Genomic DNA, 53,126 nt, shown 5'->3' with positions numbered 1-53,126 from the left:
GGGTGCCCGCCACGATGATCATCGGGATCATCGTGTACGCCGCCTGTCTGCTGCTCGGCACCGTGGTCAGCGCCTTGTTCCAGCTGGGGTACCCGCAGCTGGTGGTCTCCCTGCTGTACGTGGACCAGCGGATGCGGAAGGAGAACCTCGCGCCGGCCCTGATCACGGCCGCGCACATCGGACGCACGCCGGGCCAGGACCCCGCGTCACCCTGACGGGCGCCCCGGGCCGACGGCGTGTGAGCGGGTCAGCGCGTCGCGCCGAAGTCCTGCGTCCAGTACTGGCCCGGCTGGGCGAGGCCGATGCCGATCTCCTTGTACGAGCAGTCGAGGATGTTCCGCTTGTGGCCGGGGCTGTTCATCCAGCCCTCCATGACCTGCTCGGGGGTGCTGTACCCGTAGGCGACGTTCTCGCCGTACGTCCGCCACTGGTAGCCCGCGCGGGTGATGCGCTGGCCGGCGTCGGAACCGTCGGACCCGGTGTGGGACATGTTGCGGTGCGCGGCCATGTCGGCGCTGTGGTCCTGCGCGGCCTTGGTGAGCTTCTCGTTGGCGGTGAGCGCGGGGCAGCCGGCCGCGGCGCGCGCCTGGTTGACGAGTTCGAGGACCTTGGCCTGTGCTTCGGGGAGCGCCCCGGCGGCCTGCGGCGCGGCGGGAGCTGCGGGCTCGGCCGAGGCCTCCACCGGCTCCGGCCGGGGCTGCTGCGGCTGCGGTCGCGCGGGCGGCGCGGCTTCGGCGACCGGCTCGGCGGGCTGTTCGGCCGGCTCTTCGGCCACGGGCGCCAGGGGGGCCGGGGCCTCGGCGGCGGGCTGCGCGGGAGCGCCGGCCGGGACCGGGGCCTGCTCCGGGAGCGGGGCCCCGGAGGTGTCGGAGGGGACGGCCGGCTGCTCCGCGGCGGGCCGGGCGCGGCCGGTGTCCTGGGTGTCCAGGCAGGCCATGGCGGCGGTGGGGACGGCCACGACGGCGAGCGCCCCGACGGCGACGGCTATTTTCCTGTGGTGCGTCTTCTTACGGTGCTTCTTCATGCGGGACCTCACTCGGTGATCGCGAAGCTCCCGGCGCCGGACCGCTGGGGCGCCGGAGGAGTCGCCATTCTTAGAAGGGCCGCAGGGGCATGGCAAGCCGGCGCGGGCCGGACGCGCGAGTGCTCCGGGCTCCGGCTTGAAAGGGCGGGAAGATCGTGCATGGCCCTCGTACGGGCCCCTTCCGGCACAGCTGACGCGCCGCTAGAACCACCTCCCATCAGGAACGTTGGGAGGGAAGAAATAGGAGTCCACAATTCCGTTTCTGGCGGAGTGCGGCATGTCAACGCCAAACAGGGACAAATGGCGAAATGTGTGCCCGCGATCCGCGTCGCCCCGGCCCGCCGGACCGGCGAGGGCGCTGTGTCGCATGTCACGAAACCGCGGAGCCCCGCACACCGTCGGCGGACGGTGGGCGGGGCTCCGCGGCGAGCGCTCCCGTGCCGCGTCAGAAGGAGCTCTTCGACGCGCTGACGACGACGCACTCCTTGTACTCGGTGCCGTTGGTCTTGCCGAAGTACGGAGTCGTGGCCTCGGCCGGCTGGGACGCGCCCGCCTTGACCTTCAGGCTGCTCACCATGGCCGTGGCGGGGACCGCGGTCGAGGTGGCGTCGCCGCGGAACTTCATCGTGATGTTGTACGTGTAGTCCAGCGAACTGCTGTTGGTGACGGTCAGCTTGGCGACCAGGTTCTTGCCGCTGCTGTCCAGCTTGCACCCGTCGATGCGGACGTCGCGCTCGGCCTTGTCCCTCGAACCGCCCGTGACGGAGCCGGTGGTGGTGCTGGAGTTGGTGCCGCTGCTCGTGCCGGTGCCGGTGCTGCCGGTGGTGCTGCTGCTGTCGTGGCTGCCGCCGCTCGTGCTGCTGGAACCCGAGTGGGAGCTGGAGCTGGAGCTGTGGCCGCCGCCGCAGCTGGCACCGTGCGAGCCACGGGCTCCGGTCAGTGCGAAAACGGCGATTCCGAATACTGCGACCGCGCGGACATGGCGAAGCTTCACGTTCGACCCCGTTGGAATATCAGTGTGCAGGAGGCCCGTCTTGACGGGCGCACGTCACCCTACAGCGGCCAAGAGAGTGATCCGGCCACCCTTCGGCGGCGTGGCGCGTCGGCGTCCGGTGCCGCCGCGCAAGTCGGAGCGGGGGTCCGCACCTTGGCGGGTGGGGAACGCACACACCTCCTGCGGCACATCCGCACCGGAGGAACACATCACCCCCACGCCATGCTCCCCGTCCGACGGGGGGCGGCCCGCGGCGATGCGTGTCAGGGTGAACAGGAGGAACCCGCACCCCCGGCACCGAGGAGTCACCCGTCATGGGCGGTACGAAGGACAAGCGCGAGGAGCCCGGCGAGGCCCGCGAGGAGCGCGGGCGCCCGCAGCCGCCCAGCCAGGACCCCGTCCACCCCGAGCCCATCACTCCGGCCCGCAGCAGGCGCGCCGAGGAGAAGGGGCGGCGGCGCGACGAGCGGCGGCACCGGGACGACGACGGCTCCTGAGCGCGCCGGGGGCGGCCGGTCCGCCTCGGGGCGCGGGCAGCCGGATGCCGTCCGTGACCTCGGCGGTACCGCCCAGCCGGACCAGGGGGCCCGCGGGGCCCTGCCGGACGGTGGCGGTGATGGTGGACGGGCTGCCGAGGGAGCCGCCCATGTCGACGGCGAGTCCGCCGGGGCCCCGGCCGGCCAGGTGGGCGGCCAGGCAGGCCGTGCTGTTGGCGTTGGCGATGTCCTCGTCGACGCCGATCGACGGGGCGGACATCCGGACCGCGGCGCGGCCTTCGGACGTCGGCACGGAGTAGACGTAGCAGCCCAGCAGGCGCAGCCGGTCACAGGCGTCCCGGAGCCTGCCGAAGTCCGGGGACACGGCCCGCAGGGCGGACCGCGTGCGGACGGGGACCAGCAGCCGGGGCCGTCCCACCGACGCCACGCGGATACCGGGAGCCGCGGCGCCGCGGGGGATGCCGAGTGCGGGCAGGACGAGGTCGCGCTCGGTCGCACCGGGCGTGCGCAGCTCCACGGGGCCCGGGTCGAAGGCCGCGTACGCCCGGCCCTGGCGGCGCGCCGAACAGCCCGCGAACTCCGCCTCGTCCACCACGGCGGTGGGGCTGCCGCCCCCGCCGTCGCGCAGGCAGGTGCGGACGATCTCCACCGGCGGCCCCGGCGGGTCCGCGCGTCGCTCCGCACCCGTCACGGAAGTACCGTACCCGCGCCCGGTCTTCGCTCAACCGGCGGCCGGCCGGCCGTGCCACCGCTCCTGCGGCGGGTCGTCGTCGGGCCACAGGCCGATCATGTCCAGCAGGGCAGCCAGGTCCTCCGACCCGATGGCGCGCGCGGCGACCGCGCGGCGGGCGGCGGCCCGGTCCACGGCGCCCGCCCGGGCCGGCAGCGCCGGCTCGTCACATCCGAAGGGATCCTTCATGGGACCGATGCCACCACGGGCCCGGCGGATCCGCAGCTCGCACTGCTCCCATCAGCCGCCGGGCCGGAGCCCCTTAGGGTGGCCCGGACATCCGACCGGCCGCGGCCCGTGCCCGCGGCCGCCTTCCCCACAGGAGCCCCCGTGGCGCGTTCGCTCGACGGCCTCGTCTTCGTCCCCGTAGCCGACCAGGCGCCGGGCCAGGTCGGCCGGCAGACCCGATTCGACTATCACGAGCAGGACGGCCGGGTCTGGGCCGAGTACTGTGGCGGGGACGTGGCCAGGGGACACCTGGTCGGCACGCGGAGGGACGACACCGTCGACTTCCGCTACGTCCAGCTGCGCCACGACGGCTCGACCGCCTCCGGGCACTGCGTCTCCGTGGTCACGGAACTCCCCGACGGGCGGCTCCGGCTGGAGGAGACGTGGACGTGGGAGTCCCAGGAGGGCAGCGGCACCAGCGTCGTCGAGCAGCGGCCCGACATGAGGGAGAGCACCCGATGAGGATCCACCTGTCCAGCGTCTTCGTCGACGACCAGGACAAGGCCCTGCGGTTCTATACGGATGTACTCGGCTTCGTGAAGAAGCACGAGGTGCCGCTGGGCGCGGACAAGTGGCTGACCGTGGTCTCCCCGGAGGACCCCGACGGGACCGAGCTGCTGCTGGAGCCCGACGGCCACCCCGCGGTGCGGCCGTACAAGGAGGCGCTGGTCAGGGACGGCATCCCGGCCGCCTCCTTCGCCGTGGCCGACGTGGGGGCGGAGTTCGCCCGGCTGCGCGGGCTCGGGGTGCGCTTCACGCAGGAGCCGAGGGAGATGGGCCCGGTCACCACCGCGGTTCTGGACGACACCTGCGGCAACCTGATCCAGATCATCCACGGCGGGTAGTCTGCCCGGCAGGGCGGGGCCGTAGCGCAGGGGTCGTCGCGCGCGGTCTCCAAAACCGCGAGGACGCCGGTTCGAATCCGGTCGGCCCCGCCTGCCGGTGGCGACGCCGGCCCGGCCTGATCCGGAGGACACGGCCTAGGCTGGCCCGATGAACGAGATCGAGATCGTCGCCGAACAGGGCGCGTGGCGGGGCGGGTTCGAAGAGCGGGTGCTGGCCGGGTACCGGGCCGCGGGATGTCCGGAGCCGCTGGCCCGGGCCCTGCTGGAGCGGGCCGTGAAGGGGATCGACGGCTGGACGGTGGCCACGGACGGCACCGGATGGATAGCCGTGGAGGTGGCGGAGGACAACGGTGCGGTGGTGGGCCGGATCCACGACCTCACGGTCGCGCGGGGGCGCGGGTGGGCCGAGCGGTGGTGCGCCGGGCGCGGCGCCGAGCGGGTGGAGGTCCGCCTCGCCGGCGGGCGCGACCCGGGGGCGTTCGCCGACTACCCGGTGCGGGGCCAGAACCGCATGCGGGCCGTGGCCGGACAGCCGCAGCTGCCGCCGGGGCTGACGGTCCGCCGGCTCACGGAGGAGGAGTACCCGGCCTGGTACGCCGCCGAGGAGGCCGCGTACATCGCCGACATCCTCCGGGCCGGGGCCCTCACCGCGGAGCAGGCCAGGGAGAAGTCCGACCGGGACTTCGCCCAGTACCTCCCGCAGGGGTACCTGACCCCGGGGCACGCCTTCTACGCGATGGAGGCCGAGGGGGAGGTGGTCGGCACCGGCTGGGTGAACCACGGGTTCCTTCCGGGCGTCACCTTCGGCTTCTCGCTGGAGGTGCACGAGGAGCACCGCGGCAAGGGCTACGGCCGGGCGGCGATGGCCGTCGGCGAGTGGGCCACCCGGCAGGGCGGCGACGAGGCGATGATGTTCAACGTCTTCGGCGGGAACGAGGTCGCGATGGGGCTGTACGACAGCACGGGCTTCGCGGTCCTGGACGAGTACCGCTTCCTCGACCTGCGCTGATCCGCGGGACGGGGGTCAGCCGTTCAGCGACGCCATGAGTTCGGGTGCGTACCGGTCGCCCGAGACCACGCCGTGGGGCGCGACGGCGTCGATGGAGGCCAGGTCGGCGTCGGTGAGGGTGACGGCGGTCGCGGCGACGTTCTCCTCCAGGTAGCGGCGGCGCTTGGTGCCGGGGATCGGGACGGCGCCCATCCGCAGGGTCCAGGCGAGCGCGAGCTGGGAGGGGGTGACCCCCTTCTCGGCGGCCAGGACCCGGACGCGGTCGACGACGGCGAGGTTGCGGTCGAAGTTCTCGCCCTGGAAGCGGGGGTCCGTACGCCGGAAGTCGTCGGCCGCGAAGTCGTCCGGGCTGGTCACGGCTCCGGAGAGGAAGCCGCGGCCGAGCGGGGAGTACGCGACGAGGCCGATGCCGAGCTCGCGCAGGGTCTCGCGTACGCCGTCGTGCTCGATGCCGCGCTCGAAGAGGCTGTACTCGGTCTGCACGGCGGCCAGCGGGTGCACGGCGTGGGCGCGGGCGATGGTGCCCGCGGCGGCCTCGCAGATCCCGATGTGGCCGACCTTGCCGGCGGCGACCAGCTCGGCCATGGCGCCGATGCTCTCCTCGATGGGCACGGCCGGGTCGACGCGGTGCAGGTAGTACAGGTCGATGTGGTCGGTGCCCAGGTGGCGCAGGGAGCGGTCGGCGGAGCGGCGGATGTAGTCGGGCGTGCCGTTGTGGCCCCGGAAGGACCCGTCGTCGGTGAACTCGACTCCGGTCTTCGTGGCGATGACGGCGGCGGCGCGGCGGCCGCGGAGGGCCTTCCCGAGGAGCTGCTCGTTGAGGAAGGGGCCGTAGCCCTCGGCGGTGTCGAGCAGGGTGACGCCCAGGGCGAGGGCGCGGTCGATGGTGGCGAGGGACTCGGTCTCGTCGGTGGCTCCGTAGTGGGCGCTCATGCCCATGAGGCCGAGGCCTTCGGCGCCGACTTCCAGGCCCTGTCCGCCGAGTGCGCGGATCTCCATGGTGTCCTCCGGGGGGTGGGACGGGGTAGGTAACTAACTGGATAGTTTGAGTCTGCACGCAGGGCGCGCGAGATGTCAATAACCGGATAGTTACTTGCTAGGCTGCCCGGCATGGCACGGGATTCCAGCGCAACCAAGGCACGCCTGCTCGACGCGGCGTTCTCCGAGTTCGCGGCGTACGGCATCGCCGGCGCCCGGATCGACCGCATCGCGGTGACCGCCCAGGCGAACAAGCGGCTCATCTACGTCTACTACGGCAACAAGGAACAGCTGTTCGACGCCGTGCTCCAGCGGGCCCTTGAGACGGGCTCGGAATCCGTGCCGTTCGACGCGGAGGACCTGCCCGGGTACGCGGGTGCGGTCTTCGACCACTTCGTGGCGCACCCCGACCTGATGCGCCTGGTGCAGTGGAAGCAGCTGGAGCGGCCGGAGACCACCGAGCTCGTGGCCGAGTCCTACCGGGGCAAGATCGCGGCGGTGGAGCGGGCGCAGGGTGCCGGGCTGGTCGACCCGGGTCTCGACCCGGCGGACGTGCTGACGCTGGTCATGGGGCTGGCGCAGGCGTGGACCGGCGCGGTGGGCGGACCCGCGACCGGCGGCCCGGGCGAACCCTGGGCGGCGGCGCGGCTGGCCCGGCACCGCGAAGCGGTGGTGGAGTCCGTCCGCCGCCTGGTCCGGCCGCCGCGGGGGTGAGCGGCGGCGGCCGGATCCGGTTCAGGCCCGGGAGGGGGCGGTGGCCTGGGCGAGGAGCCGGAGGGCCGTGTGGTCCTCGGAGCCGGCCGGAGCGGTGGCCACCAGGAGCGTCTGGTCGTCGCTGACGCTCAGGGCCTGCTGGGTGACGGTCAGGGTCCCCACCAGCGGATGCCACATCCGGTGCTCGCCCGCGACGCAGGGACGGGCCCGGTGGTCGGCCCACATGGTGGCGAACTCGTCGCTCTTCATGCTGAGTTCGCCGACGAGGGCGCCGAGGAGCGCGTCGTCCGGGTGGCGGCCGGCCGCGTACCGCAGGCTGGCGACGGCGGCCTTGGCCTTGGACTCCCAGGTGCCGTACAGCTCGCGCAGGTACGGGTCGAGGAAGAGCAGCGCGGCCATGTTGGGCCGGTCCGCGGGCCGGTCGGGTGCGGTGGGGTCGAGGTGGCCGGCGAACAGGGCGTGCCCCAGCGGGTTCCAGGCCAGGACGTCGGCCCGGCGGCCGGTGAGGACGGCCGGGACCTCGGGCATGGACTCCAGCAGCCGGCGGGTCGCGCCGTCGACCCGTTCCGCCGGCGGGCGCCGGGCGGCGGGCCGCCTGGCGGCCGTGCCCGCGAGGTCGTGCACGTGCCGCCGCTCGGCCTCGTCCAGGTGCAGCGCGCGGGCGAGCGCGTCCAGCACCTCCGGCGAGGCGTTGTGCGAATGCCCCTGCTCCAGCCGTGCGTAGTACGAGGCGCTGACCCCCGCGAGGAGGGCGAGTTCCTCCCGGCGCAGGCCGGGGACCCGGCGCCGCTCGCCGTACGTGTCGAGGCCGATGTCCGCCGGCGTCAGCCGGGACCGGCGGGCCTGCAGGAACGCGCCGAGGGTGCTCTGTCCTTCCATGCGGCCCAGTATCGCGGGCCGCGCGCGGGCCAGCCTCACCCTGCCGGGGATAGGCAGGGAAGGGTGTGGCTGTCCCGCCGGGCCCGCCGCAGGGTTGGGGCCATGAACGACAACAACACCACCGCCACCACCGCCACCGACACCGACACCGACACCGACACCATCGAGCTGGGCAGCGTCTCCGTCACCCGGGTCCGCGAGTACTACGGACCGCTCGGGCTCACCCCGCACGAATTCATCCCCGGGAGCAGCGAGGACGTCTGGTCGGAGCACGCCGGCTGGCTGCGGCCCGACTTCGCGGACGGCGAGCCGCCCGTGTCACGGGTCGCGCTGCAGACGTGGGTGCTGCGCAGCGAGGGCCGGGTGATCCTCGTGGACACCGGCGGCGGCAACCACAAGGCACGCCCCGGCACCCCCTGGGACCGCCAGGAGACGGCCTTCCTGGACGAGCTGGCCCGGGCCGGGGTCGAGCCGCAGGACGTGGACCTCGTCATCAACACGCACCTGCACGGGGACCACGTCGGGTGGAACACCCGGCTGGACGGGGACGTCTGGGTCCCGACCTTCCCGAACGCCCGCTACCTGATCAACCGGAACGACTTCGAGTTCTGGAACCCCGCGAACGGACACCCGTCCGTCCTCGGCGACGGCAACGCCGGCGTGTTCGAGGACAGCGTGGCGCCGGTCCACGAGGCCGGCCAGGTCGTGCTGTGGGAGGACGGCCACCGGATCGACGCGAACCTGCGGCTGGACCTCGCCGCCGGGCACACCCCCGGTTCCAGCGTGCTGACCCTCGCCTCCGGCGGCGACCGGGCGGTGTTCGTGGGCGACCTGCTGCACAGCCCGGTGCAGATCATGGAGCCGGACGCGAACAGCTGCTTCTGCGAGGACGCCGCGCAGTCCCGGGCCACCCGGCGCCGGCTGCTCGGCTGGGCCGCCGACCACAACGCGCTGCTGGTCCCGGCGCACTTCGGCTCCCACGGCGCGCTGGAGGTGGCACGGGACGCGGGGGCCTTCGCGGTGAAGGGCTGGGCGCCGTTCGCCCCGTAGGCCCCGGGCAGGGCGGGCGGGCCGCCGCCGGACCGGATGGCGGGTAAGGTCCGTCCCATAACGGGACCAACCCCTCTGGAACGGAACGGATCCGATCCCATGTACGCACCCGAGCGCCAGCACCGGATCGTGCAGCTGACCCAGGAGCGCGGACGCGTCGAAGTCCCCGCGCTGGCCGAGGAGTTCGGAGTCACGCAGGAGACCGTCAGGCGGGATCTGACCGCCCTGGAACGGGCCGGTCTGCTGCGCCGGGTGCACGGCGGCGCGCTCCCCGCCGGGGGGCTCCGCCTGGAACCGGGGCTCGCCGAGCGCGATTCCACCGCCGCGGCCGCCAAGGAGCGGATCGCCCGGGCCGCGCTCGCCCTGCTCCCGGAGGAGGGCAGCCTGCTGCTGGACGCGGGCACCACCGTGTCCCGGCTGGCCGCCCTGCTCCCCCGCGACTCCACCCTCACGGTGGTCACCAACGCGCTCCCCGTGGCCGCCCGGCTCGCCGAGCATCCGGGGCTGCGCCTGCACATCGTCGGCGGCCGGCTGCGGCACCGCACGCAGGCCGCGGTGGACGCGTGGGCGCTGCGCGACCTGGCCGAACTGCAGCCGGACGTGGCGGTGGTCGCGACCAACGGCTTCTCGGCGGAGGCCGGGCTGACCACGCCCGACCTGGCCGAGGCGGCCGTCAAGCGGGCCATGGTGGCCGGAGCGCGCCGGGTGGTGCTGGTCGCGGACTCCTCCAAGTACGGCGCCCGGCACTTCGCCCGGTTCGCCGCCCTGGAGCAGGTGGACGTGCTGGTCACCGACACCGGGCTGACCGACGCGCAGGCCGGCGAGATCGCCGGCCTCGGCCCGGAGGTCATCCGGGCCTGAGCCGCACCGTTCGGATCGGGCCCGGAGCGGCCCGGCCGACGGTACCCGGTGCCGTGCGGCCCGGGTCAGAACTTCAGGTGCCCCCAGACCCAGCCGTTGCCGCCGGGGACGTTCGCTCCGGCGACCTGGCACCAGGATTCCGGGGCGCAGTCGCCCACGAGCTCGACCTGCTGGTCGACGCGCAGGATGCCGATCACCTGCCCGGCACCGTCCGGTTCGTTCTTGGCGTCGTAGACGTCCACGTCCTCACCGGTGACCGTGGCCGTCCTCTTCTCCTGCTTGGGGGGAGGATTCTGCGGCGGGGGAGGATTCTGCTGCTGCTGTGGCGGCTTGTACACGCAGGACATCTTCTCGCTGGAGCGCCAGGTGTTGGTGGCGTTCGCGTTGTTCCTGGTGGTGCCGCTCGCGAACCCGTCGGCGCCCACTTGACCCGTATAGGTGTTCGTGAGGCCTGCGCCCGGGCCCTGGTCCCAGTTCGCGGTGAAGTCGATGCGGTTCCCCTTCATTCCGCCGTAGACCGTGCCGAACGTCGCCACCGTCTTGCCGATGATGGCGTACATGGCCTTTCCCGGCCCGACGGAATGGCGCGGCGAACCGGACACGGGAACCTGCACGGTGATTCCGTTGTCCTGGTTGATCTGGAGGATCGAAGGGAACTCGTACTCGGCACAGGGAGGTGCCAGTGCAGGTGTCGGGCCTGCCTGCGCGGGGGCCGGCCCCGCGAGGAGCCCTGCCACGCCCATGGCCGTGGCAGCGGCGAACAGCGTTCTCCGTCTGGACTTGATCGGCATGTCTGTCCTTTCGACTTTCGGTCGGACAGCCGCGCGCCTGGTACGCCCGCCGCGCCGGGAAACCTCCCGCGCGCCCCGCGGTCCGGGCTGCGGACCGTCGTCAGACGAGCACCATCAAGCATATCGAAGGGTGTTGGCTCCGGCTCTTCGAGCGGGACGGCGGAGACGGCGCGCCGGAGCCAGGAGGTGGCCTTCGGATCAGCCCGGGGCTCCCGGGAGGCGGAAGCCGTTGAAGAGGTCGTCCATGCCGCGCAGGGCGAGGTGGTCGGGGACGGCGCGGACCGCGAGGTCGCGGGCCGCCGCCAGCGGACCGCGCAGGGCGCCGAGCCGGCCGACCCGGCGGGCGCGGACGCGTACGGCGTCGGTGCGGGCGCGGCGGGCGGCGGTGTAGGCGGCGAGGGCGGCCGGGACGGGGTCCCGGCCGCCCTCCGGGTACTCGGCGTTGCCCGCGGGGAGCAGGTGCGCGAGGACCACGGCGTCCTCGATGGCCTGGCAGCCGCCCTGGCCGAGGTTGGGGGCCATGGCGTGCGCCGCGTCGCCGAGCCAGGCGGTCCGGCCGTGGTGCAGGCGCGGGAGCGGGGCGGCCAGGTCGTACAGGTCGTTCTGGAGGACGTCGGCGGGCGCGAGGCGGGCGACGCGGTCCAGCAGGGCCGGGACCGGGTCGTGCCAGGAGCCGAAGCGGCGGCGGAGCTCGGCGCGGGGGTCGGGCGAGCGGGTGCCGGCCGGGAGGCGGGCGGTGGCGTAGAGGTAGTACCGGCCGTCGGCCAGCGGTGTTATCCCGAACCTCTCCCCCCGCCCCCAGGTCTCGCTCATGGCCGGGATCCGCAGGTCCGGGGCGTCCACGATGGTCCGCCAGGCGGTCTCGCCGAGGTAGCGCAGGCCGGGGTGGGCGGGGAAGTGCGCGCGGCGCAGCGGGCTGTGGATCCCGTCGGCGGCGACGACCAGGTCGGCGGCCAGGTCGGGTCCGCCCGCCGTACGGACGGTCGCGCGGCTCCCGGTTCCGTCGACTCCGGTCACGGTGGTGCCGTAGCGGAGGGCTTCCGGGGGCAGGGCGGCGGCGAGCGCGGCGGTGAGGACCGGGCGCGGGACGGCTATCGGGGGGATGCCGTAGCGGGCGGCCATGTCGGCGGTCGCGGCCCGGGTCAGCCAGCGGCCGTCGGGGCGGCGTACGCCCATCGTGGCGGGTACGGCGCCGCCCGCCGCGCGGGTGGGGTCGACGCCGATGGCTTCGAGTGCGCGCAGGGCGTTGGGGGCGAGGCCGATGCCGGCGCCGGTGGCGGGCGGTTCGGGGGCGCGTTCGCAGACGGTGACCCGCCAGCCCCGGCGGTGCAGCGCGAGGGCCGCCGCAAGCCCCCCGATCCCGGCCCCGGCCACCACGGCATGACGCTCCGCCATCCGCCCCCACCCCCGCACACCGCCCACGCCGCCGACCCTACCGGCCCCCGGCCGGCCCCGCGGCCCGTCCGCACGGGGCGGCCGCCGGGCGACACACGGCCGACCCCGCGGTCGCTCGGGACACCGCCAGGGGCGTCCGCGAAGCCGCGCCGTCCGCCCGGAGGGTGGGCCCACGAGGTCCGCGGAGCCTGCCCTCGGAGTGGCCGCACGGCCCAGGTCCGAGGGCGCCGGGCCGCACCAACTCACCGGCCCGCGCCGGGGAGCACCGGCATCGGCACGCCGCGCGGCAGGCGGCCCCCACCGTTGGGCGCGAGGCGGAGAGGCCCCCGGGCGCCGGGCGCCTCGGGGGGCTCGGTGGAGCGGCGAGGGGCGGCGCCGGCCGACGTTGGGCCGACGCGCGGTCAGTGTGCCGACCGCGCCGGGGGCTTGGTGGCCTCCGCCGGGACGTACGGTTCCGCGAGGAGGTCGTCGACGAGGGTCAGCCGTGTCTCCGGCATCCGCTCCTCGATCGCTCCCGCCATCATCGCGACGCCCTCCGGGTCGGGCACCGCGCAGCGCGCGCGGGACTCCTCGTCGGGCCAGCGGGCGTACGCGACCCAGGTGCCGTCGTCCGCCCGGTGGAGCCGCGAGCCGTAGCTGCCGCAGTCCCGCAGGATCGCCTCCGTCACCCGGTGCCAGCCCTCGCGGAACTGCTCTTCCGCACCCGGTCGCAGCCGCCACCGGTAGATCACCGCGAACACGTTTCCCCCGTCGCTCCCGTCGGCCGCCGCCGGTCGTGCGGCGTTCCGGGGTACACCGTACGGGGCGCGGTGTCAGTCGCCGCCCAGCGGGTGCCCGCCCCTGCGGCGGCGGACGGCCACCGCGGTCGCCGCCGCGAGGAGCAGGCCGAGCAGGACGGGGCCGGTGTAGGCGTCCCGCGTCCAGGACGACGTGCCGAGGACGGCGAAGGGCAGGGCCGCGAGCAGCACGGCGGGCGCCGTGCGCAGCCGGGCGAACGCGGGCCGTCCGGCCAGGGCCAGTGCGGCTGCCGCCGGTATGGCGAAGCGGAGCCCGGCTGCCGGTCCGGCGAGCGGGCCCACGGTGAGCACGCCGGTCAGCAGGGTCGCCCACAGCGCCACGGCACCCAGCCCGGCCGCCGTGCGGACGCGCGGCTGCGGGCGCAGGTCCGCCGGGCAGAGCAGGGCCACGAGCGCGGCGAGGAACAGCGGGGACCTGAGGAGGAGCGCGCCCTCCCAGCCGCCCAGCCGGATGACGTCGGTCAAGGCCGTCGCCGCGCAGCCCGCCAGCACGGTCCAGGTGCCCGCGCTCCAGCGGCCGGCCAGGGCCATCGCGGCGCCCAGCACCATGACGAAGTGGGTCACCGCCAGCAACAGGAACGGAAGCGTCAATTCCATGGGAAGCCAGGAGGCCGTGGCCCCCGGGACCATGAGGCCGGTCCACCACAGCGCGCTCGCGCCCACCGCGGCGGTGGCGAACGGCGCCACCGCCGCCAGGAGCCGGCCGCGGCGGCCCGCCGAGCCGAGTCCGAGCCTCATCCGCAGCGCGTGCCCGGTGACGTCCAGCGCCTCCCGCGCCCGGGCGGCCCGGCCCGCGCCGCGGGTGGCCTCGTGGTACGCCGTGGCGATCTCGTCGCCGAACTCCCGCCGGAAGCGGGCCGGGTAGAGCTTCAGCAGGGCGGTCATGCCGTCACCGTCCCGTCGGAGGGGCCGAGCAGGCCGGGCGCGGCGGGCGCGCCGAGGCCGAGTCGGCGGGTGGCTTCCTGGGCGGTGCGGGCGATCCGGGCCGCCTCGGCGGCGAGGACCTCGCGGCCGCGGGGGGCGAGGGCGTAGCTGCGCCGCCTGCGGCCGTCGACCACCTCCTCGTCGTGGACGGCGATGAGCTGCTGTTCGAGGAGCCGTTCCAGGGCCCCGTACAGCGTTCCGGTACGCATCTTCGTGCGGCCTTCCGAGATCTTCTCGACCTCCTGGGCGATCGCGTACCCGTGCCGGGGGGCGTCGGCGATCGCGGTGAGGATGAGCAGAGTCGGCTCGCGCAGAGCTTGATCGTTCACGGATGCGACGATAGCTCGGTTACCGACATATGTCGATGGCCGAGCTATGCGGCATCCGACGGGCGGAGCCCGAGGGGCATCACGCCGGTGCCGGCGAAGCCGCCTCTGCGGCGGCATGGAAGGAGGTGAAGGTGAACGCGCGCGGGGACGGGCCGTGCTCCCTGATGTCCGCCAGCCGCCCCAGGGCCTCCTCGACGCTGGGGACGTGCCCGGCGGGGACCCACCAGAGCACCATGTGCGCCTCGACGTGCCGCTCGAACCAGTCACGGCGCCCGCGCATCACTTCCAGGTGCCCGCTGCGGTAGGTGAAGTCCCACAGCGCCTGCCGGCTCTCCCACACGGACATGTTGACGATCACGTTCTCGCCCAGGGGGCGCATGGCGGTGGCGTCGCCCTCCCCCTCCTCCGTGAGCCGCCACACGAATCCGGATGCCCCGTCGGCCGCCGAGTTGACCGGGTCGAGCGCCTCGACGAACGGTGCCACGCGCGGATCTTCGAGGGGGTAGCGGAGCTTCGCGACGTTGAGCTGGGCCAGGTGGACGGCGGCGGGGCCGTGCGGGGATGCGGTCATGGACCCATCCCAGCACGCACCCGATTTCTATGTCAATCAATATTGTTTTTAGAATCCTCGACCACCACGCAGCACTCCCCCGGGCGGGCGTCCATCCGGGCGCGGACGGGGCCGTCCGTGCCGAGCAGCCCCTCCAGCAGGGCGAGGTTCATGCCGCAGACGAGCGGCGGGAAGCGCTCGGCGACGGCATGGAAGGGGCAGTTGCGCATCCGGACGACGGGCAGCCCGCCCTCGCCGCCCCCCTCCCCCTCGACCCCTTCCAGGTGCGGTTCGTAGCCGCGGGCGGCCAGCACCGCCATCGCCTCCTCCAGCCCGCCGCAGGGCGCCCCCGGACCCCGCAGGGCCTCGCCCCTGCGCCGCGCCGCGGCACAGAGCCCGGCGTCCAGCCCCGCCCCCTCGGCGGCCTCGGCCAGCAGCTCGGCGGCCGTGAGGTAGTCGCGGGCGGGCAGCGACACCGACCACTCGGCCCGGGCCCGCGTGTACACCTTGGCGGGACGGCCCGCCCCCGGCCCCGAGCGGCCGGTCAGCCGGCGGCTTCCGCTCTCCAGCAGGCCGGCCCCGGCCAGCTTGTCCAGATGGTGCGCGGCGAGGGTGCGCGCCACCCCGGCCGCCTCGGCGGCCTCGTTCCGGCCGACCTCGCGGCCCTGCGCCACCACGTACTCGTACAGCCGGCGCCGTACGGGGTCCTGCAGCAGCGCGATCGCATCGATGTCCATCCCCCCATTCTAGGAACAACCGAGATTGGAGATAGAAGTCCGGGCGGGGATCCGGGCCGACCTGACGGGGCGGAAGGTGACCGGGGAGGCCGGGAGGCGGTACGAAGGCGTACGTGAAGGAACACACCCAGGCCGCGACCGTCCGCGTCTTCATCGCCCTCGCCCCGCCCGACGACGCGAAGGAGGAGCTGGAGCGCGCGCTCGCCCCCGCGTACGAGGCGCACCCGCGCATGCGGTGGAACCGCATCGAGGACTGGCACATCACCCTGGCGTTCCTCGGCGAGCTGCCGGTCGCGGCCGTTCCGCCGCTGCGGCCCCGGCTCGCGGAGCTGGCGGCGGCCCGGCGGCCCGTACGGCTGTCCATGCGGGGCGGCGGGCACTTCGACGAGCGGGTCCTGTGGAGCGGGATAGCCGGGGAGCTGGAGGAGCTGCACGTCCTCGCCTCCGAGGTGCGCGCGGCGGTCAAGGAGTGCGGCATCGGCTTCCCGGACCGGCCACTGCGCCCGCACCTCACACTGGCCCGGGCCCGGCGCGGCGATCCGTCGGCCGCCCTGGAGGCCGCCGCCGGGCTCACCGCGTTCGACGGGCGGGAGTGGGCGGCGGAGCGCCTGCACCTGGTCGGCAGCAACATCGGCCGGGGCCCGGGGCCGATCCACTACCGGGACATCGAGTCCTGGGCGTTCGGCGGCGGGAACCGCGGCGGGGCCTGAGGGCCGGGAACCGGGGGACGCGAGGCTCCGCCGGCCCGGCATCCGGGCCGACGTCCGGGCCGGCATCCGGGCCGGCATCCGGGCCGGATACGACCGGGATGTGACCGGGATGCGATCCGGAATTGCATGACCATGCGGCGGCATGCATAATCTTCCCATGTCTAAGGTCCTCACCTCCCTTCCCGCCGGCGAGCGCGTCGGCATCGCCTTCTCGGGCGGCCTCGACACCTCCGTCGCGGTCGCGTGGATGCGCGACAAGGGTGCCGTCCCGTGCACCTACACCGCCGACATCGGCCAGTACGACGAGCCCGACATCGCCTCGGTGCCCGGCCGTGCGAAGACCTACGGCGCCGAGATCGCGCGCCTGGTCGACTGCCGAGCGGCGCTGGTCGAGGAGGGTCTGGCCGCGCTGACCTGCGGCGCTTTCCACATCCGCTCCGGCGGGCGGGCCTACTTCAACACCACCCCGCTCGGCCGCGCCGTGACCGGCACCCTGCTGGTCCGGGCCATGCTGGAGGACAACGTCCAGATCTGGGGCGACGGCTCCACCTTCAAGGGCAACGACATCGAGCGGTTCTACCGCTACGGCCTGCTCGCCAACCCCCACCTGCGGATCTACAAGCCGTGGCTGGACGCGGACTTCGTGACCGAGCTGGGCGGCCGCAAGGAGATGTCGGAGTGGCTGCTGGCCCACGACCTCCCGTACCGCGACAGCACCGAGAAGGCGTACTCCACCGACGCCAACATCTGGGGCGCCACCCACGAGGCGAAGACCCTGGAGCACCTGGACACCGGCGTGGAGACCGTCGACCCGATCATGGGCGTGCGGTTCTGGGACCCGTCCGTGGAGATCGCCACCGAGGACGTGACGATCGGCTTCAACCAGGGCCGCCCCGTCACGATCAACGGCAAGGAGTTCTCCTCCGCCGTGGACCTCGTCATGGAGGCCAACGCCATCGGCGGCCGCCACGGCATGGGCATGTCGGACCAGATCGAGAACCGGATCATCGAGGCCAAGAGCCGCGGCATCTACGAGGCGCCGGGCATGGCCCTGCTGCACGCCGCCTACGAGCGCCTGGTCAACGCCATCCACAACGAGGACACCCTCGCCCAGTACCACAACGAGGGCCGCCGCCTCGGCCGGCTCATGTACGAGGGCCGCTGGCTGGACCCGCAGGCCCTGATGGTCCGGGAGTCCCTCCAGCGCTGGGTCGGCGCGGCCGTCACCGGCGAGGTGACCCTGCGGCTGCGGCGCGGCGAGGACTACTCGATCCTCGACACCCGGGGCCCGGCCTTCAGCTACCACCCGGACAAGCTCTCCATGGAGCGCACCGAGGACTCGGCCTTCGGCCCGGTGGACCGGATCGGCCAGCTCACCATGCGCAACCTGGACATCGCCGACTCCCGCGCCAAGCTGGAGCAGTACGCGGTCCTCGGCCTGATCGGGACCGGCAGCCCCGCCGTCGGCGCCGCGCAGGCGGCCGCGACCGGGCTGATCGGCACCATGCCGGAGATGCCGGAGGGCGGCGCCGAGGCCATCGCCTCGCGCGGTGCGGTCTCCGCCGACGAGGAGATGCTGGACCGCGCCGCGATGGAGTTCGGCACGGACTGACCCCCGGCAGGCGGTACGACACGACGGGCCGGTCCCGGCGCCGAGCGGGCGCCGGGACCGGCCCGTCCGGTGTCGGGTCCTCAGCGGCCCGGGCGGCCGGGGCGGCCGGGGCCCGGTCAGTACACGAGCTTGTACGTCACGTCCTTGGGGACGGGGTGCGGTGCCGTGTCGGTGTAGAGCAGCCGGATCGTGGTGAAGCGCCGGACGTCGGGGCGCTCGGGCCAGGGCTGCGGCTTGCTCAGGGTCACCGTCACCGGGTAGGCGCGGAAGTGCCCGGCCGCGCAGTACGGGCGGCAGTCGTTGACCATGTCGGTCCCGGTGGCGGTCGCGGTGCCCGGCCCCCAGCTCTCCCAGCGCAGCCCGACGAGCCGGTTGTTGCCGTCGCCGCAGGCCAGCAGGTACTCGTCGGGCCGGACCTGGGGCTCGTCGAAGCAGTCGACCACGACGAGCGGCTCCGGGGCCGCGGGGATGCGGGCGGCGGATGCCGGGACGGCGGCGGCCGCGAGCGCCGCGAGCGCGCACAGCAGCGCCGCCCTGCGCACCCCGTGCCGGCGTACCCGTACGGGCCGGGTCCCTCGCGAAGCTTCCATGGCGTCCATCCGCCCCTCCTCGCCGGTCCGTCCCGCCGCCGTTGCCGCGGCACTGCCCAGCTTTCCGCATCCGGCCGCGCCCCGCACCCGCAGCGGGTGCCGGCGCCGGACGGCGGCCGTAAATCCGTTGCCGGGCGCGGCGCCCCGTCCGGAGAATCGCCGTCCACGGGAACGGACATGCACAGGTTCGTGGAGTGCACGGACAGCTGGGGCGACGAGCCGTGGAGCGCCGCCGTCGACCTCGGGCTGCTGTACGGCGGCCGGGACTACGACGCCTTCGGCTGGTGATGGAGACCCTCGCCGCACTGCACGGCGACGAGAACGTCCGGCTCACCGTCCGGTTCGACTGCTGAACCGTTCCCTCCCCGGCCGGTCGCGTCGCGCGGGCCGGGGAGGGAACGGGGTGCTACGCGGTGCGGGGCGCGCGGCGCATGGCCCAGAGGGTCGGGCCGCCGCCCGGGAGTTCGACCTCGCCCAGGACCTCGAAGCCGAAGTGCTCGTAGACGGGCAGGTTGGACGGCTTGGAGGACTCCAGGTAGACGGGCAGGCCCGCCGCGTCGGCCTTGGCCAGGCCCGAGCGCAGCAGTGCGGACCCGTGGCCCCGGCCCTGGCCGGCCGGGTCCGCGCCGATCAGCGCCAGGTACCAGTGCGGCTCCTGCGGCGCGTGCCGGGCGGCCAGCTCGACGGCGTCGCGGAACAGGTGGGCCCGGTCGCCGAGGATCTCCGTGAGCTCCCGGATGGTCTCCGCGTCCGGGACGGACTTCTCGTGGCCCTCCGGCGACACCCAGAAGGCGGCCGCCGCGTCGGTGCGCTCGCACACGCCGTGCCGGACGTACTGGCGCGTGTAGATGGTGCTGAAGTACCGCGTCAGATTCTCCTCGCGCGTGTCCTCGGCGGGGAAGAACCAATTCATCATCGGGTCGTCGTGAAAGGCGCGGGCCAGGGCACGGCTGATCGACGGGGCATCGTCAACGGTGGCCGTCTTCGGCAGGTTTGTCATTGACATAGGGGTCATTCTGCACACGGATGATCTTGCGCCGGACCGGGGGGTCCTGTTGACCACGAGCCCCTACGTGCCGGTAACTTGGAGGCCGCCCAAGAGGATTCGACCGGAGGGAACAGGGGACCTGTGGCAGATCACGACCTGACCGGCTTCACCAGGGGCACGTTCACGCACGAGGGCACCACCCAGCGGCTGCTGCGCCGCGGCTCGGGCCCGGCGGTGATCGTCATCGCGGAGATCCCGGGCATCACGCCCAAGGTCCTGGCGTTCGCCGAACGGGTGGCGCAGGCGGGCTGTACCGCCGTGCTGCCGGTGCTCTTCGGCGAACCCGGCCGGGACGCGGACCCCCGTGGCGCGGGCTGGCCGAAGGCCGCGGCCTACGCGGCCTCGACCATGCTGCGGGTGTGCGTGAGCCGGGAGTTCACGCTGCTGGCCACCGGGCGCACGTCGAAGGTGGTGTCGTGGCTCCGGGCGCTCGCCGCCGCCGAACACGAGCGCTGCGGCGGTCCCGGGGTCGGCGCCGTCGGAATGTGCCTGACCGGCGGGTTCGCGCTGGCCATGGCCACCGACCCGCGCCTGCTCGCCCCGGTGCTGTCCCAGCCGTCGCTGCCGCTGGCCCTCGCCCCCGGCCGGGCCGGCCTCATCGACATCTCTCCCGAGGACCTGGCGGTCGTACGCGGGCGCTGCGAGCGCGAGGGCCTCCAGGTGCTCGGGCTGCGCTTCCGGGGCGACCGGCTGGTGCCCGGCGACCGGTTCGCGTACCTGCGCCGCGAGCTGGGCGACGCGTTCGTCGCCGTGGAGCTGGACGACGCCGCGGCGAACCCCGACGCCGCCCTGCCCCCGCACTCCGTCCTGACGGAGCACCTGGTCGACGAGCCGGGACAGCCCACGCGGCAGGCCCTGGACACCGTCCTCGACCTGTTCCGGACCCGGCTGCTGGGGGCCGGGGCGGGCTGACCCGGACGCTCAGGCGTGCCGCCAGGCCGTCTCCCCCGTCCCGAGGGCGATCGTGACGCGGGAGCGCATCGGCCCCTCGCCCCGGCGGGAGAGCAGCACCACCTCCTCGACCCGGGCGGACATGCCGCCCAGACGGGCGGCGCACTCGGGGACCAGCCGGCGCGGGTCGCGGGTGCGGCCGAGCGACAGGTGCGGGGTGAAGTGCGGGAACCTCCCCCGGCAGCCGGGGAAGGGTTCCGCCAAGGCCTCCCGGAGCACCGTCCAGGGCCGTTCGCCCGCCGCCGCGGGGTCGAGCCACACGGTGGCGTACGCCCGGTGGCGGAAGGCGCGCACGCCGCCGAGGCGGACGGCGAAGGGCGCGCAGCGCGCCGCGGCCGCCGCCAGCAGCGGTACGGCCGCCGGGAAGTCCTCCTCCGGCACGAAGCCGAAGAGCAGGTTCACGTGCGGCGGCCAGCGGCGGATCTGGGGGTCGTGCTCCGCCCGGACCTCCTGGATGGGCGGCCACAGCCCGGGCGGCGGGAGCCACACGACGGCGGTCCGGGGCGTGGGGGCGACGTCCAGGATCTCGGGGACCCCGGCGGCTGGGCCGCCGGCGGCCGGGGCCGGGCTCACCCCGCCATCATGCCCCCGGCCGGTCCGACGGGGGCGTCAGGGGCGGATGCGGGACAGGTCCTGGCCGGCCAGCTCGGGGCGGAGGGTGAGCGCGTCGTGGACCGCCCGCAGCAGCGGCAGCGGGGTGGCCTCCGTGTCCAGGGCCAGCGCGACGTCCTTCGCGGCCAGCGCCACCGGGAAGTGGGAGCCGGCGGCGAAGGTGCGGGCGACCGCTCCCGCCAGGGGGCCCCTGGCCAGTTCACCGCGGACCAGGTCGTCGGGGAGTCCGAGGGACTGTCCGAGGCGGAGGGCCTCGGACACCAGGGCCACACCGCCGATCACCGCGTTGATGAGGACCAGCTTGAGCGCGGCCCCGGAGCCGGGGGCGCCGCATTCGGTGACCTCCCCGAGCCGGTCCAGGACCCCGCGCACCGGGTCGGGCAGCGGTCCGCCCGCCAGGACCCACAGCTGACCGGACTCCGCCCGGTCCACGCTGCCCATCACCGGCGCGTCGGTCAGCGAGACCCCCTCCGGGAGGCGGGCGGCCAGCTCGGCGACCGCGTCGGGCCCCACCGTCGAGGTGTCGATCCAGTGGACGCCGGGCCGCATGGCCGGGATCACGGCGTCGGCCACGGCACGGGCGGCGTCCGGGTCGGCGAGCATGGTGACGACCACGTCGGCCCCGCGGACGGCCTCCCCGGGGTCGTCCGCTAGGCGGGCCCCGGCCGCGACCAGCGGGCCGGCCTTGGACGGGGTGCGGTTCCAGACGGTGAGCGGGTGGCCGGCGGTGAGCAGGCGACGGGCCATGGGCAGGCCCATGCTGCCGAGTCCGAGGAATGCGATCTTCTCCATGGCCTCGACGTTAGGGCCGGCCGAGACATGCGACAAGCGAATGTCTAGCATGGCTGCCATGCCCGAATCACATGGCTTGTACGAGGTGTTCCTGCGGGTGGCCCGGGACGGCTCCTTCACCGCCGCCGCCCAGTCCCTCGGCTACACCCAGTCCGCCGTCTCACGGCAGGTCCAGGCCCTGGAGGAGGAGTGGGGCACCGCGCTGTTCGACCGGCTGCCGCGCGGGGTGCGGCTGACCGAGGCCGGGCGCGTCCTGCTCCCGCACGCCGAGGGCATGCGGGAGCGGCTGCGGGCGGCACGCGCCGAGCTGGCCGCACTGCGCTCCCTCGGCGGCGGCACGCTGCGGATCGGCGCCTTCGCCGCCGCCAACATGGCCCTGGTCCCGCGCGCCCTGGCCGCCTTCGGAGAGCGGTACCCGGGCGTCACCGTCGTCCACTCGGAAGGGCCCACCGCCAGGCACGCGGCGCTGCTGGCCGAGGGCGGCCTCGACCTGGCCGTGCTGAGCACGACCGCCGGGATCACGCCGCCCGGCCCGGAGCTGTATCACCTCCTCGACGAGCCGATGTACGTGGCGCTGCCGCGCGGCCACCGCTTCGCGGACCGCGCGGTGCTGCGCCTGTCCGAACTGGCCGACGAGGACTGGATCGAGGGGGACGTCCGCCCCGACCAGACCCTGCTGGCACCCGCGTTGGCCGCCGGCTTCCTGCCGCGCGTGGCGTTCCGGGTCAACGACTGGACCGCCAAACAGGGCTTCGTCGCCGCCGGGCTCGGCATCACGGTGCTGCCCGAGCTGGCGGTCGCGGCGGTGCGGCCGGACATCGCCCTCGTCCCGGTCGACCCGGCGGACCTGCCCTGCCGGAAGGTGTACGCCGCCACCCCGCGCGGGCTGCGCCACTCCCCGGCGGTGGGGGCCTTCCTCTCCCTGCTGCGGTCCGCCGCCACCTGGCGGACGGAACCGGCCGCGGGGGCCACGGGGGCCCGTCCGACGACCCGTCAGTGATACTGGTCCCGACGCGATGTGAACCGGGGGGCGCACATGTCGGAGGACTCCGAGGCGGGCAGAACGGCGGCGGGGGCGGCGCCGGCGGGCGGCGCGGTGGGGCACGCCCCGCCGCGGTGGGCCTGGTGGGTGGTCGGTGTCGTGATACCGCTGGTCGGCGTGGTGGCCACGGTCCTCGTGGCGCAGCAGCGGACGGCCCCGGCGGCCCCGGGTGCGCCGCCGTCCGACGTACGGGCGGGTGGTGCCGCCCCCGCCGCGCCGGCGCCGGCCCCGTCCCCCGCCGTGACGCCGCCCGCGTCCGGCACGCCGGGACCGGACCCGTGGGCCTCCCCGGCCGCCCCGCCCGCGAAGCCGTCGGCGCCCGCCCCGGCCGCCACGCCGGGGCCGTCGGCCACGGGCGACGGTGACGGGAGCCGGAACCGGGAGACGGCTGCGCGGGCGGAGGCGCTCCCCGTGGGCGTGCCGGTGCGGATGGTGAACCGGAACAGCGGATTCTGCCTGGCGGTGCCCGGAGCGAGCACCGAGGTCGTCGCGCTCAACCAGTTCGGGTGCGGGAACTTCCCCGACCACTTCTGGCGCGTCGAGCCCTGGGGCCGCGGCGGTGCCGGGCCGGTGTACCGGGTGGTCAACGACAACAGCGGCTTCTGCGCGGCCGTGCCCGCCGCCGACAAGGCCGCGGGCGTCGTCGTCAACCAGTTCCCGTGCGGCGACTACCCCGACCACCTGTGGCGGCTCGACCGCGACGGCTCCGACGACTCCGGGCGGCCGCTCTACCGGGTCGTCAACGACAACAGCGGGCTGTGCCTGACCGTCGCCGGGGCGGACACCCGGCAGACCGCGGCGGTCGTGCAGGCCCCGTGCGGGAGCCGGCCCGAACGCCAGTGGCGGCTGACCGCCCGCTGACGGACGGGCACCGCGCCGCGAAGGTGTCCGCTCCCGGCCCGCCGGGCACCGCCGGGCCGGGGGCACCCCACGGCGCCGGCCGGGGAGGGGGAGAGGCTTCGCGGACGGCCCCTGGAGAGCGGTGGCCCGCCCCGCGGCCGTCGGCCACGGGGACACGCCGGTCCGGACTGCCGGGTCCGGGCGCCGGGCCGTGACAGACTCCGCGCGGAATCCCCGCCTCCGCTCCGTCCTCCACGGGAGGTCCCCCCGTGCCGCACCGCACCGCCCCCGCGTACGCGCGGACCGCAGCCCTCGCCGCCGGCTCGCTCGTCCTCGTCCTGGCCGCCGGGGCCTCCCCCGCGGCGCCCGCACCCGCGCCCCCGCCCCCGACGGCCGCCGCGCCGCGGGCGACCGCCGTCGCGGCGGCGCCGGGGACCTCGACGGCCCTGGCCGGGTACGCGGTCCAGTCGACGGCGAAGGTCGCGGACAGCGCCGCCGCCGTGTCCAGCCCCGGTTACGCGGCGGCGGGCTGGTACCCCGCCGGCTCCCGCTCCACCGTGCTCGCGGCGCTGCTCGCGGCCGGGGTCCACCCCGACCCCTTCTACTCCGTCAACCAGAAGCGGATCCCGGCCGGGGACTTCACCGTGCCGTGGTGGTACCGGTCCGACTTCGCCGTCGCCGACACGGACGCCCGTACGTACCTGGACTTCAGCGGGGTGATCTCCGCCGCCGACGTCTACGTCAACGGGCGCCTGGTCGCCGACAAGGGCACCGTGAGCGGCACCTACACCCGGCACGAACTCGACGTCACCGACCTGGTCAGGGCGGGCACCAATACGGTCGCGTTCCGGATCCAGCCCAACGACCCGCGCAAGCGCCTCACGATGGGCTGGCTCGACTGGCTGCAGCCGCCGCCCGACGAGAACATGGGGATCGTCCGCGACGTCACCGTGCGCCGCGGGGGCCCGGTCGCCCTGCGCGACGCCCACGTGGTGACCTCCCTGGCACTGCCCTCGATGGCCTCGGCCGAGCTGACCGTGAAGGCGCGGGTGCGCAACGACTCGGCGGCCGCCGTCACCACCACGCTCGCGGGCACCGTCGGCCCGGCCTCCGTCAGCCGCAGCGTCACCCTCGCCCCGCACGAGACCCGGACCGTGGTCTTCTCCCCCGCCGACCACCCGGCGCTGCGGCTGGAGTCGCCCCGCGTGTGGTGGCCCGCCGCGATGGGCGGGCAGCCCCTGTACTCCCTCGACCTGACCGCGACGGTGGACGGCCTGCCCTCCGACACCGCGCACGAGTCCTTCGGCATCCGCGACGTGCGGGCACCGCTGAACGCCGACGGAGCACGCCAGTACGTGGTGAACGGGCGCCCGCTGCTGATCCGGGGCGGCGGCTGGTCCCCCGACGAGTTCCTGCGCTGGGACGCCCGGTACGCGGAGGACCGCCTGAAGTACGCCGTCGACCTGGGGCTGAACGCGCTGCGTCTGGAGGGGCACATCGAGCCCGACGAGTTCTTCGACCTCGCCGACCGGTACGGGATCCTCACCCTCCCCGGATGGGAGTGCTGCGACAAGTGGGAGGGGGAGGTCAACGGCTCGGAGGCCGGGGAGCGGTGGGAGAGCGCCGACTACCCGGTCGCGAAGGCCTCCATGGCCGCCGAGGCCGCACGGCTGCGCCACCACCCCAGCGTGGCCTCCTTCCTGATCGGCAGCGACTTCGCCCCGAACCGGACGATCGAGCAGGGCTACCTCGACGCGCTGGCGGCCGCCGACTGGACGGCCCCGGTGGTCCCCTCGGCCTCCACCCGGTCCTCACCGGTCACCGGGCGCTCCGGGATGAAGATGACCGGGCCCTACGACTGGGTCCCGCCGGGCTACTGGTACGCCAAGCGGGAGGGCGGGGCGACCGGCTTCAACTCCGAGACCAGCGCCGGGCCGGACGTGCCGACCCTGGACACCCTGCGCCGGATGATGTCGCCGGCGGAGCTGGAGAGCCTGTGGAAGGACCCCTCGGCGGCCCAGTACCACCGCTCGCCCTCGTCCACGTTCTCGACGCTCAGGCTGTACGACGCGGCCCTGGCGGGCCGTTACGGCGCGCCGACGGGCCTGGAGGACTACGTGCGCAAGGCGCAGCTCGCCCAGTACGAGGCGGTGCGGGCGCAGTTCGAGGCGTACGCCCGCAACGCGAAGGACGCCTCCGCGCCGTCGACGGGGGTCGTGTACTGGATGTTCAACAGCGGCTGGACGTCGCTGCACTGGCAGCTGGTGGACCGCTACCTCGACCAGGGCGGCGCCTACTTCGGGGCGAAGAAGGCGAACGAGCCGCTGCACGTCCAGTACGGGTACGACAACCGGGCCGTGTCGGTCGTCAACAGCCGCGCCTCCGCGGCCTCGGGCCTGACCGCGCGGGTGACGCTCTTCGACCCCGACGGCACGCAGCGGTACGAACGGACGGTGACGGGGCTGGACGTCGCGGGCGGCGGGGCGAGCACGACCGCGCTGACCCTGCCCGCCTCGGTGCCGGGCCTCGCCACCACCCACCTGGCGCGGCTGCTTCTCACCGACGCCGACGGGCGGGAGGTGAGCCGCAACGTCTACTGGCTCTCGACCCGGTCCGACGTGCTCGACTACTCCAGGAGCACCTGGTACCACACGCCGACCACCGCGTACGCCGACCTCAAGGGGCTGAACTCGATGCCGCGGTCGGCCGTGGCGGCGACGGCCGCCACGACGGCCGACGGCGAGGGGGTGTCGACGACGACGGTGACGGTACGCCACACCGGTACGGGCAGCGCCCCGGCCCTGCTCACCGACGTGCACCTGCTGGGCGCGGCGGGCGCACCGCTGCTGCCCGTCCGCTGGAGCGACAACCAGGTCACCCTCTGGCCGGGCGAGTCGGCGACGCTGACGGCGACCTACCGCACGTCCGACCTCCACGGCACGCCCCCGGCCCTGCGGGTCTCCGGCTGGAACACCCCGACGACGACGGTCCCGGCCGGCTGACGGCCGCGGTCCCCTGTCGAGTTCCGGGCGCAGGGCGGAGATGGCGCGCCTGCGGGCGGGGGGCCGCTGAGCCCCGTGGGGGGCACGTGCCGGTTCCTTAGCGGAACGTTAGATCTCGGTGCCGGGCCTTGTCCGGGTCCGGCGCCGGATCCATGCTCTGGGCACTCCCCTCGTCCGGGGCGTTTCCCCCCTCCCGTCAGGGACTTCCGTCTGGAGCCGCCATGTCCTCGTCCGCCGTCGCGCCCGGGTCGCCGCACCGGGAGGAGCGCGCCAGGCGCCGCCTCGCACTGATCGGCGGCTCCCTCGGCAACCTCGTGGAGTGGTACGACTGGTTCGTCTACGCGAGCTTCGCGATCTACTTCGCCGACTCCTTCTTCCCCGGCGACAACCCGACCACCCAGCTGCTGAACACGGCGGGCATCTTCGCGGTGGGCTTCCTGATGCGCCCCGTCGGCGGGTGGATCCTGGGCCGGGCCGCGGACCGGCACGGGCGCAAGAGCGCGCTCACCCTCACCGTCACCATGATGTCGGTGGCGGCCCTGATGATCGCCGTCGCGCCGACCTACGGCCAGGCCGGGTACTTCGGCGCCCTGGTGCTGCTGCTGGCACGCCTGCTCCAGGGGCTGAGCATCGGCGGCGAGTACGCGGCCAGCGCCACGTACCTCACCGAGGCCTCGGCCCGCGACCGGCGCGGGCTGGGCTCGTCCTTCCAGTACGTCTCGATGACCTGCGGGCAGCTGCTGGGCCTCGGCATCCTGATCACGATGCAGCACACGCTGACCGCTGCCCAGCTGTCGAGCTGGGGGTGGCGGATCCCGTTCGCCCTCGGGGCCCTGTTCGCGGTGGTCGTGTTCTGGCTGCGGCGGCGGCTCCAGGAGACCGACGCGTTCAAGGAGGAGTCCGCGCAGGCCGAGGAGGGGGGCGCCCGCGACGACGGCGCGCGCGGCTCGCTGAAGGCGCTGTGGCAGCACCGGCGGCAGGCCGGCCTGGTGATGGCGCTGACCCTCGGCGGGACCGTCGCGTACTACACGTACACCACGTACCTCACCAAGTACCTGGTCGGCAGCGCCGGCCTGCCCAAGACCACGGCCACGCTGGTGAGTTTCACCGCCCTCGCCCTCTTCGCCGTGCTCCAGCCCTTCGCCGGGATGCTGTCCGACCGGATCGGCCGCCGCCCGCTGCTGATCACCTTCGCGGTGGGCTGCACGCTCGGCACGTACCCGATCATGACGGCCCTCGGTTCGGCGGACTCGTACTGGTCGGCGCTGGGACTGTCCCTGCTCGCCCTGGTGATCGTGACCGGCTACACCTCGATCAACGCGGCGGTGAAGGCCGAGCTGTTCCCGACCCGGGTGCGCGCCCTGGGCGTGGCGCTGCCGTACGCGGTCGCCAACGCGCTGTTCGGCGGCACGGCCGAGTACGTGGCCCTGTGGTTCAAGAGCGGCGGCCACGAGAAGATGTTCTTCTGGTACGTGTCCGGCTGCGCGCTGGTCTCGCTGGTGACCTACGTCCTGATGCCGGACACCCGTGACGCGGCGCTGAGCCGGGCCGAGGCGGCCGGCGCGGACGCGGCCGGGGGTGGCGCCGCGTCGGCGAAGGCCGGTGCCGGGGCCGCCCGTTGACCCCGTGACCGTGAACCCCTGAACCCGTCCGGAGGGCCCGATGCACGCACTGCTCGTCGAGGACGACGACCGCATGGCCCGGGCCCTCGGCACGGCCCTCGCCCAGCGCGGGCACACGGTCCGCCGGGCGGCGCGGGCCTCGGACGCCCTGCGCCACGTCCGTGAGGCCGAGTTCGTCCTGCTCGACCTGGGGCTGCCCGATCTCGACGGGCTGGAGCTGCTGCGCAGGCTGCGCACGGTCTGCGACGCGCCGCTGATCGTGGTGACGGCGCGCTGCGAGGAGCGTGACGTCGTGCAGGGGCTGCGGGCGGGCGCCGACGACTACGTGGTCAAGCCGTTCCGGATGGCCGAGCTGATGGCGCGGATCGACAGCGTGCGGCGCCGGTCGGGCGGGCGCACGGCGGCCGAGCCCGCGCGGTACGCCGGCGGGCCGGTGCGCAGCGGGGACGTCGAGGTGGACCCGGCGGGCCGCACCGTCACGGTGGCCGGCGCCGAGGTCCGGCTGACGCGGCGGGAGTTCGACGTCCTGGCCTTCCTGGCGGCGCGGCCCGACGAGGTGCACGCGCGGGAGGAGATCCTGGACCGGATCTGGGGCGACGCCTTCCTGGCCGCGTCCCGCTCGCTGGACGTGCACGTCGCGGGGATCCGGGCGAAGACGGGCCGGTCCGGGCTGGTGCGCACGGTGCGCGGGTTCGGCTACCAGCTGGGCTCCGCGGCCGGGTGTCCGGACGGGGACCCCGGCGCGTGAGGCGCCGGCTCCTCGCGGTGCTGATGGTGCTCATGGGGGCGGCCGCGCTGCTGCTCTGCGTCCCCCTGGCCGACGCGTACGCGCGCGGGCGGACCGAGCACCTGCTGCTGCAACGGCGTTCGGAGGCGGTGCGGTTCGCGGACCTGGCCGACCGGGCGGGTACGGCCGCCGACCGGGCGGAGCTGTCTGCCGAGATCGGCCGGTACGCCGAGCTGTACGGGGCCGCGGTGGTGGTCGTGGACCCGTCGGGGGCGACGGTGGCGCGGGCCGGTTCGGGGCCGGCGCGGGCCGCGCTCACCGGGCCGGGGGCCTCCGCGGCGGCCGAGGCCCGGGACCGGGCGCTGACGGGGCGTTCCACCGACCGGCTGCCGACGGTGCGGCCCTGGGGTCCGGCGCGGGTGGTGCTCGCGGAGCCGGTGGGACGGGACGAACGGGTCAGCGGGGCGGTCCTGCTGGCGGTGCCGACGGACGCAGCCCGCCGGGACGTGACGGCCCGCTGGTCGCTCATCGCGGCCGGGGCGGCGGCCGCCTTCGCCGCGGCGGCGCTGGTGGCGGCGGGGATCACGCGCTGGCTGATGCGGCCGCTGCTCGACCTGGACCGGGCGGTGGAGGGACTGGCCGCCGGCAGCCTGCACGCGCGGGCGGTCTCGGACGCCGGGCCGCCGGAACTGCGGCGGCTGCGGCGGCACTTCAACGCGATGGCGCAGGCCCTGGCGGACTCCATCTCCCGCCAGCGGGACTTCGTCGCCGACGCCTCGCACCAGTTGCGCAACCCCCTGGCGACGCTGGTGCTCCAGCTGGAGAACGTCGAGCCGCACGTCGCCCCCGGTCCCGGCCGGGCCGAGCACGGTCGCGCGCTGGAGGAGACGGAGCGGCTGGAGGAGCTGCTCGACGGGCTGCTGGCGCTGGCCCGGGTGGAGTCGGCGGCGCCGGAACTGCGCGGGCAGGACGTGGCCGCGGCGGTGCGGGAGCGGGTGCGCGCCTGGCTGCCGGTGTTCCGGGCGGCCGGTCTGGAGCTGGCGGTCCGGGGCCCGGCCGGGGAGTTGCCGGCCCGCGCCCTGCCGGACGCGGCCGGCCGGGTCCTGGACGCGGCCCTGGACAACGCGGTGAAGTTCGTGCCGCGCGGCGGCCGCGTCGAGGTGTGCGCCGGGCGGGCCGCGGACGGCTCGGCGGTGGTGCGGGTCGCGGATGACGGGCCGGGGGTCCCCGAGGAGCAGCTGGAGCTGCTGCCGAGGCGGTTCGCCCGCGCGCCGGAGCACCAGAACGTGCGCGGCAGCGGGCTGGGGCTGGCCATCGCGGACGAGATCGCGCGGATCAGCGGCGGCCGGCTCGCCGTCGGCGGGAACGTGCCGCGCGGGCTGGTGGTGGAGCTGCGGCTGCCGCCGCCGTGACGGTTCAACCGTACACGGAGCGGTAGTGGGCGGCGGCGCCCGGGTGGAGGGGGACCTTCCCGGTGGAGATGGCGAAGCGGGGCTCCAGCCGTACGCCGGCGGTCACCTCGCGCAGCAGGTCGCGCCACCGGTCGGACACCACCCGCAGCAGGGCGCCCGCGGCGTCCGCGGGCACCGTGTCCCGGGCGAGGAGGTAGTTGCCGACGCCTACGGTGCCGACCGGGCCGGTCAGTCCGTACGCCCCGGCCGGGAGGGTGACGGCCGTGTAGACGGGGCCGTGGCGTTCGCGCAGCGGGCCCACGTGGCCGTCCAGGGCCAGGAAGCGCAGCGGCAGTCCGCGGGCCAGCTCCGTCAGGGCGGGGGTGGGGACGCCGCCGGACCAGAAGAAGGCGGAGACGGCGCCGGTGCGCAGGGCGGCGGCCGACTCGGCGAGGCCCAGCAGGCGCACGTCCGCCGGGGCCGGGCCGGCGCCGGTCCCGGTGAGCCCGGCGGCGCGCAGGATGCGTCCGGCGACCACCTGTACCCCGGACCCGGCGGCGCCCGCCGCGACGGGGCGTCCGGCGAGGTCGGGTACGGCGTGCACCGGTCCGGCGGCGGGGACCACCAGGTGCGTGTAGTTGACGTAGACCCGGGCCAGCGCCGTGACCGCGGCCGGCCGGGGGAACGGCTCCCGCCCGAGCACCGCGTCCTCGGCGACGTCGGCGGTGGCCAGGGCCAGGTCCACGGAGCCCTCGTCCAGTCTGCTCAGGTTGTCGACGCTCGCGGCGGTTTCCACCGGCACGATCTCCAGGCCGCTCCCGACGTCGTCGGCGGCCCGTGCCAGGGCCAGGCCGAAGGCGTTGTACGGGCCTCCGCGCGGTCCGGTCGCGAGCCGCAGCCGGCGCACCGGACCGGAGTCCGCCGCGCAGCCGGCGAGTGCCGCCGCGGCCGCGCCGAGCCCGGCCCGCATCAGCCGCCGGCGGCCGGTCCGCGTGTCCGTCACGGCGGCAGCGTAGCCACTCACGCCCCGAAGTGGCGGTAGCAGCCCAGGGCCACCCCGGTGACGGCGGCGAAGGTGCCCAGCACTCCGAGGAGCGTCGACACCCCCTCGGGGACCGGTGAGCCGGCGTCCGCCTCGTAGAGGTCCCCGCGCCAGGGCCACCGCTCGGCCAGGGCCGCCTCTTCGGCGCCACACCGGAACACGGCGGTCCGCGTCCGCTCGGGCTCCCACGGGACGGCGTACCGTACGAGGCAGTCGCCGTCCGCGCGCCGCTCCACCGTGCGCAGCGGTACCGTCCCGTCGTTCCCGGCCTCCGGTGAGGACCAGAAGCCGAAGGCCAGCATCACGATCCCGAGCAGTGCCAGCCATCTGAACACCCCGAGCCACCAAGGCACCCGCCACCGGCCCATGCCGCCCCCGTCCCGCCCGTCTGCCCGCCACCGCCGGCCGTCGCCGGCCACCGCCCCGAACCAGCGTTCCCACTCCCCCGCCGTCGCACTCCCCGCGTCCGGGGGCGGGGGAAACGTCATGGTCGTGTGACAGGACTGCCACAACGGCGCAGCGCGGGAACTCCGGCGGGGCGGGGTGCCGTGTCCCTGCACGTGCCGGTGCGGGGCCGGCCGGGAGACATCGAGGAGCAATCCCATGCAGTACACAGCAGGCCCGCGCCGTTCGGCGGCGGCGCTCGTGGCGGCCGCCGCGGCCGCCGTCCTGATGACGGGCTGCGGCCCGGCCGACGACGGTGCGGCGGGCGGCACGCCGTCGGCGCCGCCCGCCGCTTCGGTGCCGGCCAAGCCGACACCTACGGGCGGCTCCTCGGGCGGCTCCTCGGGCGGCTCGGCCACCGGCGGTTCGGGCGGCACCGCGCCGAGCCCTTCGGCGTCCGCCCCGGGCGGCGGCGGGGCGAAGCCCTGCACGATCGACGAGGTCAAGGTCTCGGACGCCGAGCAGGCCGCGGTCCGGCCGCCCGGTACGGGGACGGGGGCCGCCATCGTGTCCGTCACCAACACCTCGAAGCACGCCTGCACCCTCAACGGCTTCCCGACGGTCGCCGGCGCGGGCAACGGCTCGCCGGGCAAGAACGTGCCCATGGCGATCACCCAGAGCGGCAAGGCGTCGACGGTCCCGCTGGCACCGGGCGCCCGCGCGTGGACGAAGCTCACCTTCGTCAACGTCCAGGGCGAGGCGGACGGGTACTGCGTGTCCGGCGCGACCCCCGCCTCCTTCCCGACCATGGTGATCGGCGTTCCCGGCGCGGGCTCGCACCAGATCGCCATGACCGACGGCGTCTTCGCGGAGTGCGACAACAAGGCGACCGTCACCGCCTACTCGGCCGTCAAGCCCACCTGAGGCGGGGCGCGGGGTGGTGCGCCCCGCGGGCCCGCGCCGATACTTCACGGGCAGCTCGGTCTGACCACGGAGGGGAAGCGATGAGGCTCGACAGGATGCTCCGCACCGTCTTGGGGGGACCCCGCGCGGGTCTCGTGGCCGCGGCCGTACTGGCCGCGGCGACGGCCGGCGCGGCGTCGGGGCCCGCGCACGCCGCGGCGCGGTGCGCGCCGGGTGCGCCGGCGGCGGCTCCGGTGCAGGTCGCGCAAGTCCCGGACTGGGTCGAGTCGATCGCGGTCGACGGGCGGGGCCGGATGTTCGCCACCGCCTACTTCAGCGGCCGGGTCTACCGGATCGACGCGCCGGGCAGCGCCCCGGTGGCCCTGACCGGGGAGGTCGGGGCCAACGGCGGGATCGTCGTCCGCGACGACGGGCAGCTCCTCGTCGGCACGGGCAACGACCTCGCGCACTCGCTGACCGGCGACCTGTTCCCCACCTCGCGGCTGCTGCGGGTGGATCCGGACTCCGGGGCGGTCAGTACGTACGCCTCCGGCCTCGGCGGGATCGACGGGGTCGCCCTGGCGCCCGACGGGACCGTGTACACCACGACCCTGGGCGGCCGGAACATCGGCCGGGTCACCCCGGACGGCCGGGTCGATCCGGCCTGGGCCCGCGTCCCGCAGCCCAACGGGATCGCGGTCTCCCCGGACGGGGGCGAGGTCTACGTCGTGCAGACCACGGTGGCCCCCGGGCTGTACCGGATTCCGGTGGGGGATCCGGCGCACCCGCGGCTGTGGGTGTCCGCCGGGGTCTTCGACGCCCTCGCCCTGCCGGACGGCCTGACCCTCGACGGCCTGGGCCGCCCGCTGATCGCCACTCACGCGGCGGGTGAGATATGGCGGGTCGAGGACGGGCGGCTGTGCTCCGTGGAGTCGGGGCTCCACCTCTCGACGCAGATCGCGTACGGGCACGGCGACCGGGGGTTCTCGGCGGGCCGGCTCTACCGGGCGGGCGTGGACGGGAAGGTCTACGAGGTGCCGGGCGGCGCCGAGACCGGTCGCTGACCGTGACCTGACCCGGCCCGGCGTGGGGCCGGGTCAGGCCGGGTCAGGTCAGGTCAGGTCAGGTCCAGGGGAGCGTGCGCCAGGGGCTGGCGGGGTCCGTGGCCAGGGCCCGGTGGGTGCCGAGGGCGGTCTCGTACCACTCCCCGAACTCCTCCTCGTCGAAGTGGAGGCAGCGGCCGAGCACGTAGGCGGCCGAGAAGTCCTCCCACGAGCGGTAGTTCACCTGGGCCAGGCGCCCGGCGCGGACCACCGCGGCCTCCGCCTCCTGCAGGGAGCACAGGCGGGCGGCGAGGCCCCAGCGGGCCATGGCGGAGGCCCGGCCGTAGTCCCAGGCCCCGACGGAACGGACGAACCCGCCTTCCGGGAGCAGGCCGTCCGCGCGGAAGCGCGCCTCGTAGCGGGCGATGCGGCCGATCAGCCGCTGCACGCCCGCGACCTGGCCCTCGGTCTCCGCCTCGGTGACGGTGCGGCCCCGGCTGACCCCGTCGGGCGTCAGCCGGGGTTCGGCGGCCGCCTCCGCGCGCCGGCGCACGACGTTGCCCGCGGCCTGGCGCCAGTGGTCGGCGTCGACGGGGCCCGCGAAGTCCAGGGCCATGGAGCGGCGCAGTTGCAGGACGAACTCCCAGACGCCGCTGACCATGTCGGCGCGCAGCAGCTGCTCCTGGGTGTCCAGCCAGTCCTCCCGGGTGGTGACGCCCCACCAGCGTTCCAGCGTGCGCTTCTCGTCGAGGTAGCCGCAGCCGTGGTAGGCCATCGCGTTCCAGTAGCGGCCGTTGCGCACGTTGATGTGCGCGCCGACCCCGAGGCCGAAGGCGACCTGGCCGCTGCGGGGGCCGCCGACCTCCAGGGTGTGGATGGCGTCCCGGGCGAGTCCGGGCCGGTCCACGGGGGCGGAGTGCCGCTCCCACAGGGCGCGGCCCTCCGGCCCCGCCGGCAGGACGCCCTCGCAGGGGCTGCCGGGGTTGACGACGAGGTAGGGCGGGTCGTCCGGGGTCCAGACCTTCGCGAACCAGCCCAGGTCGTAGCAGTTGTAGACGGGGTCGGCGGCGGGCGGCGGCAGCATGCCGCCCGTGTAGACGGCCAGGCACATGGTCTCGGTCCGCGGGTTCCAGTACGGGTGGAAGCGGGTGTTCCCCGGTCTCGCGTCGACGTCCGCCCGCGACTGCATCATGTACAGGTCGGCGCGGGCGACGAGGTCGTAGTACGCGGGCCAGTCGCCGCGCGTCCTCGCCTCGTACAGCCCCCGTTCGACCGCGCTCGGTGCCTGCCAGCCCTGCGCCGGCGCCGTCGGACCGGGCGGGGCTCCCTGCTCGTGACCTGCTGTCAAACCCATGGGCAAACCCTAAGGGGTGGATCTTGCGGGGTGCCGTGCCGGTGTCAGCCCGCCGGGCGCGGGTCGACCGGGGTGAGGACGCCGAGCCGGTCCTCCACGGCCTGGGCCGCGTCCAGGCACAGGTCCTCCCGGAAGGCCCGTCCGATGATCTGCACCCCGCCGGGCAGCCCCTCGTACAGCCCGGTCGGCACGGCCACGGCGGGCAGGCCCACGAAGCTGGTGGCCGTGCACAGCCGCATGCCCGAGGCGACGCGGTCCCGGCCGGCGCGGTCGCGGGACTCCAGCCCCGGTTCGACGGGCGGTTCGGTGAAGGAGGGGCCGAGCAGGAGCGGGTACCCGTCCAGGAACTCGGCCCACGAGCGGCGGATGCCCAGCCAGGTGCCCATGAGCCGGACGAGCTCTTCGGCGGTGGCGGGCGGGGTCTTCTCCATCGCCATCTGGATGTAGCGGTCGCCGCCCTCGCCGAGGAGCGTGCGCACCACCGGCCAGCTCGGGGCGAATTCGGTCATGGTGATCCGGTCGTACGCGTCGAGCGCCTCGTCCAGCCGGGGTACGTCCGCCACCTCGCGCACGTCGTAGCCGGCGTCGCGCAGGGCTCCGGCCGCGTCGGCGACGGCCGCGCGGACCGCCGGGTGGACGCCGTGCCCGCCGGGGTCGGCCACCACCGCGACCTTCACGGGGCCGGGGAGCGGGGGCCCGTACACGGGGACGGGCACGGCCCGGGGGTCGCGCGGGTCGGTGCCGGCCAGTGCCTCGTAGGCGAGCCGCAGGTCGCCCACGCGGCGGGCGAGGGGGCCGTCGGTGACCAGGTTCTGGGAGGCCGGTCCGGGGTCGTCGGGGCCGAGCACGCGGTGGTCGGCGGGGAAGCGCCCGGTGGTGGGCTTGAGCCCGGCCACGCCGCAGAACTGGGCGGGGACGCGGATGGAGCCCCCGGAGTCGTTGCCGAGGCCGAGCGCCGCCATGCCGGTGGCGACGGCGGCCGCGTCGCCCCCGCTGCTGCCGCCCGGGGTGCGGGCGGGGTCCCAGGGGTTGGCGGTGTCGCCGAAGAGCTCGCTGCGCGTGTGCATCCCGGCGAGGACCAGGGTGGGCATGTTGGAGTGCCCGATCGGTACGGCCCCCGCGGCGCGGAGCCGGGCCACGGGGGGCGCGTCGGCGGCCGCGGTGAAGTGGCGGAAGCGCTCGACGCCGAAGGTGGTCGCCGCGCCCTCGACGGGGGTGGTCTCCTTGACCGTGAACGGCACGCCCGCCAGGGGGCCGAGCGGCTCGCCCGCGGCCCGGCGGCGGTCCGTCGCGGCGGCGGCTTCGAGCGCCCGGTCCGCCATCAGCTGGGTCACCGCGTTCACCGCCGGGTTGACCTCGGCGATCCGCTCCAGGTGGCTCCGGACGAGTTCCACCGCCGACACCTCTCCGCCGCGTACGGCGCGCGCCTGTTCGGCGGCCGACCGCCGCCAGAGGGCTTCCCGCGTCTCCCGTGTATCTCGTGTATCTCGTGCATCTCGTGCATCTCGTGTCTCCCGCATGTTTCCCCGTACTCCCTGCTCGTCGCCGTTCTGATGCGCTTGCATCGGAACCATAGCCGAGGAACCGATGCACTCGCATCGAATAAGGTGGGGGCGTACGAACGCGCGGCGGGCGGCCCCGGGAGGGCCGGAACGGGAAGGCGGGTGCGCATGCCCAGGCAGGTGGACCACGAGGGGCGGCGCCGTCTCATCGCCGAGGCCGTCTGCCGCCTCGCGGACGAACGCGGACTGGAGGGCGTCACGCTGCGCGACGTGGCGGCCCGCGCCGAAGTGTCGATGGGCGCCGTGCAGCGCTGCTTCGCCACCAAGGAGGAGATGCTGCTCTTCGCCCTCGGGTACGTCGGCGAGGCCATCGGCGAACGCGTACGGGCCCGGCTGGTCCGCAGCCCCGCCCAGTCGGCCGCGTCCGCCCTGGGCCACGCGGCCACCGAGGTCGCGCTGCTGCGGGAGGAGCACCGGGCCGAGGCCCGGGTCTGGCTGGCCTTCGTCGCGCAGGCCGCCGTCAGCGCGCCGCTGGCCGAGACGCTGAGGGCGAACTACACCGCTCTGCACGCGGCGTTCGCCCGGCTCATCGCGGAGGCCTGCGAGGGCGCGGACGGGCCGGCGCCCCTCGACCCGCAGCGCGAGGCGCGCGCCGTCCTGGCCCTGGCGGACGGCCTCACCACGCACGTCCTGATCGGGCACCTCGGCCCGCGCGAGGCCGAGGAGGTGCTCCACGCGCACCTGCGCGGCCTGTGGGAGGGGCCGGCCGCGGGCCGGTGAGAGCACCGCCGCGGGCCTGTGAAAGAGTGCCGACGGAGCGCGCACGACAGGACGGAAGGACTTCCCCACCATGCACACGGCCGACCGGATCGACCACGGGGCGGCGGTGGCGGCGGAGTCCGCCCGCTTCGCGGCCCTGCTCGCGGACGCCGACCTGACGGTCCCCGTACCCACCTGCCCCGGCTGGACGCTGGCCGACCTGGTCCGGCACGCCGGCGGCGTGCACCGCTGGTTCTCGGTGCTGCTGCGGCAGCGGATCCAGCAGCCCCCGGCCGGCCGCGAGGTGGACCTGCGGCTGCCCGGCCACCAGGACGGTTACGCCGAATGGCTGAAGGCCAGCGCCGCCGAGGCGGCCGCGGTCTTCGCGGACACCGACCCGGACGCCCCGATGTGGGTCTGGGGCGCGGACGGGCACGCCCGGTTCTGGATCCGCCGGATGCTGTTCGAGACGCTGGTGCACCGCGTCGACGCCGAACGGGCCCTCGGGCTCCCCTCGGTCGTCGACCCCGCGCTCGCGCGGGACGGCGTGGACGAGTTCCTGGCCAACCTGCCCTTCGCCGCACTGTTCGCGCCTGGGGTCGCGCGGCTGCGCGGGTCCGGCGAGGCCGTCCGGTTCCGGTGCACCGACGGCGCGGGCGGGAGTTGGCTGGTCCGGCTGCGGCCCGACGGCTTCGGCCTCGACGCGGACCTCGACGCGGGCGGCCTCGCGGTCCCCGCGGAGGCGGAGGTCCGGGCGGGGGCCGCGGACCTGCTGCTCCTGCTCTACGGCCGGCTGGACCGCAGCGCACCGGGCGTGGAGACCGCCGGCGACGGCGCCCTGCTCGACCTCTGGTTCGCCAACTCGGCGTTCTGACGGGCGGCGGCCGCGCGGGACGGGACATGCGGATCCCGGGGGGCTGTGTCAGCGTGGGAGGGCACATGCCCCGCCGAAGGGATCCTCACGTGGCGTCTCCTGGTGACCCGCCGTCCGCCGCCGCGCTCGCGGCGCAGGCCCCTCCCCTCGCGGAACGGCCGCTCGGGCAGGTGCCGACCGAGCTGTGGGCACTGGGCCTGGTGATGGCCGCAGCCCCGTGTTCGGCCCGCGAGGCGAAGCAGATCCTGCTCGCGGCGGCCGACCGGGCCCGGATCACCGCCGCGCAGGCCGCGGAGGCGATGGTGGCCGGGTCGCTGGGCCTGCCGGTGCCCGGGCGGGTGGAACGGGCCCTGCACCGGGCGGTGCAGGCGGCCCGCACCCCGCTGCCGCCCGGCGCCTTCCGGGGCGTGGGGATCCTGCCGAGCCGCCTGCGGACCGAGGAGGTCCTCTCGCGCCTGCGCGGCTGCCAGGCCCGCCTCGCGGCCGCCCCCACGGATCCGGGCACGCTGCGGGCCATGGACGACGTGGCCTACACCCTGTGCGTCCTGATGGGCCGCCCCACCACCCACGAAGCCGTCCTGGCGGCCGAACGGCACCTGCTGGCCCAGGAGTAGGGCGCGCCGGTCACCAGCGGACGGGCAGTTCCCGTACGCCGCGGATCAGCATGCCGGGAACCCAGGAGAGCTTGGCGGCGTCCGCGTCGCCCTCCAGGTCCGGGAAGCGCTCCAGCAGGGAGCGGAGCGCGATGCGGCCCTCCATCCGGGCCAGCGGCGCGCCGAGGCAGTAGTGGAGCCCGTGGCCGAAGGCGATGTGGCCGCGGGCGTCGCGGCGGATGTCGAAGCGGTCCGGGTCCTCGAAGCGGGCCGGGTCGCGGTCCGCGTCCGCCATGGCGATCAGGACGGCGGACCCCTTGGGGATCACCGTCCCGCCCATCTCCACGTCCTCCAGGGCGAGTCGCTCGGTGCAGGTCTCCACCGGCCCGTCGTAGCGCAGCATCTCCTCGATGGCGCCGTCCAGCAGGCCGAGGTCGGCGCGCAGGTCGGCGAACTGCCCGGGGTGGGCGAACAGTGCGCGCATCCCGTTGCCGATCATGTTGACGGTGGTCTCGTGCCCGGCGATGAGCAGCAGGACGCACATGCCGATCAGCTCGGCGGGCGAGAGCCGGTCGCCGCCCTCGTCGACGGCGTGGATCATCGCGCTGAGCAGGTCGTCGCCGGGTTCGGCGCGCTTGGCGTCGATGAGGCCGCCGAGGTACCGGGGCATCTCGTCGTACGCGCGGGCCTCGGCCTCCGCGCTGGTGCGGGCGACCATCTCGTTGGACCAGCCGCGGAACGCCTCGCGGTCCAGGGCGGGGACGCCCAGGAGTTCGCATATGACGGTCATCGGCAGGGGGAAGGCGAAGGCCTCCACCAGGTCGCCGCGGCGCTCGCCGTTCGCCTCCATGGCGTCGAGGAGTCCGTCGGTGATCTGCTGGATGCGCGGCGCCAGCGCCTCGATGCGCCGGGGGGTGAACTCCCGGGCCACCAGGCGGCGCAGGCGGGTGTGGTCCGGCGGATCGGACATCAGCATGTGCGCCAGCGCCGGGGCGTCCTGTTCGGCGTTGATGATCTGGCCCACGTCTCCGGAGCGGCGCCAGTCGCGGCTCAGCCGCGGGTCGGTGAAGGCCGCGCGGCAGGCCTCGTGGCCGACGACGAGCCACATGTGCTCGCCGTCGGGGGTCAGTACGTGGTGTACGGGGCCCCGCTCCCGCAGTGCGGCGTAGACCGGGTACGGGTCGCGTACGAAGTCCGGGCTGAGCTCCAGCAGATCGACGACGGCAGGCCGAAGTGCCATTCCATTCCCCCTGAGTCGAATCCTCGCGGCGTGCGGCGCCGCGCGTTCACCCCAGAGTAGTCGCGGTGTCACTGCGTGGGACCGCGGGCGGACCGGTTCCGGTTCGACCGCGCGTGGATGCATTGCGGCGCGGTATGCGGGAAGACGCCCACCGGAGATGGGAGAAAGACATGATCATTCTAGGCGTCATCCTACTGATCGTCGGCTGGGTCGTCGGCATATCCATCCTCTGGAGCATCGGCCTCATCCTGGTCCTCATCGGTCTCGTCCTGTGGGTCCTGGGAGCCGTCGGACACACCGTCGGAGGACGACGGCACTACTGGTAGGCCGGGCCGGAGCCCGGCACCGCACCACAGCGCTCAGGCGCCGGACGGCCGTACGGGCCGGAGGGTCCACCCCTCCGGCCCGTACGCCGGTGCCCGGGTCAGGCTCCCGCGCCGCGGTCCTCGGGCAGGCCGGTGCCGCCCAGGCGGGTGAGCAGGGCGCTCAGGGTCCCGACCTCGGCCGGGGCCCACTCGGGCGCCGCGAACACCTCGTCGGCGACCTGGCCGGCGGCCTTGAGGCAGTCCGCCAGCCGTTCGCGGCCGGCGTCCGTCAGCGCCGCGTAGGCGACGCGGGCGTCGCGGGCGTCCGCCTCGCGGACCACGAGGCCGATCCGCTCCAGCGGACCCAGCCCCCGGGTCACTCCGGAAGCGGTCAGTCCCAGCGCCCCGGCGAGGTCGACGCGCCGCATCCGGCCGCCTTCCGCCCGCCCGAGGTGGAGCAGGACCATGAAGTCGGCCAGGCTGACCCCGTACAGGGACCCCAGCCGGGAGTCGAACCGTCGCACCAGGGCCGTCTGGGCCTTCACCAGGCGCAGGGACACATCCAGCGCATCACTCATTGCTACCTCCTTGACTGCTCAAGCATCGACGAAAAAGCTTGAGGAGTCAAGGAGCCGTCGAGCATCTCGTTCCCGGCCCCGCCGGTGGCGTATCGTCCTCCCGTTCCCGAGACCGGAGGCACCGACCATGGGGCTCACAGGGCTGCTCCTGCTGAACGGCTTCGCCCTGGCCGCGTTCGCCTTCGGCCGCCTGGCCGTGCGGCTGGTGCGCCGCGCGCCCGTGTGGGCCTACGCGGCCGCCCCGCCACTGGCGGTCATCGCCACCGGCTGGGCGCTGGGGTGGCTGATGTGGCCCTCGTACGCGGCGGCCCCGGCGGTGCTGCTGTGGTGGCTGGGCGGCCTGATCGGCGCCGTCACCTGGTGGACCTGCCAGGCCCGCACCCACCGCCGCCGCCACTGACCCCACTGCCTAGGCTTTGGCCCGTGACGACGAACACGGAGACGGGCAGGGGCGGCGGGCGGCTGCTGTACGGGTGCATGGGGCTGGGCGGGAGCTGGGAGCCCGGCCCGTACGGTCCGCGGGACGTCGACGCCGCCGAGGAGGCCGTGCAGGCCGCCCTCGACATCGGGATCACCGTCTTCGACCACGCCGACATCTACCGGCACGGCAAGGCCGAGGCGGTCTTCGGCGAGGTGCTGGCCCGGACGCCCGGGCTCCGGGAGCGCATCACCCTCCAGACCAAGTGCGGCATCCGCCTGCCCGGCCGCGACGGCGGCCCGGGCATGTACGACCTGCGGGGCCCGAGCATCGTCCGGCGCGTCGAGGAGAGCCTCGAACGGCTGCGGACCGACGTCATCGACGTGCTCCTGCTGCACCGCCCCGACCCCCTGGCCGACCCGGACGCGGTCGCGGCCGCCCTGACGTCCCTGCACGGCCGGGGGCTCGTCCGCGCCTTCGGGGTCTCCAACACGGGTGCCCCGCAGATCGCCCGCCTCCAGGCGCGCCTGGACGTGCCGCTGGTCGCCAACCAGCTGGAGATGAGCCTGCACAGCCGCGCCTGGGTGGAGTCCGGGGTGCTGCTCAACACCCCCGAGGGCGCCGGCCACGGCTTCGCCCCCGGGACGCTGGAGCACTGCCTCGACCACGGCATCCGGCTCCAGGCCTGGGGCGCGCTCGCCCAGGGCCGGTTCACGGGACGGCAGGGGACACCGGCCGAGCGGGCCACCGCCGCGCTGCTCGAAGAGCTGGCGCGGAAGAAGGGCACCACCCCGGAGTCGGTGCTGCTGTGGTGGCTGACGCGACACCCGGCGGGCATCGCGCCGGTGATCGGCACGGCCCGCCCCGACCGGATCCGCGCCTGCCGCGACGCGGCCCTGGAGGCGCCCGACCTCACGCACGAGGAGTGGTACGAGCTGTGGACGACGGCCCGGGGCGTACCGCTGCCCTGATCACTCGTCCCGCCGGCCGGGGGCGAGGTGGGCCACCACCTCGGCCAGGTCCTCGCACACCTCCTCGATCTTGAGGCGGACGTTGTTCTGCTCGGTGACCATGGCCGACAGCAGCAGGCCGGTGAGGGCCGCCGCCCCGTTGAGCGCCTGGAGGTTGACCATGATCTCCAGCAGGCTGTGGTGGGCGAAGGGCCCCGCCTGGTCGATCGCCGCCCCCACGGCCACCACCGACACCAGCAGGGCGCAGGGCGCGCTGCCGGCCAGCTGGAAGCGGACGGCGGCCCAGATGAGCAGCGGGAAGACGAGGAAGAGCAGCGACAGGCCGCTCCGGGCGGCGACGGCCGTCACCACCCCCGTCGCCGCCATCAGCGCGAGCGCCTCGGCCACCCGGTAGGGGTCCCGGGGCGGCCGGGCCCGGCGCAGGACCAGCAGCAGCGGGGTCACCAGCAGCACGCCCATGGTGTCCCCGGCCCACCAGGCCGACCACACCCCCCAGAAGTTCGCCGCCGGCAGGTCACCGGTGAGCAGCAGCGTCCCGGCGCCGCCGGTGGCGCTGACCAGCATCGGCAGCAGGCCGCCGGCGAAGACCAGCGCGAGCCCGTCCCGGAGCCGGTCGATCTCGGGCCGGAAGCCGACGCCGCGCAGCAGGGCGTACGCGCACAGCGGGGCCAGGGTGTTCCCGAGGACGATGAGGAGGTCGACGGGGCGGAACGCGGAGATCCCCTCGATGGCGAGGTACGTGCCGAGGGCGATGCCCGGCCAGACCCGCGGCCCGAACCAGAGCAGGGCGGCGAGGGCGATGCCGGTGGGCGGCCACAGGGGTGTGACGACCGAGCCCTCCACGACCACCTGCCGCAGCAGGCCGAGCCGGCCGCTCAGGTAGTAGGCGGCGGCGACCCCGAGGATCCGCAGGAGCGCCTCGGACGGACCTCGCCATTGCACGGTGCGCACCACAGCATCAGACAACAGCCCGGCCGCCGGTGCGGGGCGTGACACGCCCGGCGGGGATCAGGCGCCCGCCGTGCCGTGGCTGAGGACGAGCACCGCGGCGTCGTCGGCGTGGCCGGTGGAGTCGGCCACCTTCATCACCTCGGCGGCCAGCTCGTCGGGGTCGCCGCCCGCGGCCTCCCGGACGATCCGCAGCACCCGCTCCAGGCCCACCTCGATCGGGAACGCCGGGCCCTCGACGACGCCGTCGGTGAGCAGGACGATCGAGCCCGGCTCCGTCAGCCGGCGCCGGGTGACGGAGTACCGCGCGCCGGGGACCGTGCCCAGGGGCGGGCCGCCCTCGTCCTCGGCGAGGCCGTAGCGGCCGGCGGCGGTGGCCCAGACGGTCGGCACGTGGCCGGCCCGGGCGCTGGCGAGGTCGCCGGTGCGCGGGTCGTAGCGGAGCAGGCTGCAGGTGGCGAACAGCTCGCTGTCGAGGGAGAGCAGTACGTCGTTGGCCCGGCCGAGCACCTCGCCGGGGTCGGCGACGACGGCCCCCACGGCGCGCAGGCAGACCCTGACCTGCCCCATGAAGGCGGCGGCGGCCACGTCGTGCCCCTGGACGTCGCCGATGGAGAAGGCGAGGGCGTCCTCGGCCACCCGGAACCCGTCGTACCAGTCGCCGCCGATCTCCAGGCCGTGCTGGGCGGGCGCGTAGCGGGCGGCCGTGCGCAGCCCCGGCAGGACGGGCAGGGAGGAGGGCAGCATCTCGCGCTGGAGGGCCTCGGCCAGCTCCACCCGTGCGTGCTGGAACCGCGCCCCTTCCCGCGCCTGGGCGCTGAGCCGGCCCAGCATGCTCAGCAGGTCGGCGCTGTCGGGCCGGTGCGGTTGGCGCCGAGGGGTCACTGACCCCTCCGGGGTATGTGCATGGCTCCCTGCTCCCGGGACGCGAAGATCCAGGGCCATCATATTTCGGCCGGGCGGATTCCGCCGGGCGCCCGGCGCCGGCCCCCGGTGCGGCCGACGGCGTCCTAGCGGAGCACGAGGGCGCCCGGGCGCTGGTGTTCGATGATCTCCACCAGCCAGTCGAAGACCGTCGGGCCGCGGCCCTCGCGGGCGGCCGCCAGGTCCTGGGCGACCCGTTCGCGGTTGGTGGGGTGGCAGCGGCGCAGCCGGTCCTCCAGCACCCGGGCGGTCTCCGCGTGGCCCAGGGCCTGCCGGGAGCGGTGGTGGTCGTGCCACTCCAGCGTGAAGGAGCCGTCCTCCGGTGTGCCGAAGCCGCCGCGCAGGCAGTCGTTGAAGGCGTCGAGGTTCTTGCCGAAGTAGCCGCCGGGGCCGTTGACGGCCTCGCCCACCACCCGCCAGAAGTCGTCCAGGGTGTGGATCAGGCCGCCGGCCAGCACGTACGTCGTCATGCACCCATCCTACGGACCATCAACAAGCCATTTTCTGGCTCAAAATGACCGGGCCTCAGGCGGAACCCAGATGCCCTGGTCTGCATCATCTTGCGTAAGCCCTTGATCGACTCGGGCTGCCGCCCGCCGCCCCTCGCCTCCGGCGGCCGGCCCCCGGGTCCGGGTACCGCACCAACCGAGTAAGAGGAACAACGTGTCCCTGCCCCTGAACCGCCGCCTGGCCGTCAGCGCCGCCCTGCTGGCCACGGTCGCCGCCGTGGTGCCCGCCACCGCCGCCCAGGCCGCGCCCGCCGCCTTCCCGCAGACCGCCGGAGCGGCCGCCGCCCTGCCGGACCCGGATCTGGAGGCCGTGGCCCAGGCACTGCGCAACACCACCGCCGCCGGGGCGCCCGGCGCGCTGGCCCGCATCGGCGACGGGAAGAAGACCCTGGTCGAGAAGGTCGGGGTGCGCGACAAGGTCACCGGCCAGGCCATGGACCCGCAGGCCCGCTTCCGGATCGGCAGCGTCACCAAGACGTTCTCGACGGTCGTGCTGCTCCAGCTCGTGGACGAGAAGAAGATCGAGCTGGACCAGCCGGTCAACCACTACCTGCCCGGGCTGCTGCCCGACGACCGGATCACCGTGCGGCACCTGCTGAGCCACCGCAGCGGGCTGGCGGACTACACGAACGCCATGTTCGACAAGACGGTCCCCGGCTTCGAGGCCGTGCGGAACAAGGTGTTCGGCTACGACGAGCTGGTGAAGCTCTCCCTGGCCGAGCCGCGCACGACGGAGCCGGGAGTCGCGTACAAGTACTCGAACACCAACTTCGTGGTCGTCGGCATGCTCATCGAGAAGGCCACGGGCCGCCCGGTGGCCAAGGAGTACGAGCGCCGCATCATCAAGCCGCTGAAGCTGCGCGACACCTCGTACGTGCACCCGGACGCGAAGATCAAGGGACTGCACACGCACGGCTACCTCACCCCGGACGAGGCCGGCGCCCCGCTGGTCGACTCCACCGAGCAGACGGTGTCGTGGGCCCAGTCGGCCGGTGCGATGATCTCCAACCCGGCGGACCTCGGCACCTTCATGTCGGCGCTGGTGAGCGGGAAGCTGGTCAAGCCCGCCCTGCTGGACCAGATGCTGACGATGACGCCCACCGACGCGACCAACACCCGCTTCTACGGGCTGGGCCTGCGCCGCTACGACCTGTCGTGCGGCACGTCGGTGTACGGGCACACGGGCACCGTGCAGGGCTTCTACACCTACGCCTTCGCCACCCGCGACGGCTCCCGCACGCTCAGCGCCATGGCGAACACCTCGAACCAGGGCGCGGCGAACACCGCCCTGGGCGGCACCCTCGAAGGGGCCTTCTGCGGCAAGAAGCCGGTGAAGGCGAACGCCCGCGGCTTCGCGGCGACCCCGGCCCCGGCCCCGGCCGACGTGGACCTGCCGGAGCGCAACGCCCGATGAGGGCGGGCCGCCGCGGGTTCCGGCCCGCGGCGGCCGTGCGGCACCGGCCCGATAGGCTCGGGCCGCGAACGGCCGTCACCTCCAGGGGGTTTCCACCGATATGACCATCAACCGCCCCGGCCTGCCCGGTGACCTGCCCGCCGCCGAGGAGCTGTGGGCGCGCTGGGCCCTGGTCGCCGTGCTGGAGGCCGACACCGAGGCGGAGGGCCACGGCGTGCACCGCAGCGGGCACTGGATCGACGAGGAGGGGCTCCACCTCGACGACGGCGGCTGCACCTGGTGGACCTTCGCCCCGGTGGGCGGGGGCCGGCACGTCCTCTACGGCGAGGACGAGTCCAGCGCCGTCAAGTGGCACGAGCCGGCCGTGGACATGCTGGCCCAGGGCCCGGACTGGCTGCCGTACGAGACCCTGCGCGACCTGGTCGGCAGCTGGGAGCTCGGCTGCGTCTACTGGTCCGCCGACGGCACCTGGGCCCGCGCGCCCTACCCGGAGGACCTGGACGACGACGGCCTGGACTGCGGGATGAGCCGTTTCACCGACCGCCCGAAGTTCCTGGACCTGCTGCTCTACGGGACCTGGGACGGCTGCCGCTGCGCCCCGTTCGAGGACCGCCAGGAGACCGCGGCGGCGCTGCTGGACGCCGCCGCGCGCCGCGGGCTCACGCCGGGGGCGCTGGAGGACGTGGTCGCCGGATGTTCCTGCGGCCGCTGGGACCTGCCCGCCATGCTGCGCGCGCTGGACCTCTCGGGGCTGGCGCAGGGGGCTCCGGCCGCCTCCCCCGTCAGAGGGTGATCCAGTAGCGGCGCTTGGGGCCGACCAGGGTCTCCCGTACGTCTTCCAGGACGCCGCCGCCCCGCTCGATGGTGCGGGCGGAGGCCCCGTTGCCGGGGTCGCAGGTGAGCAGGACCCGGTCCATCCCGAGCAGCCGCGCCTCGTGCAGCACCTCGCCGAGGGCCCAGCCGGCCAGGCCGCGTCCGCGCGCCGAGGGGCGGACGCCGTAGCCGATGTGGCCGCCCGCGTCGAGCAGGAAGGCGTTCAGGTAGTGCCGCAGGTCGATGGCGCCGAGGTAGGTGTCGCCCTCGGCCATCCACCAGTGGGTGGCGTGGACCAGGCCCTGCTCGACGGGTGCCGTGCGGTCGGCCCGGCCGCGCAGCTTCTCGGTCCACTCGGCGAAGCCCCGCGCGGTCGTCACGTCGTCGTCGGCGCCGAGCCCGGCCCCGTCCATGTGGGCGTCGGGCCCCCACTCCTCCTGTGCGGAGAGCCAGGAGGAGTACAGGCGGGGGGTGGGGGTGACCAGTTCCGGCATGTCCCGGACCGTAACAGTCCGGCGGTCCGACCCCGCAATCCGGCTCGGGTCAGGCCCACCGGCTGATGCCGAAGCCCTCCCCCTCCCGGCGGATCTCGACGGCTCCCCCGCCGCCGAAGTGGGCGGGCACCACCAGCTCCCGCAGCTCCGCGGCCCGCCCGAGGACCTGCCGGCGCGTGGCCGCGGCCTGCCGCGGGTCCGCGCAGAAGCAGCTGTTGCAGGAGGGCGCGAGGATCTGGACCGGGCTGTGGACGAGGTCGCCGACGAAGACGGCCCGGTCGGTGCCCGAGGCCAGCCGCAGCACCGACGAACCGGGGGTGTGCCCCGGGGCTGCCTCCAGGGTGAGGTGCTCGTCGATGCGGTGGGACCCTTCCCAGAGCACGGCCCGGCCGGCCCGGTGCACGGGCGCGATGCTGTCCTCGTAGATCAGCCGGTCGTCCTCCCGCACCCCCTTGGCGTACCCGCCGCGCGGGCCGAAGTGGTGGTCGTCGGCGGCCGGGATCAGGTAGCGGGCGTTGGGGAAGGCGGGCACCCACTCCCCGGCGTCCAGGGCGGTGTTCCAGCCGACGTGGTCGGCGTGCACGTGCGTGTTGACGACGTAGTCGACGTCCCCGGGGTCGACGCCCGCGCGGGCCATGGCCCCCAGGAAGTCGCCCTCCCTCCGGTGGAAGAGCGGGGCGCCGGGGCGTTCGCGCCCGTTGCCCACCCCGGTGTCGACGACCACGGTGGTGCCGCCGCTGCGCAGCACCCAGGTCTGCAGGGCCATCACCGCGCGGCTGTCCTCGGCCCGCATGTGGTCGGGGGCGAGCCAGTGCTCGTTGTCCTTCCACATCCGCTCCCCCGCATCGGGGACCAGGTCCGCCACGGGGCCGAAGGGCCCCTGCCACTCGATCACCCGGATGACCTCGACGTCGCCGAGGACCATGCTGTTCCCGTTCGCGTTATCCATGATCATCACTGTATGGAGGGCCCGGTGAGCGGCTCAATGCTCCGGACGCTCTCCGGAATACGCGAGCGGCTCACGCGGGGGCGGGGGCTGGATAGGCTGGCGCGGTGGATGTGGTGAGCGACGCGATCTCGGCCGTACGGGTCGGCAGGCCCTCGTCCGACCGGATGCGGGTGGACGGCAGCTGGTGCGTGCGGTTCGCCCCGTACGACGGCGCCGGCTTCCACGTCGTCCTGGAGGGCGGCTGCTGGCTGCTGCCGGACGGCGGCCCGCCCGTGTCGCTGGGCGCGGGTGACGCGGTGCTGCTCCCGCACGGCACGGGGCACGTGATCGCGGACTCCCCCGCCGACGCGCGGGCCGTGGCGCGGGCCGTGCCGTTCGAGTCGGTCCGGGCGGCGTGGCGGCGGACCGGGGACCGGGGCGGCGGGGCCGGCGGCGCGGTGGAGATGCTGTGCGGCAAGTACCGGCTCGACCGCAGCCGGGCGCATCCGCTGATGGCGGAGCTGCCGCCGGTGGTGCACCTGCCGAACCGGGCGGGCAGCCACCCCGAGCTGCGCTCCGCGATCGACCTGCTGGGCCGCGAGCTGGGCGGGCAGCGGCCGGGGAGCGGTGTCGCGGTGCCCAGCCTGCTCGACCTGCTCCTCGTCTACATGATCCGCTCCTGGCTGACCGCCGAGGGCACGGCGGGCAGCTGGCCGGCCGTGCTGGGCGACCCGGTGGCGGCCGCCGCGCTGCGGGCGCTGCACGCGGATCCGGCCGCCCCCTGGACCAACGGGCTGCTGGCCGCCGAGGCGGGGGTCTCCCGCCCGACGCTGGCGCGGCGGTTCACGGCGCTGGTGGGGCGGCCGCCGATGGCCTACCTCACCTGGTGGCGGCTGAACCTCGCCGCCGGCCTGCTGCGCGGCACCGACGACCCGCTGGCCGCGGTGGCGCGCCGGGTCGGCTACGGCACGCCGTACGCCCTGTCGCACGCCTTCAGCCGGGAGTTCGGCACGACGCCGGGCCGGTACCGGGCCCGGGAGGCGGCCGGCGTACCGCATCCGGAGGCGCACCCGGAGGGCCGGACCCCCCGCGCCGGAACCGGTGCCCGCGGCCCGCGCGGCCCCGGCGCGGCCGGCACCCTAGGCGCCGCCCCCGCGGGCTAGCCCGCGCCTTTCGGATCATGCCCGGCCCCGGGGACGACTGGCCGGAATCCGCCCCTACACTTTGTCCTTCGTTTACCCATGCCCTCCGAACCGCGCAGGAGCCCACGCATGCCCCACCTCATACGCCGCCCCGTCCGGGCGGCGGTCCTGGCCGCCGCCTCCTTGCTGGCGGTCCCCGCCCTGGCGGCCTGCGGCAGCGACGCGAAGGCTCCGGCGCAGGCGAAACCCTCGGGACCGGCCACCACCGCGGCACCCGCCCCGCTGCCCGCCCTGCCCGCGGCCCTGACCGGGCAGAAGCCCGACTGGCGGACCTGCCCGGCGCCCTCGGCCGCCCAGGGCGGCGGCAAGGCCCCGGGCGCGGCCTGGGAGTGCGCGAGCATGAAGGCACCGCTCGACTACGCCAAGCCGGCCGGCGAGACCATCGACGTGGCCCTGATCCGCAAGAAGGCCACCGACCCCGGCAAGCGGATCGGCTCCCTCGTCTACAACTTCGGCGGCCCCGGCGGCTCCGGCGTCCACACGCTCCCGCAGGCGGCGGACGAGTACAAGAAGCTGGGCGCGGTCTACGACCTGGTCAGCTTCGACCCGCGCGGCGTGGGCGGCAGCGCCCCGGTGCTGTGCCTGGACGACAAGACGCTCGACGAGGACCCGGGCTCCGGCAACACCCTCGACGACATCAAGAAGTTCACCGACGCCTGCAAGCAGAAGTCCGCGAAGCTGCTCCCCCACGTCGGCACGGCCGACACGGCCCGCGACATGGACCTGATGCGCCAGGTCCTCGGCGACCAGAAGCTGAACTACTTCGGCATCTCCTACGGCACCCGGCTGGGCGGCGTCTACGCCCACCTGTTCCCGAAGAACGTCGGCCGCACCGTGTTCGACGCCGTCGTCGACCCCACGGCCGACGAGGCGCAGGCCGGCCTCGGCCAGGCCAAGGGCTTCCAGCAGGCGCTGGAGCACGCCATGAAGTACTGCCGGGACAAGTACACCGCCAACTGTCCGACCGGCCCCAGCGACGCCGAGGGCAACAAGCGGATCAACGAGCTGATGGAGAAGCTGAAGGCGAAGCCCGCCTCCACCGACAGCGGCCGCAAGCTGACCTCCGACCAGGCGCTCACCGGCATCGCCGCCAGCCTGTACGACAAGGAGACCTGGGAGTACCTCGTCCAGGGCCTCGGCGAGCTGCGCCAGCTCGGCACGGGGAACATCCTGCTGCTGCTCGCGGACTCCTACAGCGGGCGCGGCGAGGACGGCCGCTACGACAACTCGAACGCCGCGCAGGCGGCGATCAACTGCGTCGACACCAGCCGCCGGTACACCGTCGAGGAGAAGACGGCGCAGGAGGCGGCCTTCCGGGCGGCCTCCCCGGTGTTCGGGCCGGAGATGGTGGAGGGCCTGCTCGGCTGCTCGCAGTGGCCGGTGCGCGGCACCTCCGACAAGCCGCAGGTCTCCGCCGAGGGCGCGGCCCCGATCGTGGTGATCGGCAACACGGGAGACCCGGCCACCCCCGTCGAGGGCGCCAAGCGCATGGCGGAGTCGCTCGGCCGGAACGTCGGCGTCAACCTCACCGTGAAGGGCGAGGGGCACGGCTCCTACGGGAAGAACTCCTGCGCCACCAAGGCCGTCGACGCGTTCCTCGTCGAGGGCACCGCTCCGGCGGACGGGACCCAGTGCTCGTGAGCGCCCGTATCCGCCCGTACCGACCTCTGTTCGGCTGCCGCCAGGCCGCCGCCTACACTTGTGCCGCCCGGCCCGCGGTGCCGGCTTCAGGGGAGTGAATCCTAAGTGAGCAGCACCAGCAGTGATGCGCCGATCTACGCCCAGCTCGTACGCGAGCGCGGCGACGTACCCGGTCAGGTCCGACGGGAGGCGGAGGAGATCCTGCGCCACCTGGCACAGGTGATGGCCTGGCGCCCCTCGTCGGCCGGCCTGCCGAACTGGCGCCCCCACCAGTAGGAGGGGCGGCCCGGGGTGCGCGCACGCGCCGCGTCCCGGGCCGTCGTCCGGTGGTGCCCGCCGCCACAGCGCGGCCGCCGAGTGTGGCGGCGGCGCACATCGGCACGGGGTGGCGCACCTCCCTAACGTTCGGGGCATGACCAGCGAGATCAGCACCTCATCCGGTGGAACGGCCCCCGTCCTGGCGGGACGCGTGGCCCTGGTGACCGGCGGCGGCAGCGGCATCGGGAGGGCCTGCGCGGTGGCCCTCGCGGGCGCGGGCGCCTTCGTCCACGTCGTGGACGTGGACGCGCGGGCCGCCGGGGCGGTGGCCGACCTCGTCGGCGGGCGGGCCCATACCGCCGACCTCGCCGACCCGGACGCGGTCGGCCGGCTGCCCGCCGAGGCCGACGTCCTCGTCAACAACGCCGGGCTCCAGCACGTGGCGGCCATCGAGGACTTCCCGCCCGAGCGGTTCGAGCTGATCCAGAGGGTGATGGTCACCGCCCCGTTCCTGCTGCTGCGGCGGACCCTGCCGTACATGTACGGGCGCGGCTGGGGGCGGGTCGTCAACATCTCCAGCGTCCACGGGCTGCGGGCCAGCGCCTTCAAAGCGGGATACGTGGCCGCCAAGCACGCTCTGGAGGGGCTCAGCAAGGTCACCGCCCTGGAGGGCGCCCCGCACGGGGTGACGAGCAACTGCGTGAGCCCCGGATACGTGCGCACCCCGCTGGTGGAGCGGCAGATCGCCGCACAGGCGGAGGCGCACGGCATCCCCGCCTCCCAGGTCGTCTCCGAGGTGCTGCTGCGGGGCTCCGCGATCAAGCGGCTGATCGAGCCGGAGGAGGTCGCGGCGGTCGCCCTGTGGCTCTGCGGTCCGCACACGGGCCACGTCACCGGTACCTCGGTGCCCATGGACGGCGGCTGGACCGCCGCCTGACCCGGTGCCCGAACCCCCGGCACCCCCCTGAATGGGCGGGTACCGGGGGTTCGGCGGATCTCGCTACGTTCTCCGCGTCAAGGACGTTCTTACGACAGGGGAGAGCGAGTGGTGCGAAAGTTGGGCAGGCTGGGCGGGCACGGCGTGTTGGCCGCCCTGATGGGCCTGCTGGTCCTGCTGCTGCCGGCGTCGCCGGCGCAGGCGGACGCGAACCCGGGCATCCGGTACACGACGAGTTTCCGCGACGCGGCCACGTACGAGCTGCACGCCGCCGTCAGCTGGAAGTGCCTCGACATCCAGGGCGGCGGGCGCCCCCAGGAGGGGACGATCATCCAGACCTTCGACTGCAAGGAGGCGCTGCACCAGCGCTTCCACTTCCAGAACCTGGGCAACGGCAACTTCACCATCGGTGCGTTCGGCGTCTACTGCCTGGGGACGCAGGGCGGCGGCACCGCGCCCGGCACGGCGATGGTCCTGGCCAACGGCTGGGGCTGCTCCACCTTCACCTGGAGGTACCGGGGCACGGACGCCTACCCGAACCGCTGGGAGATCGTGGAGGCGAGCACCGGGCAGTGCATCCGGGACACCGGCCGCCGCTCCCCCGTGGTCCTGGGCGCCTGCGGCAGCACCAGCACCCCGTGGCCCGAGGTCTGGGCCCCGCAGTACAAGGGCCAGTACAACTACGACCAGATCTCCTGACGACGCCCACCGCGGGCGGCACGGGACGTGGCACGGCGGCCGGGCCTGCGCCCCGTCGTGCAGGTCGCGTTCGATCCGCCGCAGGTCGGCCGCCGCCGTGTCCGCGACCGCCCCGCGGTCGG

General features: G+C 74.8%; 58 protein-coding genes, 1 tRNA gene and 1 pseudogene (1 of these 60 running past the window's edge). 32 read left to right on the top strand and 28 right to left on the bottom strand.

Annotation, left to right across the window (positions count from 1 at the left end; all coding sequences use genetic code 11):
- Positions 1-215, top strand: the final stretch of a protein-coding gene (locus tag ACQKM2_RS21350; RefSeq protein ID WP_427711861.1) for a hypothetical protein. Its footprint begins 886 nt before the window's first position; 215 of the gene's 1,101 nt are visible here — the last part of the coding sequence; its start codon lies beyond the left edge, outside the window; it ends in the stop codon at positions 213-215.
- A gap of 32 nt (positions 216-247) precedes the next feature.
- On the opposite strand, the gene ACQKM2_RS21345 is transcribed toward ACQKM2_RS21350, so the two are convergent.
- From ACQKM2_RS21345 to ACQKM2_RS21330, 4 genes are all read right to left on the bottom strand, one after another.
- The gene (locus tag ACQKM2_RS21345) at positions 248-1,024 is read right to left on the bottom strand and encodes a CAP domain-containing protein (protein WP_427711859.1); all 777 of its coding nucleotides are present in this window, start codon (positions 1,022-1,024) and stop codon (positions 248-250) included.
- Positions 1,025-1,469: 445 nt separating this feature from the next.
- Positions 1,470-2,018 (bottom strand): hypothetical protein, encoded by a 549-nt coding sequence (locus ACQKM2_RS21340; protein WP_427711857.1) that lies wholly within the window; start codon positions 2,016-2,018, stop codon positions 1,470-1,472.
- A gap of 414 nt (positions 2,019-2,432) precedes the next feature.
- Positions 2,433-3,206, bottom strand: coding sequence for a PhzF family phenazine biosynthesis protein (locus tag ACQKM2_RS21335; protein WP_427711856.1), 774 nt, complete (start codon positions 3,204-3,206; stop codon positions 2,433-2,435).
- Between the two features lie 30 nt (positions 3,207-3,236).
- Positions 3,237-3,434, bottom strand: coding sequence for a hypothetical protein (locus ACQKM2_RS21330; RefSeq protein WP_427711854.1), 198 nt, complete (start codon positions 3,432-3,434; stop codon positions 3,237-3,239).
- Positions 3,435-3,575: 141 nt separating this feature from the next.
- Here ACQKM2_RS21330 and ACQKM2_RS21325 point away from each other — a divergent pair, with 141 nt between their 5' ends.
- From ACQKM2_RS21325 to ACQKM2_RS21310, 4 genes are all read left to right on the top strand, one after another.
- Positions 3,576-3,935 carry a hypothetical protein gene (locus tag ACQKM2_RS21325; RefSeq protein ID WP_427711852.1) on the top strand — a complete coding sequence of 120 codons (360 nt, stop codon included), beginning with the start codon at positions 3,576-3,578 and terminating at the stop codon, positions 3,933-3,935.
- Positions 3,932-4,318: a VOC family protein gene (locus ACQKM2_RS21320; RefSeq protein WP_427711851.1), complete on the top strand. Its 387-nt coding sequence runs from the start codon at positions 3,932-3,934 to the stop codon at positions 4,316-4,318. Before ACQKM2_RS21325 ends, ACQKM2_RS21320 begins: the two co-directional genes overlap by 4 nt.
- 15 nt (positions 4,319-4,333) lie before the next feature.
- Positions 4,334-4,408: transfer RNA gene (locus tag ACQKM2_RS21315), tRNA-Trp, on the top strand.
- A gap of 58 nt (positions 4,409-4,466) precedes the next feature.
- Positions 4,467-5,327, top strand: coding sequence for a GNAT family N-acetyltransferase (locus ACQKM2_RS21310; protein ID WP_427711850.1), 861 nt, complete (start codon positions 4,467-4,469; stop codon positions 5,325-5,327).
- A gap of 15 nt (positions 5,328-5,342) precedes the next feature.
- Here the strand turns inward: ACQKM2_RS21310 and ACQKM2_RS21305 are convergent, their stop codons facing one another.
- Positions 5,343-6,326, bottom strand: a complete 984-nt coding sequence (locus ACQKM2_RS21305) for an aldo/keto reductase (RefSeq protein WP_427711848.1) — start codon at positions 6,324-6,326, stop codon at positions 5,343-5,345.
- Positions 6,327-6,437: 111 nt separating this feature from the next.
- On the opposite strand from ACQKM2_RS21305, the gene ACQKM2_RS21300 reads away from it, so the two are divergent.
- On the top strand, positions 6,438-7,019 hold the full coding sequence (locus ACQKM2_RS21300) for a TetR family transcriptional regulator (protein ID WP_427711846.1): 582 nt from the start codon (positions 6,438-6,440) through the stop codon (positions 7,017-7,019).
- A 21-nt stretch (positions 7,020-7,040) separates the two neighbouring features.
- Here ACQKM2_RS21300 and ACQKM2_RS21295 read toward each other — a convergent pair whose 3' ends face one another.
- Positions 7,041-7,898 carry a helix-turn-helix domain-containing protein gene (locus tag ACQKM2_RS21295; protein ID WP_427711844.1) on the bottom strand — a complete coding sequence of 286 codons (858 nt, stop codon included), beginning with the start codon at positions 7,896-7,898 and terminating at the stop codon, positions 7,041-7,043.
- Positions 7,899-8,000: 102 nt separating this feature from the next.
- Between ACQKM2_RS21295 and ACQKM2_RS21290 the strand changes: the two genes are divergently transcribed.
- Positions 8,001-8,948, top strand: coding sequence for an MBL fold metallo-hydrolase (locus ACQKM2_RS21290; RefSeq protein ID WP_427711842.1), 948 nt, complete (start codon positions 8,001-8,003; stop codon positions 8,946-8,948).
- Positions 8,949-9,047: 99 nt separating this feature from the next.
- The gene (locus ACQKM2_RS21285) at positions 9,048-9,809 is read left to right on the top strand and encodes a DeoR/GlpR family DNA-binding transcription regulator (protein ID WP_427711840.1); all 762 of its coding nucleotides are present in this window, start codon (positions 9,048-9,050) and stop codon (positions 9,807-9,809) included.
- 65 nt (positions 9,810-9,874) lie between these two features.
- On the opposite strand, the gene ACQKM2_RS21280 is transcribed toward ACQKM2_RS21285, so the two are convergent.
- From ACQKM2_RS21280 to ACQKM2_RS21250, 7 genes are all read right to left on the bottom strand, one after another.
- The gene (locus tag ACQKM2_RS21280) at positions 9,875-10,600 is read right to left on the bottom strand and encodes a hypothetical protein (RefSeq protein WP_427711838.1); all 726 of its coding nucleotides are present in this window, start codon (positions 10,598-10,600) and stop codon (positions 9,875-9,877) included.
- A gap of 198 nt (positions 10,601-10,798) precedes the next feature.
- A complete protein-coding gene (locus tag ACQKM2_RS21275; protein WP_427711836.1) occupies positions 10,799-11,995 on the bottom strand; it encodes an FAD-dependent oxidoreductase in 1,197 nt (398 codons plus the stop codon).
- Between the two features lie 401 nt (positions 11,996-12,396).
- Positions 12,397-12,735, bottom strand: coding sequence for an antibiotic biosynthesis monooxygenase family protein (locus ACQKM2_RS21270; protein ID WP_427711835.1), 339 nt, complete (start codon positions 12,733-12,735; stop codon positions 12,397-12,399).
- 72 nt (positions 12,736-12,807) lie between these two features.
- Positions 12,808-13,677 carry a hypothetical protein gene (locus ACQKM2_RS21265; RefSeq protein ID WP_427711833.1) on the bottom strand — a complete coding sequence of 290 codons (870 nt, stop codon included), beginning with the start codon at positions 13,675-13,677 and terminating at the stop codon, positions 12,808-12,810.
- Positions 13,674-14,045, bottom strand: a complete 372-nt coding sequence (locus ACQKM2_RS21260) for a PadR family transcriptional regulator (RefSeq protein ID WP_427711831.1) — start codon at positions 14,043-14,045, stop codon at positions 13,674-13,676. The genes ACQKM2_RS21265 and ACQKM2_RS21260 overlap by 4 nt, the downstream gene beginning before the upstream one ends.
- A gap of 79 nt (positions 14,046-14,124) precedes the next feature.
- Complete coding sequence (locus ACQKM2_RS21255) at positions 14,125-14,616, bottom strand: DUF3291 domain-containing protein (RefSeq protein ID WP_427711830.1); 492 nt, start codon at positions 14,614-14,616, stop codon at positions 14,125-14,127.
- 32 nt (positions 14,617-14,648) lie between these two features.
- A complete protein-coding gene (locus ACQKM2_RS21250; RefSeq protein WP_427711828.1) occupies positions 14,649-15,332 on the bottom strand; it encodes a helix-turn-helix transcriptional regulator in 684 nt (227 codons plus the stop codon).
- A gap of 113 nt (positions 15,333-15,445) precedes the next feature.
- Here ACQKM2_RS21250 and thpR point away from each other — a divergent pair, with 113 nt between their 5' ends.
- Complete coding sequence (gene thpR, locus ACQKM2_RS21245; RefSeq protein WP_427711826.1) at positions 15,446-16,042, top strand: RNA 2',3'-cyclic phosphodiesterase; 597 nt, start codon at positions 15,446-15,448, stop codon at positions 16,040-16,042.
- A 157-nt stretch (positions 16,043-16,199) separates the two neighbouring features.
- Positions 16,200-17,654: an argininosuccinate synthase gene (argG, locus tag ACQKM2_RS21240; protein ID WP_427711825.1), complete on the top strand. Its 1,455-nt coding sequence runs from the start codon at positions 16,200-16,202 to the stop codon at positions 17,652-17,654.
- 116 nt (positions 17,655-17,770) lie between these two features.
- On the opposite strand, the gene ACQKM2_RS21235 is transcribed toward argG, so the two are convergent.
- Both ACQKM2_RS21235 and ACQKM2_RS21230 read right to left on the bottom strand, forming a co-directional pair.
- Complete coding sequence (locus ACQKM2_RS21235) at positions 17,771-18,253, bottom strand: hypothetical protein (protein ID WP_427711823.1); 483 nt, start codon at positions 18,251-18,253, stop codon at positions 17,771-17,773.
- A gap of 397 nt (positions 18,254-18,650) precedes the next feature.
- Entirely contained in the window at positions 18,651-19,259 is a 609-nt protein-coding gene (locus tag ACQKM2_RS21230; RefSeq protein WP_427711821.1) for a GNAT family N-acetyltransferase, read from the bottom strand.
- A 114-nt stretch (positions 19,260-19,373) separates the two neighbouring features.
- Between ACQKM2_RS21230 and ACQKM2_RS21225 the strand changes: the two genes are divergently transcribed.
- A complete protein-coding gene (locus tag ACQKM2_RS21225; RefSeq protein WP_427711819.1) occupies positions 19,374-20,204 on the top strand; it encodes a dienelactone hydrolase family protein in 831 nt (276 codons plus the stop codon).
- A gap of 9 nt (positions 20,205-20,213) precedes the next feature.
- Here the strand turns inward: ACQKM2_RS21225 and ACQKM2_RS21220 are convergent, their stop codons facing one another.
- Positions 20,214-20,816: a 2'-5' RNA ligase family protein gene (locus ACQKM2_RS21220; protein ID WP_427711817.1), complete on the bottom strand. Its 603-nt coding sequence runs from the start codon at positions 20,814-20,816 to the stop codon at positions 20,214-20,216.
- A 36-nt stretch (positions 20,817-20,852) separates the two neighbouring features.
- The gene (locus ACQKM2_RS21215; RefSeq protein WP_427711815.1) at positions 20,853-21,647 is read right to left on the bottom strand and encodes an NAD(P)-dependent oxidoreductase; all 795 of its coding nucleotides are present in this window, start codon (positions 21,645-21,647) and stop codon (positions 20,853-20,855) included.
- Positions 21,648-21,705: 58 nt separating this feature from the next.
- Here ACQKM2_RS21215 and ACQKM2_RS21210 point away from each other — a divergent pair, with 58 nt between their 5' ends.
- The 6 genes from ACQKM2_RS21210 to ACQKM2_RS21185 all read left to right on the top strand — a co-directional run bounded on the left by ACQKM2_RS21210 (position 21,706) and on the right by ACQKM2_RS21185 (position 30,292).
- Positions 21,706-22,647: a LysR family transcriptional regulator gene (locus ACQKM2_RS21210; RefSeq protein ID WP_427711813.1), complete on the top strand. Its 942-nt coding sequence runs from the start codon at positions 21,706-21,708 to the stop codon at positions 22,645-22,647.
- Between the two features lie 36 nt (positions 22,648-22,683).
- Entirely contained in the window at positions 22,684-23,550 is an 867-nt protein-coding gene (locus tag ACQKM2_RS21205) for an RICIN domain-containing protein (RefSeq protein WP_427711812.1), read from the top strand.
- A gap of 248 nt (positions 23,551-23,798) precedes the next feature.
- Positions 23,799-26,531, top strand: a complete 2,733-nt coding sequence (locus ACQKM2_RS21200) for a glycosyl hydrolase 2 galactose-binding domain-containing protein (protein ID WP_427711810.1) — start codon at positions 23,799-23,801, stop codon at positions 26,529-26,531.
- A gap of 221 nt (positions 26,532-26,752) precedes the next feature.
- Positions 26,753-28,153: an MFS transporter gene (locus ACQKM2_RS21195; RefSeq protein ID WP_427711808.1), complete on the top strand. Its 1,401-nt coding sequence runs from the start codon at positions 26,753-26,755 to the stop codon at positions 28,151-28,153.
- Between the two features lie 40 nt (positions 28,154-28,193).
- Positions 28,194-28,901 (top strand): response regulator transcription factor, encoded by a 708-nt coding sequence (locus tag ACQKM2_RS21190; RefSeq protein WP_427711806.1) that lies wholly within the window; start codon positions 28,194-28,196, stop codon positions 28,899-28,901.
- On the top strand, positions 28,898-30,292 hold the full coding sequence (locus ACQKM2_RS21185) for an ATP-binding protein (protein WP_427711804.1): 1,395 nt from the start codon (positions 28,898-28,900) through the stop codon (positions 30,290-30,292). Before ACQKM2_RS21190 ends, ACQKM2_RS21185 begins: the two co-directional genes overlap by 4 nt.
- Positions 30,293-30,296: 4 nt before the next feature.
- Here ACQKM2_RS21185 and ACQKM2_RS21180 read toward each other — a convergent pair whose 3' ends face one another.
- Both ACQKM2_RS21180 and ACQKM2_RS21175 read right to left on the bottom strand, forming a co-directional pair.
- A complete protein-coding gene (locus ACQKM2_RS21180; RefSeq protein WP_427711802.1) occupies positions 30,297-31,274 on the bottom strand; it encodes a TAXI family TRAP transporter solute-binding subunit in 978 nt (325 codons plus the stop codon).
- 17 nt (positions 31,275-31,291) lie between these two features.
- Complete coding sequence (locus tag ACQKM2_RS21175) at positions 31,292-31,801, bottom strand: hypothetical protein (protein ID WP_427711800.1); 510 nt, start codon at positions 31,799-31,801, stop codon at positions 31,292-31,294.
- 115 nt (positions 31,802-31,916) lie between these two features.
- Between ACQKM2_RS21175 and ACQKM2_RS21170 the strand changes: the two genes are divergently transcribed.
- Both ACQKM2_RS21170 and ACQKM2_RS21165 read left to right on the top strand, forming a co-directional pair.
- Entirely contained in the window at positions 31,917-32,621 is a 705-nt protein-coding gene (locus tag ACQKM2_RS21170) for a DUF4232 domain-containing protein (protein WP_427711799.1), read from the top strand.
- Positions 32,622-32,701: 80 nt separating this feature from the next.
- Entirely contained in the window at positions 32,702-33,664 is a 963-nt protein-coding gene (locus ACQKM2_RS21165) for an SMP-30/gluconolactonase/LRE family protein (RefSeq protein ID WP_427711797.1), read from the top strand.
- 58 nt (positions 33,665-33,722) lie between these two features.
- Here ACQKM2_RS21165 and ACQKM2_RS21160 read toward each other — a convergent pair whose 3' ends face one another.
- Both ACQKM2_RS21160 and ACQKM2_RS21155 read right to left on the bottom strand, forming a co-directional pair.
- Complete coding sequence (locus tag ACQKM2_RS21160) at positions 33,723-34,997, bottom strand: DUF1266 domain-containing protein (protein WP_427711795.1); 1,275 nt, start codon at positions 34,995-34,997, stop codon at positions 33,723-33,725.
- Between the two features lie 44 nt (positions 34,998-35,041).
- Positions 35,042-36,517, bottom strand: coding sequence for an amidase (locus ACQKM2_RS21155; RefSeq protein WP_427711884.1), 1,476 nt, complete (start codon positions 36,515-36,517; stop codon positions 35,042-35,044).
- A 150-nt stretch (positions 36,518-36,667) separates the two neighbouring features.
- Between ACQKM2_RS21155 and ACQKM2_RS21150 the strand changes: the two genes are divergently transcribed.
- From ACQKM2_RS21150 to ACQKM2_RS21140, 3 genes are all read left to right on the top strand, one after another.
- The gene (locus ACQKM2_RS21150) at positions 36,668-37,279 is read left to right on the top strand and encodes a TetR/AcrR family transcriptional regulator (protein WP_427711794.1); all 612 of its coding nucleotides are present in this window, start codon (positions 36,668-36,670) and stop codon (positions 37,277-37,279) included.
- Positions 37,280-37,349: 70 nt separating this feature from the next.
- On the top strand, positions 37,350-38,132 hold the full coding sequence (locus ACQKM2_RS21145) for a maleylpyruvate isomerase family mycothiol-dependent enzyme (protein WP_427711792.1): 783 nt from the start codon (positions 37,350-37,352) through the stop codon (positions 38,130-38,132).
- Between the two features lie 89 nt (positions 38,133-38,221).
- Positions 38,222-38,746, top strand: a complete 525-nt coding sequence (locus ACQKM2_RS21140; protein ID WP_427711790.1) for a DUF5133 domain-containing protein — start codon at positions 38,222-38,224, stop codon at positions 38,744-38,746.
- Positions 38,747-38,756: 10 nt separating this feature from the next.
- Here the strand turns inward: ACQKM2_RS21140 and ACQKM2_RS21135 are convergent, their stop codons facing one another.
- Positions 38,757-39,965, bottom strand: coding sequence for a cytochrome P450 family protein (locus ACQKM2_RS21135; RefSeq protein WP_427711788.1), 1,209 nt, complete (start codon positions 39,963-39,965; stop codon positions 38,757-38,759).
- Positions 39,966-40,135: 170 nt separating this feature from the next.
- Between ACQKM2_RS21135 and ACQKM2_RS21130 the strand changes: the two genes are divergently transcribed.
- Positions 40,136-40,291 carry a DUF6131 family protein gene (locus tag ACQKM2_RS21130; RefSeq protein WP_427711786.1) on the top strand — a complete coding sequence of 52 codons (156 nt, stop codon included), beginning with the start codon at positions 40,136-40,138 and terminating at the stop codon, positions 40,289-40,291.
- Positions 40,292-40,389: 98 nt separating this feature from the next.
- Here ACQKM2_RS21130 and ACQKM2_RS21125 read toward each other — a convergent pair whose 3' ends face one another.
- Positions 40,390-40,848 carry a MarR family winged helix-turn-helix transcriptional regulator gene (locus ACQKM2_RS21125; protein WP_427711784.1) on the bottom strand — a complete coding sequence of 153 codons (459 nt, stop codon included), beginning with the start codon at positions 40,846-40,848 and terminating at the stop codon, positions 40,390-40,392.
- 127 nt (positions 40,849-40,975) lie between these two features.
- Here ACQKM2_RS21125 and ACQKM2_RS21120 point away from each other — a divergent pair, with 127 nt between their 5' ends.
- Positions 40,976-41,248 (top strand): hypothetical protein, encoded by a 273-nt coding sequence (locus ACQKM2_RS21120; RefSeq protein WP_427711782.1) that lies wholly within the window; start codon positions 40,976-40,978, stop codon positions 41,246-41,248.
- A gap of 23 nt (positions 41,249-41,271) precedes the next feature.
- Complete coding sequence (locus ACQKM2_RS21115; protein WP_427711780.1) at positions 41,272-42,237, top strand: aldo/keto reductase; 966 nt, start codon at positions 41,272-41,274, stop codon at positions 42,235-42,237.
- On the opposite strand, the gene ACQKM2_RS21110 is transcribed toward ACQKM2_RS21115, so the two are convergent.
- The 3 genes from ACQKM2_RS21110 to ACQKM2_RS21100 all read right to left on the bottom strand — a co-directional run bounded on the left by ACQKM2_RS21110 (position 42,238) and on the right by ACQKM2_RS21100 (position 44,579).
- On the bottom strand, positions 42,238-43,191 hold the full coding sequence (locus ACQKM2_RS21110) for an MASE1 domain-containing protein (protein ID WP_427711778.1): 954 nt from the start codon (positions 43,189-43,191) through the stop codon (positions 42,238-42,240).
- Positions 43,192-43,245: 54 nt separating this feature from the next.
- Positions 43,246-44,070: a PP2C family protein-serine/threonine phosphatase gene (locus tag ACQKM2_RS21105; RefSeq protein WP_427711776.1), complete on the bottom strand. Its 825-nt coding sequence runs from the start codon at positions 44,068-44,070 to the stop codon at positions 43,246-43,248.
- Positions 44,071-44,195: 125 nt separating this feature from the next.
- A complete protein-coding gene (locus ACQKM2_RS21100; RefSeq protein WP_427711774.1) occupies positions 44,196-44,579 on the bottom strand; it encodes a barstar family protein in 384 nt (127 codons plus the stop codon).
- A gap of 193 nt (positions 44,580-44,772) precedes the next feature.
- On the opposite strand from ACQKM2_RS21100, the gene ACQKM2_RS21095 reads away from it, so the two are divergent.
- Together ACQKM2_RS21095 and ACQKM2_RS21090 are read left to right on the top strand one after the other, a co-directional pair.
- Positions 44,773-46,032, top strand: a complete 1,260-nt coding sequence (locus tag ACQKM2_RS21095; RefSeq protein WP_427711772.1) for a serine hydrolase domain-containing protein — start codon at positions 44,773-44,775, stop codon at positions 46,030-46,032.
- Positions 46,033-46,132: 100 nt separating this feature from the next.
- Positions 46,133-46,825 carry a hypothetical protein gene (locus tag ACQKM2_RS21090; RefSeq protein WP_427711770.1) on the top strand — a complete coding sequence of 231 codons (693 nt, stop codon included), beginning with the start codon at positions 46,133-46,135 and terminating at the stop codon, positions 46,823-46,825.
- On the opposite strand, the gene ACQKM2_RS21085 is transcribed toward ACQKM2_RS21090, so the two are convergent.
- Both ACQKM2_RS21085 and ACQKM2_RS21080 read right to left on the bottom strand, forming a co-directional pair.
- Positions 46,815-47,339 carry a GNAT family N-acetyltransferase gene (locus ACQKM2_RS21085; protein WP_427711768.1) on the bottom strand — a complete coding sequence of 175 codons (525 nt, stop codon included), beginning with the start codon at positions 47,337-47,339 and terminating at the stop codon, positions 46,815-46,817. The genes ACQKM2_RS21090 and ACQKM2_RS21085 overlap by 11 nt on opposite strands.
- Before the next feature lie 49 nt (positions 47,340-47,388).
- Positions 47,389-48,294 carry an MBL fold metallo-hydrolase gene (locus ACQKM2_RS21080; RefSeq protein WP_427711766.1) on the bottom strand — a complete coding sequence of 302 codons (906 nt, stop codon included), beginning with the start codon at positions 48,292-48,294 and terminating at the stop codon, positions 47,389-47,391.
- Positions 48,295-48,392: 98 nt separating this feature from the next.
- Between ACQKM2_RS21080 and ACQKM2_RS21075 the strand changes: the two are divergent.
- The 5 genes and pseudogenes from ACQKM2_RS21075 to ACQKM2_RS21055 form a co-directional block, all read left to right on the top strand.
- A pseudogene (locus ACQKM2_RS21075) lies at positions 48,393-49,310 on the top strand (AraC family transcriptional regulator); the annotation flags it as partial.
- Between the two features lie 228 nt (positions 49,311-49,538).
- Entirely contained in the window at positions 49,539-51,110 is a 1,572-nt protein-coding gene (locus ACQKM2_RS21070) for an alpha/beta hydrolase (protein WP_427711764.1), read from the top strand.
- Between the two features lie 105 nt (positions 51,111-51,215).
- Positions 51,216-51,386 (top strand): hypothetical protein, encoded by a 171-nt coding sequence (locus tag ACQKM2_RS21065; protein WP_007262051.1) that lies wholly within the window; start codon positions 51,216-51,218, stop codon positions 51,384-51,386.
- Between the two features lie 136 nt (positions 51,387-51,522).
- Positions 51,523-52,305 carry a 3-hydroxybutyrate dehydrogenase gene (locus ACQKM2_RS21060; protein ID WP_427711761.1) on the top strand — a complete coding sequence of 261 codons (783 nt, stop codon included), beginning with the start codon at positions 51,523-51,525 and terminating at the stop codon, positions 52,303-52,305.
- A gap of 108 nt (positions 52,306-52,413) precedes the next feature.
- Positions 52,414-53,004 (top strand): RICIN domain-containing protein, encoded by a 591-nt coding sequence (locus ACQKM2_RS21055; RefSeq protein ID WP_427711760.1) that lies wholly within the window; start codon positions 52,414-52,416, stop codon positions 53,002-53,004.
- Positions 53,005-53,126: the final 122 nt, after the last annotated feature.

This window comes from Streptomyces sp. NPDC004126, from assembly GCF_050275515.1.
In the GTDB taxonomy this organism is placed as follows: domain Bacteria; phylum Actinomycetota; class Actinomycetes; order Streptomycetales; family Streptomycetaceae; genus Streptomyces.
This window is presented reverse-complemented; position numbering and strand designations above follow the sequence as displayed.

Excerpts from the sequence above, each read along its gene's own strand:
- ACQKM2_RS21305 (WP_427711848.1), bottom strand. The coding sequence starts at position 6,326 with ATGGAGATCCGCGCACTCGGCGGACAGGGCCTGGAAGTCGGCGCCGAA.
- ACQKM2_RS21190 (WP_427711806.1), top strand. The coding sequence starts at position 28,194 with ATGCACGCACTGCTCGTCGAGGACGACGACCGCATGGCCCGGGCCCTC.
- ACQKM2_RS21160 (WP_427711795.1), bottom strand. The coding sequence starts at position 34,997 with ATGGGTTTGACAGCAGGTCACGAGCAGGGAGCCCCGCCCGGTCCGACG.
- ACQKM2_RS21085 (WP_427711768.1), bottom strand. The coding sequence starts at position 47,339 with ATGCCGGAACTGGTCACCCCCACCCCCCGCCTGTACTCCTCCTGGCTC.
- ACQKM2_RS21275 (WP_427711836.1), bottom strand. The coding sequence starts at position 11,995 with ATGGCGGAGCGTCATGCCGTGGTGGCCGGGGCCGGGATCGGGGGGCTT.
- ACQKM2_RS21155 (WP_427711884.1), bottom strand. The coding sequence starts at position 36,517 with ATGCGGGAGACACGAGATGCACGAGATGCACGAGATACACGAGATACA.
- ACQKM2_RS21100 (WP_427711774.1), bottom strand. The coding sequence starts at position 44,579 with ATGACGACGTACGTGCTGGCCGGCGGCCTGATCCACACCCTGGACGAC.
- ACQKM2_RS21080 (WP_427711766.1), bottom strand. The coding sequence starts at position 48,294 with ATGATCATGGATAACGCGAACGGGAACAGCATGGTCCTCGGCGACGTC.
- ACQKM2_RS21290 (WP_427711842.1), top strand. The coding sequence starts at position 8,001 with ATGAACGACAACAACACCACCGCCACCACCGCCACCGACACCGACACC.
- ACQKM2_RS21090 (WP_427711770.1), top strand. The coding sequence starts at position 46,133 with ATGACCATCAACCGCCCCGGCCTGCCCGGTGACCTGCCCGCCGCCGAG.
- ACQKM2_RS21195 (WP_427711808.1), top strand. The coding sequence starts at position 26,753 with ATGTCCTCGTCCGCCGTCGCGCCCGGGTCGCCGCACCGGGAGGAGCGC.
- ACQKM2_RS21125 (WP_427711784.1), bottom strand. The coding sequence starts at position 40,848 with ATGAGTGATGCGCTGGATGTGTCCCTGCGCCTGGTGAAGGCCCAGACG.
- ACQKM2_RS21215 (WP_427711815.1), bottom strand. The coding sequence starts at position 21,647 with ATGGAGAAGATCGCATTCCTCGGACTCGGCAGCATGGGCCTGCCCATG.
- ACQKM2_RS21235 (WP_427711823.1), bottom strand. The coding sequence starts at position 18,253 with ATGGACGCCATGGAAGCTTCGCGAGGGACCCGGCCCGTACGGGTACGC.
- ACQKM2_RS21120 (WP_427711782.1), top strand. The coding sequence starts at position 40,976 with ATGGGGCTCACAGGGCTGCTCCTGCTGAACGGCTTCGCCCTGGCCGCG.
- ACQKM2_RS21320 (WP_427711851.1), top strand. The coding sequence starts at position 3,932 with ATGAGGATCCACCTGTCCAGCGTCTTCGTCGACGACCAGGACAAGGCC.
- ACQKM2_RS21255 (WP_427711830.1), bottom strand. The coding sequence starts at position 14,616 with ATGACCGCATCCCCGCACGGCCCCGCCGCCGTCCACCTGGCCCAGCTC.
- ACQKM2_RS21135 (WP_427711788.1), bottom strand. The coding sequence starts at position 39,965 with ATGGCACTTCGGCCTGCCGTCGTCGATCTGCTGGAGCTCAGCCCGGAC.
- ACQKM2_RS21145 (WP_427711792.1), top strand. The coding sequence starts at position 37,350 with ATGCACACGGCCGACCGGATCGACCACGGGGCGGCGGTGGCGGCGGAG.
- ACQKM2_RS21130 (WP_427711786.1), top strand. The coding sequence starts at position 40,136 with ATGATCATTCTAGGCGTCATCCTACTGATCGTCGGCTGGGTCGTCGGC.
- ACQKM2_RS21345 (WP_427711859.1), bottom strand. The coding sequence starts at position 1,024 with ATGAAGAAGCACCGTAAGAAGACGCACCACAGGAAAATAGCCGTCGCC.
- ACQKM2_RS21265 (WP_427711833.1), bottom strand. The coding sequence starts at position 13,677 with ATGACCGCCCTGCTGAAGCTCTACCCGGCCCGCTTCCGGCGGGAGTTC.
- ACQKM2_RS21280 (WP_427711838.1), bottom strand. The coding sequence starts at position 10,600 with ATGCCGATCAAGTCCAGACGGAGAACGCTGTTCGCCGCTGCCACGGCC.
- ACQKM2_RS21295 (WP_427711844.1), bottom strand. The coding sequence starts at position 7,898 with ATGGAAGGACAGAGCACCCTCGGCGCGTTCCTGCAGGCCCGCCGGTCC.
- ACQKM2_RS21165 (WP_427711797.1), top strand. The coding sequence starts at position 32,702 with ATGAGGCTCGACAGGATGCTCCGCACCGTCTTGGGGGGACCCCGCGCG.
- ACQKM2_RS21150 (WP_427711794.1), top strand. The coding sequence starts at position 36,668 with ATGCCCAGGCAGGTGGACCACGAGGGGCGGCGCCGTCTCATCGCCGAG.
- argG (WP_427711825.1), top strand. The coding sequence starts at position 16,200 with ATGTCTAAGGTCCTCACCTCCCTTCCCGCCGGCGAGCGCGTCGGCATC.
- ACQKM2_RS21250 (WP_427711828.1), bottom strand. The coding sequence starts at position 15,332 with ATGGACATCGATGCGATCGCGCTGCTGCAGGACCCCGTACGGCGCCGG.
- ACQKM2_RS21210 (WP_427711813.1), top strand. The coding sequence starts at position 21,706 with ATGCCCGAATCACATGGCTTGTACGAGGTGTTCCTGCGGGTGGCCCGG.
- ACQKM2_RS21070 (WP_427711764.1), top strand. The coding sequence starts at position 49,539 with ATGCCCCACCTCATACGCCGCCCCGTCCGGGCGGCGGTCCTGGCCGCC.
- ACQKM2_RS21175 (WP_427711800.1), bottom strand. The coding sequence starts at position 31,801 with ATGACGTTTCCCCCGCCCCCGGACGCGGGGAGTGCGACGGCGGGGGAG.
- ACQKM2_RS21230 (WP_427711821.1), bottom strand. The coding sequence starts at position 19,259 with ATGACCCCTATGTCAATGACAAACCTGCCGAAGACGGCCACCGTTGAC.
- ACQKM2_RS21060 (WP_427711761.1), top strand. The coding sequence starts at position 51,523 with ATGACCAGCGAGATCAGCACCTCATCCGGTGGAACGGCCCCCGTCCTG.
- ACQKM2_RS21300 (WP_427711846.1), top strand. The coding sequence starts at position 6,438 with ATGGCACGGGATTCCAGCGCAACCAAGGCACGCCTGCTCGACGCGGCG.
- ACQKM2_RS21310 (WP_427711850.1), top strand. The coding sequence starts at position 4,467 with ATGAACGAGATCGAGATCGTCGCCGAACAGGGCGCGTGGCGGGGCGGG.
- ACQKM2_RS21330 (WP_427711854.1), bottom strand. The coding sequence starts at position 3,434 with ATGAAGGATCCCTTCGGATGTGACGAGCCGGCGCTGCCGGCCCGGGCG.
- ACQKM2_RS21170 (WP_427711799.1), top strand. The coding sequence starts at position 31,917 with ATGCAGTACACAGCAGGCCCGCGCCGTTCGGCGGCGGCGCTCGTGGCG.
- ACQKM2_RS21205 (WP_427711812.1), top strand. The coding sequence starts at position 22,684 with ATGTCGGAGGACTCCGAGGCGGGCAGAACGGCGGCGGGGGCGGCGCCG.
- ACQKM2_RS21285 (WP_427711840.1), top strand. The coding sequence starts at position 9,048 with ATGTACGCACCCGAGCGCCAGCACCGGATCGTGCAGCTGACCCAGGAG.